Annotated in this window: 38 protein-coding genes and 1 pseudogene; 27 read left to right on the top strand and 12 right to left on the bottom strand. The window is 43.0% G+C overall.

What is annotated here, in order from left to right:
* Positions 1–592 precede the first annotated feature (592 nt).
* From RM368_RS27240 to RM368_RS27270, 7 genes and pseudogenes are all read left to right on the top strand, one after another.
* Positions 593–760: a CopG family transcriptional regulator gene (locus RM368_RS27240; protein WP_322662451.1), complete on the top strand. Its 168-nt coding sequence runs from the start codon at positions 593–595 to the stop codon at positions 758–760.
* 618 nt (positions 761–1,378) lie between these two features.
* Positions 1,379–3,868 (top strand): S-layer family protein, encoded by a 2,490-nt coding sequence (locus RM368_RS27245; RefSeq protein ID WP_322696945.1) that lies wholly within the window; start codon positions 1,379–1,381, stop codon positions 3,866–3,868.
* Between the two features lie 12 nt (positions 3,869–3,880).
* Positions 3,881–4,076, top strand: a pseudogene (locus RM368_RS27250) (IS1 family transposase); the annotation flags it as partial.
* A 279-nt stretch (positions 4,077–4,355) separates the two neighbouring features.
* A complete protein-coding gene (locus RM368_RS27255; protein ID WP_322696946.1) occupies positions 4,356–6,920 on the top strand; it encodes a CHAT domain-containing protein in 2,565 nt (854 codons plus the stop codon).
* 194 nt (positions 6,921–7,114) lie between these two features.
* Complete coding sequence (locus tag RM368_RS27260) at positions 7,115–8,035, top strand: DUF928 domain-containing protein (RefSeq protein WP_322696947.1); 921 nt, start codon at positions 7,115–7,117, stop codon at positions 8,033–8,035.
* Positions 8,036–8,221: 186 nt separating this feature from the next.
* On the top strand, positions 8,222–11,032 hold the full coding sequence (locus RM368_RS27265; protein WP_322696948.1) for a CHASE2 domain-containing protein: 2,811 nt from the start codon (positions 8,222–8,224) through the stop codon (positions 11,030–11,032).
* Positions 11,029–12,330 (top strand): response regulator, encoded by a 1,302-nt coding sequence (locus RM368_RS27270; protein WP_322696949.1) that lies wholly within the window; start codon positions 11,029–11,031, stop codon positions 12,328–12,330. Before RM368_RS27265 ends, RM368_RS27270 begins: the two co-directional genes overlap by 4 nt.
* On the opposite strand, the gene RM368_RS27275 is transcribed toward RM368_RS27270, so the two are convergent.
* From RM368_RS27275 to RM368_RS27290, 4 genes are all read right to left on the bottom strand, one after another.
* The gene (locus RM368_RS27275) at positions 12,314–13,318 is read right to left on the bottom strand and encodes an HNH endonuclease (protein WP_322696950.1); all 1,005 of its coding nucleotides are present in this window, start codon (positions 13,316–13,318) and stop codon (positions 12,314–12,316) included. The two genes, RM368_RS27270 and RM368_RS27275, sit on opposite strands and share 17 nt — an antisense overlap.
* 242 nt (positions 13,319–13,560) lie before the next feature.
* Positions 13,561–14,148, bottom strand: coding sequence for a hypothetical protein (locus tag RM368_RS27280; protein ID WP_322696951.1), 588 nt, complete (start codon positions 14,146–14,148; stop codon positions 13,561–13,563).
* A 47-nt stretch (positions 14,149–14,195) separates the two neighbouring features.
* A complete protein-coding gene (locus RM368_RS27285; protein ID WP_322696952.1) occupies positions 14,196–14,366 on the bottom strand; it encodes a hypothetical protein in 171 nt (56 codons plus the stop codon).
* Between the two features lie 366 nt (positions 14,367–14,732).
* Entirely contained in the window at positions 14,733–16,409 is a 1,677-nt protein-coding gene (locus RM368_RS27290; RefSeq protein ID WP_322696953.1) for a mechanosensitive ion channel, read from the bottom strand.
* Positions 16,410–16,690: 281 nt separating this feature from the next.
* Between RM368_RS27290 and RM368_RS27295 the strand changes: the two genes are divergently transcribed.
* Entirely contained in the window at positions 16,691–17,134 is a 444-nt protein-coding gene (locus tag RM368_RS27295; RefSeq protein ID WP_322696954.1) for an SRPBCC family protein, read from the top strand.
* 71 nt (positions 17,135–17,205) lie between these two features.
* On the opposite strand, the gene RM368_RS27300 is transcribed toward RM368_RS27295, so the two are convergent.
* Together RM368_RS27300 and RM368_RS27305 are read right to left on the bottom strand one after the other, a co-directional pair.
* A complete protein-coding gene (locus RM368_RS27300) occupies positions 17,206–18,030 on the bottom strand; it encodes a SirB1 family protein (protein ID WP_322696955.1) in 825 nt (274 codons plus the stop codon).
* A complete protein-coding gene (locus RM368_RS27305; protein ID WP_322696956.1) occupies positions 17,978–18,127 on the bottom strand; it encodes a hypothetical protein in 150 nt (49 codons plus the stop codon). The genes RM368_RS27300 and RM368_RS27305 overlap by 53 nt, the downstream gene beginning before the upstream one ends.
* Before the next feature lie 470 nt (positions 18,128–18,597).
* Here RM368_RS27305 and atpD point away from each other — a divergent pair, with 470 nt between their 5' ends.
* The 4 genes from atpD (at position 18,598) to RM368_RS27325 (ending at position 25,085) form a co-directional block, all read left to right on the top strand.
* A complete protein-coding gene (gene atpD / locus RM368_RS27310; RefSeq protein ID WP_322696957.1) occupies positions 18,598–20,046 on the top strand; it encodes a F0F1 ATP synthase subunit beta in 1,449 nt (482 codons plus the stop codon).
* A gap of 156 nt (positions 20,047–20,202) precedes the next feature.
* On the top strand, positions 20,203–20,616 hold the full coding sequence (gene atpC, locus RM368_RS27315; RefSeq protein ID WP_322696958.1) for an ATP synthase F1 subunit epsilon: 414 nt from the start codon (positions 20,203–20,205) through the stop codon (positions 20,614–20,616).
* 270 nt (positions 20,617–20,886) lie between these two features.
* On the top strand, positions 20,887–23,022 hold the full coding sequence (locus RM368_RS27320; RefSeq protein ID WP_322696959.1) for a flotillin family protein: 2,136 nt from the start codon (positions 20,887–20,889) through the stop codon (positions 23,020–23,022).
* 104 nt (positions 23,023–23,126) lie between these two features.
* Complete coding sequence (locus RM368_RS27325) at positions 23,127–25,085, top strand: serine/threonine-protein kinase (protein ID WP_322696960.1); 1,959 nt, start codon at positions 23,127–23,129, stop codon at positions 25,083–25,085.
* Positions 25,086–25,095: 10 nt separating this feature from the next.
* Here RM368_RS27325 and RM368_RS27330 read toward each other — a convergent pair whose 3' ends face one another.
* Positions 25,096–25,395 (bottom strand): 30S ribosomal protein PSRP-3, encoded by a 300-nt coding sequence (locus RM368_RS27330; protein WP_013190996.1) that lies wholly within the window; start codon positions 25,393–25,395, stop codon positions 25,096–25,098.
* Positions 25,396–25,526: 131 nt separating this feature from the next.
* Between RM368_RS27330 and RM368_RS27335 the strand changes: the two genes are divergently transcribed.
* The 4 genes from RM368_RS27335 to RM368_RS27350 all read left to right on the top strand — a co-directional run bounded on the left by RM368_RS27335 (position 25,527) and on the right by RM368_RS27350 (position 28,853).
* Entirely contained in the window at positions 25,527–25,997 is a 471-nt protein-coding gene (locus RM368_RS27335) for a DUF29 domain-containing protein (RefSeq protein ID WP_322696961.1), read from the top strand.
* A 62-nt stretch (positions 25,998–26,059) separates the two neighbouring features.
* Positions 26,060–26,527, top strand: a complete 468-nt coding sequence (locus RM368_RS27340; RefSeq protein WP_322696962.1) for a DUF29 domain-containing protein — start codon at positions 26,060–26,062, stop codon at positions 26,525–26,527.
* A 41-nt stretch (positions 26,528–26,568) separates the two neighbouring features.
* Positions 26,569–27,372, top strand: a complete 804-nt coding sequence (locus RM368_RS27345; RefSeq protein WP_322696963.1) for a TIGR01548 family HAD-type hydrolase — start codon at positions 26,569–26,571, stop codon at positions 27,370–27,372.
* 86 nt (positions 27,373–27,458) lie between these two features.
* Positions 27,459–28,853: a cytochrome P450 gene (locus tag RM368_RS27350; RefSeq protein ID WP_322696964.1), complete on the top strand. Its 1,395-nt coding sequence runs from the start codon at positions 27,459–27,461 to the stop codon at positions 28,851–28,853.
* A 21-nt stretch (positions 28,854–28,874) separates the two neighbouring features.
* On the opposite strand, the gene RM368_RS27355 is transcribed toward RM368_RS27350, so the two are convergent.
* From RM368_RS27355 to ruvB, 4 genes are all read right to left on the bottom strand, one after another.
* Positions 28,875–29,699 carry an FkbM family methyltransferase gene (locus RM368_RS27355; RefSeq protein WP_322696965.1) on the bottom strand — a complete coding sequence of 275 codons (825 nt, stop codon included), beginning with the start codon at positions 29,697–29,699 and terminating at the stop codon, positions 28,875–28,877.
* A gap of 155 nt (positions 29,700–29,854) precedes the next feature.
* Positions 29,855–31,129, bottom strand: coding sequence for a glycosyltransferase (locus tag RM368_RS27360; protein WP_322696966.1), 1,275 nt, complete (start codon positions 31,127–31,129; stop codon positions 29,855–29,857).
* 11 nt (positions 31,130–31,140) lie between these two features.
* Positions 31,141–31,944, bottom strand: coding sequence for a tetratricopeptide repeat protein (locus RM368_RS27365; protein WP_322696967.1), 804 nt, complete (start codon positions 31,942–31,944; stop codon positions 31,141–31,143).
* Between the two features lie 271 nt (positions 31,945–32,215).
* On the bottom strand, positions 32,216–33,316 hold the full coding sequence (gene ruvB, locus RM368_RS27370) for a Holliday junction branch migration DNA helicase RuvB (protein WP_322689523.1): 1,101 nt from the start codon (positions 33,314–33,316) through the stop codon (positions 32,216–32,218).
* A gap of 280 nt (positions 33,317–33,596) precedes the next feature.
* On the opposite strand from ruvB, the gene hisF reads away from it, so the two are divergent.
* Positions 33,597–34,370 carry an imidazole glycerol phosphate synthase subunit HisF gene (gene hisF / locus RM368_RS27375; protein WP_322675124.1) on the top strand — a complete coding sequence of 258 codons (774 nt, stop codon included), beginning with the start codon at positions 33,597–33,599 and terminating at the stop codon, positions 34,368–34,370.
* 99 nt (positions 34,371–34,469) lie between these two features.
* Positions 34,470–34,661: a hypothetical protein gene (locus RM368_RS27380; RefSeq protein WP_094348875.1), complete on the top strand. Its 192-nt coding sequence runs from the start codon at positions 34,470–34,472 to the stop codon at positions 34,659–34,661.
* Between the two features lie 427 nt (positions 34,662–35,088).
* Here RM368_RS27380 and RM368_RS27385 read toward each other — a convergent pair whose 3' ends face one another.
* Positions 35,089–36,570: a GTP-binding protein gene (locus RM368_RS27385; RefSeq protein WP_322696968.1), complete on the bottom strand. Its 1,482-nt coding sequence runs from the start codon at positions 36,568–36,570 to the stop codon at positions 35,089–35,091.
* 343 nt (positions 36,571–36,913) lie between these two features.
* On the opposite strand from RM368_RS27385, the gene tpiA reads away from it, so the two are divergent.
* The 9 genes from tpiA (at position 36,914) to RM368_RS27430 (ending at position 45,742) form a co-directional block, all read left to right on the top strand.
* Entirely contained in the window at positions 36,914–37,645 is a 732-nt protein-coding gene (tpiA, locus tag RM368_RS27390; protein ID WP_322696977.1) for a triose-phosphate isomerase, read from the top strand.
* A 260-nt stretch (positions 37,646–37,905) separates the two neighbouring features.
* Entirely contained in the window at positions 37,906–38,511 is a 606-nt protein-coding gene (locus RM368_RS27395; RefSeq protein ID WP_322696969.1) for a CDP-alcohol phosphatidyltransferase family protein, read from the top strand.
* A gap of 47 nt (positions 38,512–38,558) precedes the next feature.
* Positions 38,559–39,272 carry a 2OG-Fe(II) oxygenase gene (locus RM368_RS27400; protein ID WP_322696970.1) on the top strand — a complete coding sequence of 238 codons (714 nt, stop codon included), beginning with the start codon at positions 38,559–38,561 and terminating at the stop codon, positions 39,270–39,272.
* A 207-nt stretch (positions 39,273–39,479) separates the two neighbouring features.
* A complete protein-coding gene (locus RM368_RS27405; protein WP_322696971.1) occupies positions 39,480–40,235 on the top strand; it encodes a phosphocholine cytidylyltransferase family protein in 756 nt (251 codons plus the stop codon).
* 243 nt (positions 40,236–40,478) lie between these two features.
* Entirely contained in the window at positions 40,479–42,134 is a 1,656-nt protein-coding gene (gene aepX / locus RM368_RS27410; protein ID WP_322696972.1) for a phosphoenolpyruvate mutase, read from the top strand.
* A 216-nt stretch (positions 42,135–42,350) separates the two neighbouring features.
* Complete coding sequence (locus RM368_RS27415) at positions 42,351–43,025, top strand: FCD domain-containing protein (protein ID WP_322696973.1); 675 nt, start codon at positions 42,351–42,353, stop codon at positions 43,023–43,025.
* 93 nt (positions 43,026–43,118) lie between these two features.
* Positions 43,119–43,346 carry a hypothetical protein gene (locus RM368_RS27420; RefSeq protein ID WP_322696974.1) on the top strand — a complete coding sequence of 76 codons (228 nt, stop codon included), beginning with the start codon at positions 43,119–43,121 and terminating at the stop codon, positions 43,344–43,346.
* 27 nt (positions 43,347–43,373) lie between these two features.
* A complete protein-coding gene (gene aepY / locus RM368_RS27425) occupies positions 43,374–44,534 on the top strand; it encodes a phosphonopyruvate decarboxylase (RefSeq protein WP_322696975.1) in 1,161 nt (386 codons plus the stop codon).
* Positions 44,535–44,653: 119 nt separating this feature from the next.
* Entirely contained in the window at positions 44,654–45,742 is a 1,089-nt protein-coding gene (locus tag RM368_RS27430) for a 2-aminoethylphosphonate aminotransferase (RefSeq protein ID WP_322696976.1), read from the top strand.
* The last annotated feature ends 166 nt before the right edge of the window (positions 45,743–45,908 follow it).

The following is a 45,908-nucleotide window of genomic DNA, read 5'->3' on the forward strand; positions in this document are numbered from 1 at the left end:
ATCTTAATGGGTTGCTTGCAATTTGAGTCTTTCTGCCAAAAGTGGATGCTCCCGTCAGAATGGGCTAAATGCCCCGCTACCCTAACAGGAGTCATATCATGTCCGGTGAAAGACTTATCATTAAGAACGCAGGGGGCAGGGGGCAGGGAGCAGGGGGAAAGAGGGTTTTCTGGTTTCTGCATAGATTACAGAAATTATAACTAATTAACCGGACATGATATCAGAATCAATGTTAACAATTAAAACCAACTAAGCACAGCTAACCCTGAGTTCGTAGCGAATAGACTCAAAACTTACTTTGCGCTCCTTTGCGCTATACTCTGTGTCCCTCTGCGTTTAAACGTTCTGTGAGAATACTTATTTTGTATTCATATATTTAATATTATTTTTACATCCTATTTATAATTACTGCCTAGAAAGTAGCTTAACTTTATAATCTAGAATATACTTCATATTTTCGCAATTGCTGGGAAAAATATCCTATTTAACTTCATGATTACTTGAACTAAATGTCATTACTTATACCATTGTAAGAGCAGTTTAGATGATTGATATTAGAGAAGTAGTTTCAAAAACATACCTTATCTAGTACATGAATAAAAAATGGGCTGTTAAACGACTTACAATCAATCTCACATCAGGCGAGGCACAGAAGCTTGAACAATACTGTTCAACTACAGGCAGACCAGCAACTGATGTAATTCGGGAGTTAATTCGCTCTCTTTATCCTAAAGATGAAAAAGCCTCTGAAAGCTCATGAATCAAACTGCAAACAAGTGAAACAGGATAAGTACATTTTAATTTGTCAGTGAAATATGCTGCTTAACAGTTATCAGCTAACAGTGAATCCCTATAAGTAAAGTTAGGGAATTTAAATAAGAATACTCTCTTACAAAGTTCAGAGCCGAGGAAATCTTCGCTCTGACTTTTGCTTTGGATATCGTGCAATCATCTTGATACACTTGCATAATTAAAAATATCAAATTAATTGAATAAAAGGTAGAATTCAGCATCAAGATGTTCTTACTGGCTTGCTTACTTGTAGCAATACGTGAGTTCGACGGAACTAAAAAATGGCAGGAGGTAGCGCAGGCAAATCTTTTGGGTAAATATCAATTGAAGGTTTTTTAGGCAAATAGGTATAAGCTACTCAGCAAAGCAACCACTATGTATTTGCGGCGCGATCGCAATTGAGTTTTGGCAGATTGGGACATTCCCCTGATATCGGTAGACGGTGAAAAGCGATCGCTCCAGGAAAATGGACTGTATTTTTCAGTGAGTTATTCAGCGTTTTGAGGGAAGCGATCGCCTTGTTAAGGGTTCAAAATCATACCGTTTTGGGCAACCTAAAATACAAAGTACAAATAAAGGCTTGGCAATGACAACGACCTCCATTTGCTTGGGTCTATGCAGTAGAATAGTGCCGTTGATGGTAATGCCACTTTGGTGCAGCTTTGCCAACGCCCAGGTAACTCCTGATGGCAGCTTGAATACTACTATCTCCCAAAACGGTAATAACTTCACCATTACTAACGGTAGTGCCGCCAACAGTAACTTATTTCACAGTTTCCAGCAGTTTTCGGTTCCGACTGGCGGTTCGGCTACTTTTGATTTAACGAACACGCCCAACATTTCTACCATCTTCAGCCGTGTTACTGGCGGTAATATTTCTAGCATTGATGGCTTGATTCAGACGATTAACGGCAACAACCCTGTTAGTCTCTTCTTGATCAACCCTATTGGAATCATCTTTGGAGCCAATGCCCAACTAAACATTAGGGGTTCGTTTATTGGTACCACTGCCAGCAGTATTAAATTTGCCGATGGCACTGAGTTTAGCGCAATTAATTCCCAAGCTACCCCGTTGTTGACTATCAATGTTCCCATTGGGTTGCAACTGGGTAACAATCCCGCAGCCATCAATGTTCAAGGTACAGGACATACTTTGAGGAACGTCAGTGGACTGGCTCTGGTTCCCCCGATTCAGCTTCCCAGTGCTACAAAACTGCGGGTACAGCCGGGAAATACCCTAGCTTTAGTAGGTGGCGACATACATCTAAATGGGGCAAACTTAATCGCTGAAAGAGGACGAGTTGAATTGGGTAGTGTAAGCGGTACAGCATTGGTAAACCTGATACCAACTGCACAGGGCTATACATTGGGATATGGGGATGTACAAAGCTTTGGCGATATTCACCTGGCACAGCGATCGCTATTAGATATTAGCGGCGTGAATGCAGGTTCCGTCCAAATTCAGGGTAGGCAAATTCAATTCACCGATGGCTCTCTGGTACTGGCGCAAAATTTTGGCAATCTCCCCGGTGGTGACATTCGTCTTCAGGCTACAGAGTCCATCGATCTGATTGCCAAAACAGCTGATGGCACTCGGAGCGGAGTGCGTAGTGATGCTTTGGGTAGCGGAGCTAGTGGGAATATCAGCGTTATTACTCCCAACCTCACTATCAAGTCGGGAGCGGGGTTGAATAGCACAACTCTTGGAGCAGCTCCAAGTGGCAATATTTACATTGATGCAACTGCCATTGAACTGTCTGGCTTTTCACCCAATAATCCTGCTGACGTGACCACACTCAACACTACTACACTAAGCACTGGGAATGCTGGTGATGTTTTCGTCAATGGTAATAGTCTACTAGTATCAAGCGGTGCCTCACTGTCTTCGGCTACCTTTGGCAGTGGTTCTAGCGGTAAAGTGACGATTCGCAACAACAATACCACGGTGATGGGAGAAAGTCCCTCTGAATTTTACAGCAACATTAGCTCAACTACATTTGCAACTGGAAGTGCCAAAACCTTGACCCTGAATACTGCCAAATTGCAAATTTTAGATGGGGGAGCAGTTGCTACCACCTCATTTTTTGCAGGTAATGGGGGAGATTTGAGGATCGATGCTACTGAAGCGATCGTCATCAGTGGTCAAGGTCGGGCAACTAATAGTAGCATTAACGCTTCTACTATCCGACCCGATCCGTCAGTGCGGAAACGATTCGGTCTGCCAGATATATTAACAGCGAATGCCGGCACTTTGAGCATTACCACACCGAATTTAACGCTGACAAATGGCGGGACAGTCAGCGTCACCAGTCAAGGCAGTGGAAATAGTGGCAATATTAACATCAATGCAGCCAGCATCCAATTAAAGAATCAAGGGTTTATTCAAGCACAAACAGAATCCGGTAATGGTGGCAATATTAAATTATCCACCACAAACCTGTTACTTCTGCAAGACAATAGCCAGATAACCTCAACAGCTGGCGGATCGGGGAATGGAGGTAATATAAACATCAATGCACCCATCATCGTCGGCTTAAAAAACAGCGACATTATTGCTAATGCAGTGCAAGGCAGAGGTGGTAATATCCAAATCACTACTCAAGGCATTTTTGGGCTGAAGTTCCGCAACCAACTCACTCCTGATAGTGATATTACTGCTAGTTCCCAATTTGGGGTAAGTGGCACGGTTCAAGTTAATACTATCGGTATCGATCCAAATTCTGGTTTAGTCGAATTGCCTGCAAATGTCACCGATCCATCCCAGCAAATTGCTACAGGCTGCGCGGGCAGTGAAGGCAGCCGCTTTGTGGCAACGGGACGAGGTGGTGTGCCGCAAAATCCTAATCAGGTGACGAGTGATGTCTACGATGGGCCACGCCTACGAACCTGGGATGATATACGAGATTTATCTGCTTCCCGCAAAACGGGTGAGCGAAATGCCCAGATTCCAGCATCCTCAAAGGTTCTCGTTGAAGCTACAACTTGGCAGCGCAACGCTGACGGTAAAATTGAGTTAATTGCAGTTCAACCAGCGCATATACAACCATCTTTAACCTGTGCTGCAACGCCAAATTAATCAGTCCTGAGAGTTCACCATATAACCGTAATTTATTGGTTAAAACAAATAGGCTCTAAACTACCTGACGTACCGCCTAGTGACGACGTGCCAGAAGTTGGAGAATTAGATGAACTAGAAACATTCATCGGTTCAAAAAAACAAAGTTTGGTTGTGGACGGCGGTAAATCACTTTCATGAGGGTATCTTAGCTTGGGTCATCGGCGATGCCTTCTCTACGAAAGGCTTCTCTTTCAGAGACGCTAACGCGAACGCTAACGGCGGGCAAAGCCTACGCAGTTCAGAAACATTTAAATTCTTGTGGGACATTGTTTCCCATTTAGGGAATATTAAAATTGCCACCCAATCTACTGCAAATAAACAGCCGCAATTAACTTGTGCATCTGTTCCAAAAAGTTAAATTGCCCAGGAATTCTCTAAAGCAATCCGATCAAGATGAAAGTAACAGAATATGGAAACTCCTAAATATGTATACTGAGAACTACTGATGATTTTCCCAATTAAACAACGTCGTTGGCTATATATTAGTCTGAGTATTTTGAGCTTGTGTTTGGCAGTAACCATCACACCTGCTAGAGCATCTCTGCAAATACCAACAACTTCTACCCTGAATGTGTCAGTATCAACTTCCCAGCCTAGCAATTGGCTAGAACAGGGACGAAAACTTTACCATTCAGGACGCTTTGCTGAAGCAGTGACGATTTGGCAAACAGCAGCACAACAGTATCATACCCAAGGCGATCGCTTGAACGAAGCTCTAAGTTTAAGTTACCTCTCACTGGCACACCAAGAACTTAATCAATGGCAAGCAGCCCAACAGTCTATTGAGCAAAGTCTGAAACTGTTGCAAACCTCTATTCCTTCTGCGGATGCAATTCTTTGGGCACAAGTACTTAATACCAAAGCAAATTTGCAATTGCACGCTGGCAAAGCTGAAACCGCACTTGAAAGTTGGCAACAAGCTCAAAAATTTTATGAGCAAGCAGGTGACACAATGGGAAGTTTGGGTAGTCATATCAACCAGGCACAAGCTTTACAAAGTTTAGGGTTTTACCGCCGTTCTAAACAACAGTTAGAGGTGCTGACTCAAAAACTCCAAGGGATGCCGGATAATGAAATCAAAGTCAGTGGACTGCGATCGCTTGGTTTAGCTCTGCAAATAATTGGCGACTCTAGTAAAAGTCAACAGATTTTAGAACAAAGTTTAGCGATCGCTCGCCAAATTTCAGCCCAACCACAGTTAAGTTCTATTCTGATCGGCTTGGGCCAAACTGCCGTTGACTTGCAAGATCCGGAAGCCGCATTAGATTACTTTGAACAGGCTCAACTCTTAGCCACTAACCCAAGCGATCGATTGCAAGCGTGTTTAGCTCAGTTTAAACTTTTTCTCAATTACAATAAACTGGAGTTTGCTACGCCACTTGTACCTCAACTACTCCAACAATTCCGGGAACTACCTCCCAGCCACATCTCACTCTACGCAGCGACCAATTTTGTTGCCACTCTCAATCATCAGTCAAATTCTGAGCAAATTCTACCACTGAAAGATTTGGCGCAACTGATGGCAGTCACAGTCCAGTCTGCACAGCAAATCCAGGATACTCAAGCCGAAGCTCATGCACTAAATCAGTGGGGAAAACTCTATCAGCGTACACAGCAGTTATCCCAAGCACAGGAGTTAACTCAGAAATCCCTCAACATTGCCCGCCAACTCCAAGCTAACGATATCATTGCTCAATCTGCTTGGCAGGTGGGACAGTTGTATAAACAACAAGGCGATCGCTCAAAAGCGATTAGTGCCTATACAGAAGCAGTCAACGCTTTAAAGGCACTGCGGGGAGATTTGGTGGCTATCAACCCTGATGTCCAGTTCTCTTTTCGCACCAGTGTAGAGCCGGTCTACCGAGAACTGGTTGATTTACTTCTAGAGAATCAACCGAGTCAAGCAGAACTAATACAAGCTCGTAAATTGATTGAAGCACTCCAAATTGCCGAACTCGATAACTTTTTTCGGGAAGCTTGTTTAGATAGAACTCAACAGATCGATCGAGTCGATCCAACTGCAACGGTCATTTATCCGATTATCCTGCCAGATCGTTTAACAGTAATTCTCTCCAAAGCAGGGCAACCACTGCGTTCCTATGTCACTCACAAATCTCAAGCTGAAATTGAGCAGACTCTAGACAATTTTTTGGTTGCTCTTAACCCTGTCTCAGATTCTAAAGACCGAGATCGATTATCTCAACAAATTTATGGTTGGTTGATTCGTCCAGAGTTAGCAGAGCAAGCATTTATTGATACCAAGACATTGGTGTTTGTTTTGGATGGTCGATTGCGGAACATTCCCATAGCAGCTCTTTTTGACGGTAAGCAATATCTGATTGAGAAGTATGCTGTGGCACTCTCACCAGGATTGCAACTAATGGCGACGCGATCGCTTCATCAAAACCACATTAGGGCGATCGTCGGTGGTATTAGCCAATCTCGCACTGGCTTTAGTGCTTTGCCCGCCGTGGAATCAGAAGTGAAACAAATTTCCAAGGCAGTATCTTCTAGGGTGTTACTGAATCAGGAATTTACCAGTCAAGCCCTTGCTGAACGTGTGAAATCTAGTAGTGCAGGTATTGTCCACTTAGCAACCCACGGACAGTTTAGTTCCCGCCTCGAAGATACCTTCTTGCTTACTTGGGATGGACAAGTCAATGTTAAAGAATTATCTGAACTCCTGAAAAATCGCGGTAGCGATCCATCGAAAGCCATCGAGTTGCTGGTACTAAGTGCTTGCGATACTGCCGCAGGCGACGATCGCGCCGTCCTGGGACTGGCGGGCTTGGCTGTCAAATCCGGCGCTCGCTCAACGATCGCCACCCTATGGCCCGTCAAAGATCGGGCAGCCGCGATGCTCATGACTCGCTTCTATAACCAACTCCGACAACCCAAAATCACTAAAGCTGAAGCACTAAGACAAGCACAAATTAGCTTAATTCGCCAAACTGATTTCCACGAACCGTTCTTTTGGTCTGGCTTTGTTTTGATCGGCAACTGGATTTAGCTAAGTAATACGACGGAGTTTATTGTAAGTAGATTCAACTATTTTTTACAGTAATTATTATCAATATCGCCTATACTGTTAGTAGAAGTTCCTTGATTTTACTCTTAAATAGACTGATTATCTGAGCTTCTGAACATAGTCGAAAGAAACGTATTTTGTTTGTATCATATTTCAACGACATAGGTAAAAAGATCGTGAAACGTCGATATTTAGCTAGTACATTGAGCGTCATCGCTCTGATCGCTAGCAGTACATGGACTACTGCCCATGCTGTTACATTTACCCCACCCCCCAACAGTAGCTCTCCTAGACAATCAACTGGAGGAGCTTCTCGCGGTAGTATATTTACCCCTGCTGTCGGCAAAGGTGCGCCCAGACAAGCAACTGGAGGAGCTTCTCGCGGCAAGCTCTTTACACCTGCCCCTGGCAAAGGTACGCCCAGACAAGCAACTGGAGGAGCTTCTCGCGGCAAGCTCTTTACACCTGCCCCTGGCAAAGGTACGCCCAGACAAGCAACTGGAGGAGCTTCTCGCGTTGGTAGTTACTACTTGAATCCATCGACTACAAATACAACGCAACCAGCAGCGCTAATCGCCCTCTTGCCCCAAAATTTCTATGGCACAACAGTATCTGAACGTCCCACAATCTTGGTGTATCTTCCAGCTTCCAATGCCGAAGAAGCAGTGTTCAGCCTCAAAGATGAAGCTGGCAATATGCAACATCAGATGAACATTTCAGTTGCAGGAAAAACTGGGGTAATCGCGATCGAATTACCAGCTAATGCACCCGCTTTAGCCGTTGGTAAAAACTATCAATGGTTTCTAGCACTGAAAGTAGATGGTCAACTCAGTCCGAGTACGCCTTACGTCGATGGTTGGATTCAGCGTATCCAGCCCAGTGCAGAGTTGGCAACAGCAATCCAAGAGCAAGATGCTTTGAAGCGGGCTACTATTTTGGGTAAAAACGGTGTTTGGTATGACTGTGTAGCAACACTTGCATCGGTATACACCACTCAACCTAACAATGTAACTCTCCGCAAACAATGGGAAGAACTTCTATCTTCAGTGAATTTGAAGGAGATTGTAACAGCGAATTTATTCGCATCTACTAACTAATACCAGTTTGGGCATTAGGTATAGGAAGAGACAAGGTAGACAAGGGAGAGGGTAGAGACAAAGAAGAAACTTCACCGATAATTCCTCCTTGTCCCCTTTGTTTCCCTTTTCTTACTTCCACCCAGTCCTCATTACCTCTTATCCCCAAGTCCCCACCTTCCCCAATCCCCATTGCATGACACAAATATGTGGCGCAGATTCCAGGCTTTGATCCAACGTACTCGCAGCGTTTTGATTATTACTCCTAGCGTTGCCTTGACAGTTATAGTTGGGCAATCGTTGGGACTTTTCAATTTACCGGAATGGAAAATTCGCGACGAATGGGTTCGTCAGCGATCTTCACAGGCGATGCCTATGGCGGGCTACGCCTACGCAGATGAGATTGTGATTGTTACAATCGATGAGCGCGATATCCAATCGGTGCGTAAATGGCCAGTTCCAGACTGGGCGCTGGCACGATTACTAGAAAAAATTCGGGCGCAGCAGCCTAGAGCCATTGGCTTGGATCTTTATCGAGATTTACCAGAAGGAAGCGGACACGAGCAACTTGTTCGAGTCTTTCGCAACACTCCTAATTTGATCGGAGTTGAGAAAATTACTGGCGAACGCGTCAATCCCCCGCCGGAATTGAAAAAACACGATCGGGTAGGATTAGCAGATTTAGTCTTGGATGGCGATCGCTTTGTACGTCGCGCCCTGTTGACAGCTGAAGATGCCAAAGAGAAAAACACCATAAAAGCCGGACTAGCAACTCTTGTAGCCCTAAAGTACCTCGAAGCTGAAAAAATTAGCTTAGAAAGCATTGACCCCCAACAGCAAAAGTTTCAGTTGGGCAAAGAAATTTATTTACCACTGCAAAATCAAGAAGCAGGTTATACCGATGCCGATTTAGGAGGCTATCAAATTCTGCTGAATTGGCATGGAACAGAAGCCGCATTTCGGACAGTTGCGATGCGCGATGTGTTAGCAGGGAAAATTCCGCCAGATTTGATGCGCGATCGCATGGTATTTATTGGATCGATTGCCTCCAGTACCAATGATTTCTTCAGTACACCCTTCTCTTCTTGGGTATCTGCTCAAAAACCGACTCCAGGTGTGGTTGTTCATGCCAATATTGCTCATCAACTAGTACGAGGAGCAAAAACAGGAAATGCCAGTCTGCACGGTGTTTCTGGCATTTCTTTATCACTCTGGATTGTTTTGTCGTCTGTCATTGGTTCTACAGGCAGTTGGTTGTTATCCAGTAGCAAACTGCGGATTCCCGGCGGCAAAATCCTTTGGGCAACTGTAGGCATCAGTGGAGCCTGTATATGGGGGGGCTATGGGATGTTTTTGTATGGTGTTTTAATTCCGGTAACACCCACTTTAGCCGCGTTTATCAGTAGTGTGATTGCAACAACTAATGCCTATAAACAGCGGAAGTTAGAAGAAACAAATCGCCAACTAGAAATTGCCAACAGTCAACTATTGGATTATTCCAAAACCCTAGAGACAAAAGTCGAAGAACGCACTCATGAATTAGTGGAGGCAAAGCAAGCTGCCGATGCTGCCAATCAGGCCAAGAGTGAGTTTCTCGCCAACATGAGCCACGAACTACGTACACCTCTCAATGGCATCCTTGGTTTTGCCCAGGTACTAGAAGGATCGCCAAATATGACAGCTAAAAACCTAGAAGGAGTCAGCATTATCTACCAATGCGGTTCGCATCTTTTGATGCTGATCAATGACATTCTCGATCTCTCGAAGATAGAAGCAAGGAAATTGGATTTGGTTGTCACTAGCGTGCATTTGCCCAGTTTCTTACATGGTGTGACTGAGATTTGTGGTATCCGGGCTGAACAGAAAGGAATTGGATTTAATATCTTAATAAGCGATCGCCTACCACTTGCCATTGAAGTTGATGAAAAACGGCTGCGGCAAGTGTTAATTAACTTACTGGGCAACGCGATCAAATTTACAGATAGCGGTAGCGTAACCTTCACAGTGGAAGTCATTGGTCACGAGTCTAAACAAATGACAAATGACAATGGACAAATGACACATCAGAATATTCGTTTTCAAATTGAAGATACGGGTATTGGAATGTCACCAGACCAACTAGAGAAAATCTTTTTAGCCTTTGAGCAAGTGGGTGAAGCAGGACAGCGATCTGAAGGTACTGGCTTGGGATTGGCGATTAGCCAAAGAATTGCGGCATTGATGGGGAGCCAAATTCAGGTGCAGAGTCACCTGGGTGAAGGAAGTCTATTTTGGCTGGATTTAACAGTATCAGTACCACTCGCTCATGACTGGCTTGGAGGAGCGATGTCTACAACGGATTACACGCCAACTCCCCAGAAAATTACCGGGATTCAGGGTAGTGCGCCTCAAATTCTGATTGTCGATGACGATCGCAACCACTGTTCTATGTTGACCAATCTGCTGCAAGAAATTGGCTGTCGAACCTTAGAAGCGACCGATGGCAAACATGGGCTACAAGTAGCAATTGAACACAATCCTGATGTGATTCTACTCGATTTAGCCATGCCCAATATGGATGGTTTTGAACTCATGGTTCACCTGCAAGCGAATCCCAAAACCTGTTCTATTCCGATTATCGTCTCTAGTGCTAGCGTTTTTGAGTCAAATCGGCAGCGGAGTTTAGAGGCAGGGGCAACAGCATTTCTACCTAAACCTCTCCAGATTGACGAACTACTCAATAGATTGCGATCGCTCTTGGGAGTGGAATGGATATATGCCGAATCTTCGCCTCCCAAAGGTGAGCAGATTACTGATAGTGAATGGGTTCTACCATCCCAAGATGTTTTGCAACAACTCTATCATTTGGCAATGATGGGAGATATCTCGGCGATTGAGGGAATGTTAAGAGAACTAATTGAAGAAAACAGTCAACTAGCTCCCTTCGCAGCAGAGTTAAGCAAACTCACTGCCAATTTCCAAACCGGAAAAATCCGTAAGTTACTCAAATCATTTGTCACAACGGAGTTACATCCATGATCGCTGTTCCGATCTCGAAACCCATACATATTCTATTAGTGGATGACAATCCAAACAATCTCAAAGTGCTATCGGAAGCGATTCAGAGGTGTGGCTGGAAAGCCCTGATGGCAACAGATGGAGAGTCAGCGATCGAACAAACAGAATATGCTCATCCCGATCTGATTCTTTTGGATGTGATGATGGCAGGTATTGATGGATTTGAAACTTGTCGCAGACTGAAAACCAATCCGATCACCCAGAATATTCCAGTAATTTTCATGACTGCCCGATCCGATTCTACAGACAAGGTGGCAGGACTGGAAATCGGTGCAGTTGACTACATTACCAAACCCTTCCAACACGAAGAAGTCATTGCCCGTTTAAAGTTACACCTCAAAATTTCCCATCTAACTCGCACATTAGAAGAACGCGTGCAAGAACGCACCAGAGAATTAACTCAATCTCTACAGCAGTTACAGCAAACCCAACTACAAATGATCCAGAGTGAGAAAATGTCCACTTTGGGGCAGTTGGTTGCAGGTATTGGTCATGAGATTAATAATCCGGTTGGTTTTGTTGGCGGAAATTTATCTTATATTGAGGAATATGTAAATAATCTACTTCGCTTGGTGAGTCTGCAACAGCAGAAGCTAACGCAGCCAGATTCGGAAATTCAAGAGCTTCTTGCAGAAATTGACTTGGAGTATCTGACAGAGGATCTGCCAAAACTACTGGCATCAATGCACCAAGGAATTACCCGTCTTAAAGATATCAGTCTCTCTTTAAGAACTTTTACTCGCGCAGATATTTCATCTCAGGTGGAGTTTCAGATTCACGAAGGAATTGATAGCACCTTAATGCTGTTGAAACATCGACTCAAAGGCAATGGCGATCGCGCTAAAATCCAGGTTGTCACACAATACGGTGAGTTACCTCCAATCAGTTGCTATCCCGGACAACTGAATCAGGTGTTCATGAATATCATTGCCAATGCCATTGATGCATTTGATGAACTCCATCAAAACAATTGCGATCGAGATATTGCTGCTTTCCCGAACATCATCACCATTACCACATCGGTCGATCCCCAACAAAAAACTGTTACAATTTGCATCCAAGATAACGGCCCCGGTATGCTTACTGAGGTGCAATCTCGAATTTTTGAGCAATCTTTCACAACCAAGGCTGTGGGTAAAGGAACCGGGCTGGGATTAGCGATCAGCTACCAAATTATTGTTGACAAACACAACGGACAACTCAACTGCTTGTCAATACCTGGTGAGGGAACAAAATTTATTATTACTCTACCGATGTAGTTTCTACGCCAAAACCTCCAGCTTCAAGATGACGAACTAGCGATTGAATAATGGGTGTAGCAATACTAATACCAAATAAAGCATTGAAGCCTGCAACAACAACTGGTGCTGACAAAATAACTGTAAATTCTGGAAATAAAGCTAACACAGCCACCAAGACCAAAAAAACAATTGGTGTCGCAATACCTGCTGCCTTTGCTGCTTCAAAAATTAGATTTTTATACTCTTCAACAGTGATGTCACCTCGATAAAGATCCAAAGAGTAGGAAATCGCCGTGACTACAACCTGAGTGAGAATAGCTGTTCCCGTTGCAGTAATCCCAAGTTTCGCGATCGTCCCAGAATTGCTGACAATAGAATCTACTGCATTATAAACTCGAATATAAAACTGTTCGCCAACGGTCATTACTTTGGCACCTCGGCGAAGATTATCAACACCTACTTCCCAAAGGATATTATCGGCAGCATTCGATCCACCTTGGGAACGTGGATTGATATGGCTACCATGCTTATCTCTAAGAAATTGACGAATTGTATATTCTTTACCTTCAAGCTTTGATGTGCCAGGAATTTTCTCAAAAAGCTTCATGACATCTGCATCAGAGCGAGGTAAGTCTCCTACCCGAACACCAGCACGATATCTCAGCCTGTTTGCAATCTTGGGCATCTCTTGGGCTAATTCGGCAGCTGTCTTTGGTAAATTTTGCAAAGCATCAGCCATAACCATGCTAGATGCAGCAACTCCAACAGCAGTTTGTTGAAATGTTTTATTAACATTTTGAACAGTTTGAAAACCTGATTGTGTTGCGATGGTTGACAAACTTTGTAAATCATTGACAGCATGGACACTTGAAGTAGTCATCTCGCTAGTAGCGTTTTTGATTCCATCAACTACCTCATTCATCCCGTTTACTACATTGTTGGCTGCTTCTTGAGCTTTATCTCTAACTGTATCTGCCAACTTTTGTGCTTCGTTAATAAAATCCATGTTTTATACCGTGGAGTGTTTGCTCCAGTTTCTCTTTCTCAAACTAAGAAGCACCTCAGCATTAATGACGAATTTACTTACAAAAATTTTAAAGATATAGCAATCATTTTATATTGTTTGTGTATGTTATTTCCAAAAACTTCACTGTCCGATTATCTACAGCAGATGACGCTATGCAGTCTCAGCCAGAAAGTTACAAGTATACTAACAGTAATGGTCATACCAATTACTAAAAAATAGCCTTATGGTTTGAGGTTTAGCGATTTAATAAAAGATGCACCATTTGTTTTTAGTTCTTCAGATGATGGGGTTATTATTATAGCTTCAACAGCATAATTTTTCTTGATACAAAGCAGGCTTCTCTGATATAATAATTTATTATTTATATTCAATCCTTTTTTCTTAATTTCTTCTTGCAAGGAAGTACTGGGTTTACCCATTAAAGTAAAATCTTGACAGTTATATGCACTTTGATTAATGGAAGACTGAGATATTTGTTTACCCTGAATAAAATTTGTTTGATTAGCAGCTTTAATTAGAAGCTGTAAAACTTTTGGAATTCTCTGCGGGGGTATTTCTTTGGGAAGAGTTGAATGGGTCACTGAATATATAGATTCACTCTTAATAGTTGCCCAATTCCGGTTATTAATTCCTTTTCCTGGAGAACTAACTTCTTCTACAATAGTCCCTGGCATTAAGATACTAAAATTTCCTTCTTTGGATGTTAAAAGTTTTTCTTGGGATGATGCAGGTGTGCAAGCCGATAAAACAAATATTCCGAAACAATTAATTATCCAAAAACGTTTAAGAATGTTGATAAGTAAATCCATAAGTGTTACTGGTTAAGAACTTTTATTTAGAATGTCAAGTTATTCTCTCAACTCATGAACACACTGTTGTAATTTTTAGCGTTTGGCTGACGAATTACAGCTAATATCTTCAACAGAGAGTCTTGTTTTAAGTTTTCCCATAATCGTGGTTTTTCTAACACAAAAGCTGCTAAATCAAATCTTGACTCAATATTTTCCAATAACAGGGCACTCATCATTTCAATAACCCACATTAACAAGGCTTTCGGTAATTTTGAGAAAATTGATTGTTACTACGCCCTGCCTTATTGCGATGTCTACAACAGGCTGCGCCTACGCGTCCTTTTTTTATTCCCAGCTTTCCTTAATACTAAGGATGTCACTTACACCACTAAAAAAGTGACTCGGAAAATACGATTAAATTGAGCTTCAGAACTCGAAACTTGAGTTTGAGAACTTGAGATTACCAGTTCTCTACTCAAACTCCGAGTTTCTGAGCTTCTAACTTTCAACCTCTTAAGCAAAATTGCCGATAGATTTTTTGCACTATTGATGCTTACGGCTGCACTCCAGATTTACAGATAAAATTGCGCCTTCATCAATTTTTAGTTTCTACCTTTGAAAGAGTTTAACCATTCTTGAACTTGCTCTCTTGCAATATCGCGCCCTCCAAGACCAAAGGCTAGGGCAATAGCAACTGCGATCGCACCTAGTAAAAGTCCAAAGGCTAAATTCACAATATCACTGGCAACTCCAATCTGTTGCAGTGCCATTGCCGAGACTAAGGCAATAATGGCAATCCGTGCCACTTGTCCCAAAATCTGGGCTTGGCGATCGCCGGAACTGGTAATGATGTTAAAAGCCAAATTTGCCAGGAATAAGCCAATGGCAAAGATCACCAATCCGGCCAAAATCCGCCCGAATATAATCACAATCCCAGACACTAATGCTGTCAGGGCTGGAATATTCAAGATATTCACCGCCGCCACTGTCGCAAACAGCATGATCCCCACTAAAGCAACAATACCTACAACTTCCGATGGAGTGCGGGTTGGAATCGGTGGGGTTGCTGATTCTGTGGAAATGACGATTCGTCGGCCGGGTGTAGTCAGACCCAAAATAGTGAAAATGTTATTAAACCCTAAATTGGTGAGGATACTTGTAACCAAGTCCGCGATAAACCGCCCAATAAAATAGGCAACAATCAAAATTGCTGCGGCTGTAAAGATGGCAGGCAAGGCGTTGAGAACCTGTTGCAGCATAGCGATCGCCGGTACAGATATCGCATCAATTCGCAAGGCATTCAGCGCTGCGATCGCTACAGGAATCAGAATCAAAACATAGACAATTGTGCCGATAATACTCGATAGAGGTTGTACCCCTGCACTTGTAGATAATCCTAACCGACTACCTAAATGGTCAAGACCAGTTGTCGCCAGCAAGTTTGTCACAATCCGCCGTACTATATTAGCGATGAACCAGCCAACTACAGCAATCAAGATCGCCGCTAAAATGTTCGGCAGAATTAGCAGAACTTCTGTAATTAGAGCTTGTACTGGTTGTAGAGCTTGCCTGAGTCCGAGAGTATCTAAAACTGGGGCAAGAAACAGTAAAAATATAAACCAATACAGAGCATTACCGATCGTATCGCTAAGAGACAGCTGATTCAGGCTGGGTGCGCTGTCTTCTGGTTCTGGATTCAAACGCTCATCCAGGTTAAATGCCTGTAATGAGCGGACAGTGATAATCTTCACAATCGTCGCCAAAAACCAGGCTGCTGCCAAAAGGATTCCTGCACCAACCAACTTTGGCAAAAAACCAATAAGTTGATTGAGGAAATTATTCAGGGGTTGAGAGGCTACTTCCAGATCCAACGTCTGTAAAACAGCTACCGCAGTTAACAGGATAATGCTCCAAAAGACTAAGCTAGAGAGTAATTTCTCCACTTGGGGAACATCTTGACGACCCGTTATCCCAGCGGCAATGCGGTTATCTATGTTTGTGCGCTTGAGGATTCCTTGCGTCAGTGCCGCTGCGATCGCTGCAATCAGCCAACCTACTAATAAAATTGCTACTGCCCCTAAAAGACGAGGCGTAAACAGAATCAACTGTTGAACAATACCTTGCACATCAGCGATTCCTTGATTTACTGCTGGTTGTATTGGTTGCAGGCTGGGCGATGATTGTGCCAAAAATTGCTGCACCCTTGTGGATAAACCAACTCCATAGGCGTAGCCCGTCGTAGACATCACCTGGGTTATTTCTTGCCAAGTTGTGTTCATGGTTTTCGGGAATTATGCTTAAGTATTCGCCGCAAACACTGAGTCAGTGTTTTGCCTATCAATTTACCAGTAAAAACATACATATTTACTCATATTTGATTTAATATACGGGCATTAGGCATTGGCAGAGGGGCAGAGGGGCTGAAGAGGCAGGAGCCAGAAGTTCTAAAATGTTTGAATTTTGAATTTTGAATTTTGAATTTTGAATTGATTTCTCCCCTGCTCCCACTTTGCTGAATTTTGCGTTACTCTAATTGCAGCAACAGCACCAAAGATGTGGAATGTCCCAAGTTTTGGAACAATCGATTCAAATTAATGCTACAGCTACAGTGGTGGAGCGCTGTATTAGCGATTTAGCTCTTATGCACCGTTGGCTCAACCCCGTTCTTCGTTGCGAACCTGTGGGCGAAGCTTGGAGTACCGATGTCGGTAGTAAAAGTCGTTTTATTATTCAAATTCCTCTACTGAAACCCACCCTGAATAGCGTAGTTGTAGAACGACAACCGGGTTTGGTAGTCTGGGAATTTCAGGGGTTTTTTCAAGGGCGCGATCGCTGGGAATGTCAGCCAACACAAAAGGGAACACTCCTACTCAACCGCTTTGAGTACGATATCCCTAACCCCTTAGTCAGTTGGGGCTTCAACACTTTTGCTGCGTCTTGGACGAAAGAAGATATGCAAGCCCAGCTACGTCGCCTCAAACGAGTTGCAGAAGAACAAAATTAGTCATTAGTCATTGGTCATTGGTCATTGGTCATTGGCTTACTAAAATTTTCCCAGTTCCTAATCCTTATTTCCTACTTGTCTTTACCCAATTCGGTAAGTAGCCGCCGAATCACAGATGCATCCTCGGCATCGGGAACTTTTGCTAAATAATTTTGTAAGTCATCTATGGCTTGGGGGTAGTAACCGAGTTGGTAGTAAATCAAACCGCGATCGCGCAATTCTAAATTTAAACCAGGAAACAGCAACAAAATTCGTTCAACTGCTGCCAGCGTTTTTTCTAACTCTTGCTGTTTGAGGTAAATAAATTTTAAATTTGTCAACATCCGGGCCAAAAATTGCCGATTACTAACTACAGCCAAAAATTCTGGTTGTAGCGTCACAGGTTGCTGATAAAGTTGAGATAGGCGTTCTTCGCAATCTTGGGCAAATATTATTTCACCGCCATTGAAAGCATCTACAAAAATCTCTATATCAGGAATATCTGGGCGGATCAAGAAATGTCCTGGCATACCTATACCCACCATCGGAAAATCAATCCGTCGAGCAACTTCCAGGTAAACCAGCGCTAAGGTAATGGGAATCCCCAATCGGCGCTCGATTACATCATTGAAAAAGCTGTTGCGCGGGTCGTAATAGTCAATTTTATTACCAGAAAATTTTAAATCGTCGTAGAGATACTGATTAATACTTTGAACTATCCGCAAAGGATATCGTGAATCAGGCAGACGTTCTTGTAGCTCCCACGCCATTGTATCAAGGGCATTGAGGTATTCTTCTGCATCTAGCTTGGGATATTCTTCTTGTGCAATGTACAAAGCTGCCTTTGCTAGATCAATTTGCTCGTCAGACTGCTGAATCTCCTGGTAAAAATATTGTCGTGCTGACGATAAATTCATAAGCTGTTGCTCGGTGGAAGTGTGAGGATGAAGCCGCAGCTATGCCCAACTCAGGCATCGCGGCTTGGCTAAAAACTGTTTTTGTATCTATCTTCATCTTATGGATATTCAGAAGTTTTGGAAATGAAGTTTATAGATAGCTTTATATATCTATTGCTAACTAACTTTTAGTAAATGCTGCGTTGGCGATCTCTTTGATAAACTGTAACCATGCAAAGAACATGATGTAATACAAATATGATTTATTTCAAGGCAAAAGCTAGGTATCAAATATCTAGCTTTTGCCTGCAAGTGTAAATATTTAGGCAACTTAGAATACTAGTATATTTTGGTACATCGAGTTAAAGCCAGAGCGATCGCATCTGAAAAATGAAATTAGGGATAAACTAGAGCCTATCCCGTCAATCTGGTCAGGATGAGGACTACAACCCCAACCGCCAAACTCCTTTTTAAGGAATTACTAAGAGAGTTATGTCCCCGTCCGATGCTAGAGTGAAAGGTGACATTGCTTATTCTTATGTCTTCTCCGACCTTATCTGAAATCTAGCTTCACTCATTAGGCGCAGCATGGTCACAACCGCAGAAAAAACAAACATTGGCTACATTACCCAAATCATTGGCCCAGTTGTAGACGTTAAATTTCCCGGCGGGAAATTGCCACAAATCTACAACGCTTTGAAAATCGTTGGCACCAACGAAGGTGGACAAGAAATCAACATCACCGTTGAAGTACAGCAACTGCTGGGCGACAACCAAGTGCGGACTGTTGCGATGAGTTCCACCGAAGGCTTAGTGCGTGGTTTTGAAGTCACCGATACAGGCGCTCCCATTAACGTGCCAGTTGGTAAAGCCACTTTGGGTCGAATTTTCAACGTCCTTGGCGAACCCGTAGACAACAGAGGCCCTGTAAATGCTGAGGCAAGTTTACCCATCCACCGCTCTGCTCCCAAATTCACCGACCTGGAAACTAAACCTTCCGTGTTCGAGACTGGGATTAAAGTTGTTGACCTTCTGACTCCCTATCGACGCGGCGGTAAGATTGGTCTATTCGGCGGTGCTGGTGTTGGTAAAACCGTGATCATGATGGAGTTGATCAACAACATCGCTACTCAGCATGGTGGAGTATCCGTTTTTGCTGGCGTGGGCGAACGCACCCGTGAAGGCAATGACCTCTACAATGAAATGATTGAATCTGGGGTTATCAACAAAGACAACCTCAACGAATCAAAAATTGCTCTAGTTTACGGTCAAATGAACGAACCACCCGGAGCTAGAATGCGGGTTGGTCTTTCAGGATTGACAGTAGCAGAATACTTCCGCGATGTGAACAAGCAGGATGTGCTGTTGTTTATTGACAACATTTTCCGGTTTGTACAAGCAGGTTCGGAAGTGTCGGCGTTACTCGGTCGGATGCCTTCAGCGGTGGGATATCAGCCCACATTGGGAACCGACGTAGGTGAACTGCAAGAGCGGATTACCTCGACTACAGAAGGTTCGATCACCTCCATTCAAGCAGTGTACGTCCCTGCGGATGACCTCACCGACCCCGCACCTGCTACCACCTTCGCCCACTTGGACGGAACTACAGTACTGTCTCGCGGTTTGGCAGCTAAGGGAATTTATCCCGCAGTTGACCCTCTTGGTTCAACTTCCACCATGCTTCAGCCCAACATTGTCGGTGACGAACACTACAGTACAGCCCGGGCGGTGCAATCAACTCTGCAACGTTATAAAGAACTCCAAGACATTATCGCCATTCTCGGTCTAGATGAATTGTCTGAAGAAGACCGTCTGATCGTAGCGCGGGCGCGGAAGGTTGAGCGCTTCTTGTCCCAGCCGTTCTTTGTCGCAGAAGTATTCACCGGTTCTCCTGGTAAGTACGTGAAATTGGAAGACACCATCAAAGGGTTCCAAAAAATTCTGTCTGGTGAATTAGACGATCTGCCAGAACAGGCTTTCTACTTAGTTGGCGATATTAACGAAGCGATCGCCAAAGCTGCAAAAATCAAAGGTTAGTCATTAGTCATTGGTCATTGGTCATTGGTCACTGGTCATTAATCATTAGTCATTAGTCATTAGTTCAAGGCTAATGACTAATGGCAATTACAAATGACAAAGGACAAAGGACAAAGGACAAAGGACAAAAGACAAAAGACAAAGGACAAAGGACAAATGACATTAACCGTTCGTGTAATTTCCCCAGATAAAACAGTCTGGGATGCCCCAGCTGAAGAAGTCGTTTTGCCTAGCACTACTGGTCAATTAGGTATCCTCACTGGACACGCACCCCTTTTAACCGCTCTGGATACTGGTGTAATGCGAGTTCGCGGCGCGAAAAATCAGAATTGGGAAGCGATCGCCCTTTTGGGTGGCTTTGCCGAAGTCGAAGAAAATGAAGTGACAATTCTGGTTAACGGCGCTGAACGTGGCGACAAAATTAACCTTGATGAAGCTCGTACTGCTTACAACCAAGCAGAAACACGTCTAAGTCAAGTTTCCGCAGACGATCGCCAAGCCCAAATTCAGGCAACTCAAGCCTTCAAACGCGCCCGCGCTCGGTTTCAAGCTGCTGGCGGTTCAATCTAATTTTACTTTCTATTTCAAGTTTGTAGGTTGGGTAATGTCCAGCCTACAAATTATTTATGAAGAAGAACTCAAGAGTCAAGAGTCAGAATTTAACGTGAATTCTGTACGGATACTAAAACTCCATCCCTTTACAGATAGAGCATTCTGAATTCTGAATTCTGACTTCTTAATTTATTAAATTTTAAAAAAATTACGTCAAGTTTAAGAAATCGAGCCAAGCCTTGGTGAAGTGTTAACTTAGCTAATTAGTTGCCCAAATGGGCACAGATTATGAAAAGCCTTTCATCTTTACTTGGTACTCGTAAACAAAATAAGGTAGCTCGTTTTGCAGCATCGATCGTAGCAACCTTAGCGATGGCTTCGCCAACGTCTTTGACGAACGCTGCGCCAGTTTCTTTGACGAACGCTGGAAGTATTCACCCTGCCAATGCCACGCCAGTAAAAACAACTACTGCATCAGTCCAGCTAAATCAGACCAAACCAAATATTGCTCAGTTACAAATTAGCAGGACTCAATATCAAGCTGCTGGAATTAATCCTGTTGTAGTGGTTCCAATTTTACTTGTTGGCGGTTTAGTTATATTTGTACCCTTATTCTTTGGCGGACTTGTAGTAATTGGTGAACGTGAAGTAGGTATTGTAGTTAGAAAATTTACCCTTTCCGGGCGCGGACTCCCTGCCGGCAGTTTGATTGCCCTCAACGGCGAAGCTGGCTTGCAGGCAGATACTTTAGCTCCTGGTTGGCATTGGGGCTATTGGCCTTGGCAGTATTCTGTAAAAAAAGAGCCGGTAGTTGTCGTTCCCCAAGGGGAAATCGCTTTGATTGTGGCAGCAGATGGTCAACCCAACCCACCAGAGCGGATTTTGGGGAAAATTGTCAGTTGCGACAACTTCCAAGATGCTCGAAAATTCCTCAGCGAAGGCGGTGAAAAAGGGCGGCAGATGGGTTTTCTCACCGCAGGTACGTACCGGATCAATACCGCCCTGTTTAAAGTGATCGTGGCAGCAAATGCCAGCGCTCATGGCATGACTCCAGAACAGTTGCGGGTGTACAATCTGGCATCGGACAAAGTTGGCATCGTTACTACCTTAGATGGTCTACCAATCTCTGCCGGTGAACTCGCAGGCTCCATAATTGAGGGACACGACAACTTCCAAAATGGTCAGAAATTTATTAATGGCGGTGGACGGCGAGGTTTACAAGAACAGATATTGCTTTCTGGTTCTTGGAACTTGAACCCTTGGTTTGTCCAAGTTGAGCAAGTGCCGATGACAGAAATTCCCATTGGGTATGTAGGTGTGGTAATTTCTTTCGTAGGTAAAGCACATCAAGATGTTAGTGGTGCAGCTTTCACCCACGGTAACTTGGTGAATCAGGGACATAAGGGTGTGTGGGTCGAACCGCTATATCCTGGTAAGCACCCGATTAATTCCCGGATTATGAAGATTGAACTCGTGCCAACGACTAACATTGTTTTAAACTGGTCAGGTCGGACTGAACGCCACAGTTATGATGCTAAACTGGCTTCTTTAACAGTGCGATCGCGTGATGGGTTTGCCTTTGATTTGGAAGTAGCACAAATTATCCATGTGGGTGCCTTAGATGCTCCGAAGGTAATTTCTCGCGTTGGTGCAATGCAAAATCTGGTAGACCATGTATTAGAACCAACTATCGGTAATTATTTCCGTAACTCAGCCCAAGACTATACTGTACTAGACTTTCTTACCGCTCGGAGTGAACGGCAAGCTGAGGCTGCTGAGTATATTAAAACAGCATTGCGGGCTTATGACGTGCAAGCGATCGACACCCTGATTGGTGATATTCAGCCACCAGCATCACTAATGCAGACACAGACAGACCGGAAAATTGCCGAAGAAGAACGCAAGACTTATGAAGTCCAGCAGATGGCGCAAACCCAACGGCAGCAGCTTGTCCGGGAAACGGCACTTGCTGATATCCAGCAAGAAATGGTGAAATCTGAGCAGAGCGTACATATTGCTGACCTTAAAGCCCAAGCTCAAATTAAGCAAGCGACCGGTGAAGCCGAGGGGACAAAACTCCGATCAATTGCTGAGGCTGAAGGTATTCGGGCCACAGGTAACGCCAAAGCTGAAACCTACCGTGCTGGTGTGGAAGCCTTGGGTTCACAAGGTTATACAGCAATGCAACTAATGCAGATTATCGGCGATCGCAATGTCCGCTTGATACCAGATGTCTTAGTCGGCAGTAACGGCAGCAATAACGGCTTAGTGGATGGGCTACTATCCTTGATTTTATGGAATCAAACTGGTAAGGGTGAATTGACACCAACACCTTTGCATCCACAACCAGTAGTTAGTAATGGACAATCGACCACAGACAATGGTCTTCCACCGATAGTTGTGAATTTTCCTGTAGATAAGTAACATCAGGAATATGAGGTAGGGGCATTACATTGTTCTGCCCTTACAAAAAACAATGATAGTATCTTAATTGTGGGGATTTTGCCCACCTTGTAGGTAGATAAATTTTGCTTTTACAAGAACGTTATCGTTTAATCAAGCAGATTGGTAAAGGAGGATTCTCTAAAACCTTCCTCGCTGTAGATGAGGGTGAGTTTCCTCCAATTCCTTGCGTCATTCAAGAATTATCGCAAGAATACGAGACTTCTATTACTTTTGAGCAAAAGGCGCAAAAGCTAGAAGAATTAGGAAAGCATCGGCAAATTCCTGCATTATTAACTTATTTTCAGCAAGATGGACATTTTTATTTAGTGCAGGAGTTTATTGCAGGCATTAATTTAGCTCAGGTGGTTGAAGAAGAAGGCGCTTTTAATGAAACTCAGGTTTGGCAACTTTTAGAAGATGTGTTGCCAGTTTTGCAGTTTATTAGCGATCGCCACATCATCCACCGCGATATTAAACCCCAAAATATCATCCGTAGATGCCCAATTACCAACAAGGCAGATTTCGTCATAGTCGATTTTTCCACTGCGAAAATCGTTACAGAAATAGATCGTTTAACATCTGAAACCAGTATCGGTAGTCCAGAATACGCTGCACCAGAGCAAACAAAGGGAAAAGCCGTTTTTGCTAGTGATTTATATAGCTTGGGTGTAACTTGTATTTACTTACTTACCCAGATTTCTCCCTTTGATTTATTTGATATTGCAAACGATTGCTGGGTTTGGCAACAATATCTTACTACTAAGGTAGGCGATGTCTGGCGACAAGACTCAAAAAGTCTACGCTTGGCGCAAATTCTCGACAAACTATTGCAAAATGCGGTGAACCACCGCTTTCAATCAGCTGATGCAGTTATGCAAGCAATGGGTATCCAATCCAAAATCCCAGTTGCGCCGTCAGTGCAGCAAAGGTGCGATCCTCTTTGGCGATCCTTGCATACCCTAACTGAGCATTCTGGGACATTAAGTAGTGTGAATGCCCTTGCCATTAGTCCTGACGGTCACACTTTAGCCAGTGCTAGTGATGACAAAAATATCAAATTGTGGGATTTAAATACTAAAAAAGTCCTAGCTAGCTTATCAGGACACACACACGCTGTAAAATCAGTTACCTTCAGTCCGGATGGTCAAATTCTGGCAACTGCTAGCGATGATAAAACTATCAAATTGTGGCAGTTTGATACATTAAAAGAAATTTGCACCCTCTGGGGACACGCACACGCTGTAAAATCAGTTGCTTTCAGTCCAGATGGGCAGATTCTCGCTAGTGGTAGCTGGGATAAGACAATCAAACTCTGGGATGTCAATACTGGCAGAGAAATTTGCACCATAGCTGGACACCAATTAAAAGTAAATTCAGTGGCATTTAGTCCCCAAGGACAGCTTTTAGCCAGTACTAGTTATGACAGAACAATTCGCCTGTGGCAGATAACAAGAGGCGGGGGAGCAGGGGGCAGGCTTGCCGCGAGCGTAGCCGAACGGGAGCAGGGAGATATGGATAGTGCTGAGTTAAAAGACCGTCCACAAGGAACAAAGGAAATTTCCCCTTTCCCCCTGCCCCCTGCCCCCTTGCCTCATTTCCCCCTGCCCCCTGCCCCCTGCCCCTTTCCCTCTGCCCCCTTGCCTCATTTCCCTCGCTTGTTAGGCACCCTTTCGGGTCATGCATGGGCGGTTTTGACAGTCGCTTTTAGTCCTGATGGTCAAATTTTGGCGACGGGTAGTGATGATAACACTATTAAATTATGGGACGTAAACACTGGTCAGCTAATTTGCACGCTTGTAGGCCATTCTTGGTCTGTGGTGGCTGTGGCTTTTACTGCTGATGGCGAAACACTTCTAAGTGCAAGTTGCGACAAAACAGTTAAACTTTGGAGGGTAAGCACAGCAGAAGAGATTGTTACTCTCTCTGGTCATGTAGACTCAGTATCTGCTGTTGCTGTGAGCAAAGTTACACAATTAATTGCAAGCGGCAGCCGGGACAAGACTATCAAACTGTGGCAGCTTGTAGAACAGGACAATAGCTAATTTTGTAATATCAAGCGCTACCTGTAAAGGCAACTTCTGGAAATTTCAATTGAGCTTCTGCCATTGGACGGTTTCTGCCTTCCTCTTGCCAGTAGTTAATCACTTCTGTTGCTTTATTAAGCAACTCAACACGATCCACATCAGTAATCCAATGTTTGGACTCTAATTCCTTTTTTAACTCTTCCCAAGCGTCATTTCTGGGCCAAAAAAAGTACTTAGTCAAGGGACTGGTGCCTTTGCCTACAACTTGGTCGACTGCGAGAGCAACGTTCTCGTCTAACCACAAAATTTTCAAAATAAACTTGGTCAATCACACCTCCGGGAATTTCCGGGCATTTAGGATAGCGATCGCTTATTTTAACGCAATACCCTATCAAATGACCAAACAGTGATTGAGAATGGTCTACCATAAGGTTTAGTCGGCGCTAACAAAAGATGCTTATGACTGCTCAACTGCCCGAATCTCAAACAACATCTGGTTCAGATTTGTACGAGCAAGACTTTTACCTGTGGATTCAAACCACGGCAGAACTGCTCAAGCAAGGTCGGCTCACAGAACTAGATTTAGAGAATTTGATTGATGAAATTGAAACAATGGGCAGGAGTGAAAAGAAAGCACTAAGAAGCAACTTGGAAGTGGTACTAATGCATCTATTGAAGTATAAATATCAAGCCGAGAAGCGCTCTGGTAGTTGGCGAGCAACAATTCGGGAGCATCGCAAACGCCTCAGACAAGCTCTAGAAGAAAGTCCTAGCCTCAAACCCTATTTTTATGAGGTTTTTGGGCTGTGTTATGACGATGCTAGACTCTTGGCTGCTGATGAAACTGAATTGCATTTGGCTATCTTCCCCGAAGAATCTCCCTTTACACCAGAGCAAGCCCTCAATCCCGATTTTTTACCTGAGTCATAATTTCAACCCGATCTAAAATATTTTACTGTTAATTTTGACTTTTGAATTCGGAGCGAAGCGACGTGACTGCTCAACTGCCCCAATCTCAAACATCTGGTTCTTCTTTGTACGAGCAAGACTTTTACTTATGGATTCAAACCACGGCAGAACTGCTCAAACAAGGTCGGCTCACAGAACTAGATTTAGAGAATTTAATTGAAGAAATTGAAACGATGGGCAGAAGTGAAAAGCGGGCATTGGAGAGCAATCTGGAAGTGTTGCTGATGCATCTGCTGAAATACCAGCTTCAAACTGAAAGGCGCTCAAAAAGTTGGCAGTACACAATTTTAGAACACCGCAGGCGAGTCCAAAAGGCACTCAAGGAAAGTCCGAGTTTGAAGCCTTACTTCGAGCAAGTTTTTGATGAAAGCTATCAAACTGCTAGACGACTAGCTGTCATTGAAACTGGATTAGACATTGCTATCTTTCCAGAAAAATCTCCCTTTACGCCAGAGCAAGCCCTTGACCTCGATTTTTTACCTGAGTCATGAGCAAATTATGATGATGTAAAACTCTTTTGCTTCCTTACCCCATGACTCAACCAACTTCTGCAAAAGCGATCGCTATTTTCGATATTGATGGCGTTGTACGCGATGTTAGCGGTTCCTATCGCCGGGCGATCGCAGATACCGTAGAATATTTTACTACCCAAGCATATCGTCCAACCCCACTAGATATTGACCAACTCAAGTCTGAAGGCGTGTGGAATAACGATTGGGAAGCATCGCAGGAATTAATTTACCGTTATTTTGAAACCCAAGGACAAACGCGCGAACAACTGCAACTAGATTACAGTGCGATCGTTGCTTTTTTTCAATCGCGTTACCGAGGCTCAGATCCAAATAATTTTACTGGGTATATCTGTAATGAACCTTTATTATTACAACCCAGCTATTTAGAACAACTTACCCAAGCCGGGATTGCCTGGGGATTTTTTAGCGGTGCAACTCGTGCTTCCGCCAACTATGTCTTAGAAAAACGCCTGGGTTTGCAATCTCCGGTGTTGATTGCGATGGAAGATGCACCAGGTAAACCAGATCCTACTGGACTTTTCGCTACAGTTCGTGAGTTAGAAAATGGAATTGAGCAAAAATTAGCTGTAGTCTATGTGGGAGATACGGTAGCAGATATGTATACCGTCGAGAAAGCGCGAAATCTAGATTCTGCTCGCACTTGGCTTGGTGTAGGGGTTTTACCGCCCCACGTCCAGGAAACAACAGCGCGTAGTGATGCTTATAGTGAGACACTAATAGTAGCAGGAGCAGCAGTAGTTTTGCGTAATGTGCAAGAATTGACTCCAAGGCAGATTCAAGAATTGGTGACTTCATCTGCTTAATCTCTGTTCTAAGATTAATCAAGCTAGAGGTGCATGAATAACTAGCTAATAACAATCTTGCTTTAATCATTGGGAGATTAATAAAAATGTCTGCACTTAAATTGCCTAACGGCCCTCAAACTCACCCTTGGGTACAAACGTATCAGTGGCTGACTAATCCCTTAGAATACCTAGAAGACTGTGCTAAACGTTATGGTGATATCTTCACCCTTCAGCTTGGACAAAATTCTCCTGCTCAAGTTTTCGTTAGCAATCCCCAAGCGATTCAGCAGATTTTTACTACAGATCCAAAACACTTGGACTCCGGTGAGCCAGCAGGGATTAGATCGCCTTTATTAGGACGCCAATCACTACTGGCGCTGGAGGGAAAGCCTCATCAGCGACAACGAAAGCTATTGACACCACCTTTACATGGGGAACGAATGCTAGCTTATGGTGAATTAATCCGCGACATCACTGAGCAAGTGATTAATCAGTGGCAGGTTGGAGAAACTTTTGCAGTTCTGGCGTCTATGCAAGAAATCTCTTTCCAAGTGATTTTGAAGGCTGTATTTGGTCTAAAAGATGGGCCGCGTTACAAGAAACTCAGCAAACTCCTAATTGAAATCCTAAATCCCAAAATCCCGCTCTTAAGAACAGTTCTGCTTCTTTTCCCATCATTACGACAGGATTTAGGAGCATGGAGTCCCTGGGGGAAATACTTGCGTTTACGGCAGCAAATTGATGAACTCATCTACGCCCAGATTCGAGAACGCAAAGCACAACCCGATTCATCTCGGACTGATATTCTATCTTTAATGATGGCTGCTCGTGATGAAGCGGGAGAGCCGATGACAGACCTGGAATTACGCGATGAGTTGATGACTCTATTAGTGGCAGGTCATGAAACTACAGCAACTTCCTTATCATGGGCACTGTACTGGATTCATCATCAGCCGCAGGTGCGGGAAAAACTGCTGCAAGAGTTAGATAAGTTGGGTGAACAACCAGATCCAAATGCTATTTTCCGAATGCCTTATTTAAATGCTGTCTGTTCTGAAACCCTACGTCTTTACCCAGTAGCGGTATCGGCACTAAATCGAGTGGTCAAATCACCGCTACAAATTGGAGAATACAACTTTGAGCCTGGTACTTTGCTCAATCCCTCTATTTATTTGACCCATCATCGAGAAGATTTATATCCACAGTCGAAGCAATTTAAGCCAGAGCGTTTTTTAGAACGGCAATTTTCTCCTTATGAGTATTTACCCTTTGGTGGCGGCAACCGTCGCTGTATTGGAATGGCATTTGCCTTGTTTGAAATGAAACTGGTGTTGGCAACTGTGCTATCTCACTGGGAGATGGAACTGGCTGATAGCAAACCAATGCAGCCAGTACGTAAAGGTTTGCTATTTAGTCCAGCAGGTGGTGTGAAGATGGTGGTGAAGGGGAAGCGTTCTCAAAATCACCCCATCCTTCAGACTAGTTCTAGTTCAGCGTGAAGAGTTTTAGAATACCTTCTATCACTTCCGTAAGGCATATAAATTGAAAGTGTCTGAACCCTCTTTAAAGGGTTCTTGCTTCACTGTAACCTTGCTCAAACCGTATTTTTGAAATAAATCTGTAATTCTTTGAACTCGATTATCCAAATCGTGTACTTCTACAACGACTTGCTTAATCTTTGGCCAATCTTGCTCTTCAATTCCTAAAAGCACATCTAACTCACTTCGCTCCACATCTACTTTCAGCAAGTCAATTTGCTGAACATTATACTCGCTGATAATCTCTGATATAGTTCTCAATTGGCAAGTGACTTGTTTAACTTGAAAAGCTTTCTCCAATTTTTTATCGAGAATAAGCGATCGCAAAAATGACGGCAACCAACGAAGCCAACGGACTTGACTTGGTGCATCTTTGAGATTGCGTAGAATAGCATTCTTAAACTTATTTTTTTGCTGCTTTGAACCATCGGGATAAGCACTAGATAATGCTGTAGCGTTAGGATAGTAAGCAAAATTCATTGTTTTAGATTCCTGTGAAAGTCCACAGGGAAATACTTTAATTTTTTCTGCTTCAAAGCGTTGAGCATTAGCTTGTAGAACATCAAAAATATCAGGAATTGGCTCGAATGCATAAACATTCACATTTGTTTTACACAGATGAAATACCCATAATGTGAATAAACCAATATTCGCACCTACATCAAATACGGTGTCATCTTCGTGTAACTCAATTCCGAATTGAAAATACTCCTGAATTTGCCCATAAATAATTGGTACTTCCTCTTTGCGGATGCAAAATATTTTCATGCCATTAGGAAGCGTATTCTCTGGAATTAAAGTTGGCATAAATAAAATAAAGAACTCCTATTTGATTTAAAAAAAAGCTTAGTACACCTTTATTTCTTCCCTGTTCGCTGTTAAGAGTTACCTGCCTCTACTAGTGATTCAGGAATCAAATCAGATTGCTATATATGCACAATATTTCATTCTCATTATTATGTTTAAGCCAAGACAGGTTTGCCAGTAGATACCGCCTGCTCAATAATCTCAGCCGCTCGACTTACCCCCCCAGCTGCAAGAGTAGCTGCTTGTAATCTGAGGGCATTCTGTTTATAAGATTCTTCTGTCAACACCCGCCCGATCGCATTTTTCAATCTGGGAACATTCAGTTTTTTGAGGGTGACAAGCTCACCTGCCCCTGTCCAAGCGATACGTGCTGCTACTCCTGGCTGGTCATTAGCAACTGGAATCGCCACCATTGGCACTCCTTTTTTGAGACATTCCATTGTTGTATTCATTCCCGCATGAGTAATCATGAGGGTAGCTCTTTCCAGCACTTCTAATTGAGGTGCATACTCAACTACTAAAGGATTTCCTGCCAAGTTTGGTAATGATTCTGGTTTAGCAGAACCTCCCAGAGAAATCACTAACTGAGCATCCAAATCTTCACAAGCTGAAGCAATAGTCTGAAAAACCCAAATCAGACGATTTTGCAATGTTCCCATTGAAGCGTAAATTAACGGTTTCCCCGTCAATTTTTCGTAGGGGAAAGAAACAGGTACTCGACTGGCTGAAGTATGATAGCTTCCCGTGAAATGGAACCAAGGAGCTAATTCTTCTCTGGGAAATTCAAACTCAGCAGGTGCATTACTTATTTGAGCTAGTGGAGAGTAACCATCTTTAAGACTAGAGTACAAGGGTAATTTCCACTCTCGACGATATTCATTAATCAAATCTTCAAGTGGTTTGACGACGCTATTAAGTAAGGTGTAACCCATTTGGTTGCGTAAACGTGCCCACCCAGATGGGCTATACTTCCAAGTTGTGAAAAAAGGAGGAACGCTAGGTTCTCGATTTAGCACCACAGCACTGCACACAGTGATGAAAGGAATTTTGAGAAACTCGGCAATTGTCCCTCCCTCTATTGAACTTTGGTTTACTAGCAAAGCTTCTACGCCTGCTGCTTTAATTGCTGCTGGAGCCTCTTGGAGTGTCACAGATGAAACCCGCTTCAGCAGATCGATAGTGTATCGAAATGCAGCCAATCCACGCAGTTGCCCTAATTTGGCAAAGGTTTCTGCTGTTGAGCCAGGAACAAAATCTTTTTCACCAATTGCTTGGAATTCTATTCCTGCTGCCAGTACCTTAGATTGAGTATCGAGTGAGCCAAAGAAGGTGACGCGATGCCCACGCCGTTGAAGTTCCTGCCCCAAGGGAAGCATTGTATTGAGGGGGCCAGTTGCTGCACCAGGACAGATGATACCAAAATGAGTCACGATTAATGCCTCTACTTGATTTTCAAGAATTTATCCAAGGCTGTAACTAGGCTAGGGGGCCAACGGCGGATATTTTTTACCCAGTCAATATCTTTATAGCGGCTATCAAGTCCATAAGCTGCTACCCAGTTGCTTTCGGCTTCACCTTGTTCTCCATTTACCCAATATGCAGCTGTGAGAGCGGCACGCACATCAGCAAATTTGGAGTATTTACGGGTGATATTTCGCATTTCACGGATTGCTTGCTCTTTTTGACCGATTTCATACAAAGCCAGGGCGTAGTTAGCACGGGCGAAGGCAAAATTTGGGGCTATCTCATTAGATTTTTTGTAATCTGCGATCGCATCTGACCATTTTCCTAAACCTGTTTTGGCATTGCCACGATTGTTATACGCCATTGCATCGTTAGGATCGAGTTCTAAGACATGATTATAATCTGCGATCGCATCTTTCCATTTTCCCATCCCTTCCAACGCCGCGCCCCGATTCAAATATGGATCGGTAACATTTGGTGCTAATTCTATCGCTTTGTTGTAATCTGCCAGCGCCTCTTGTAACTTATTCTGACTCACCCGCGAATTTCCCCGATTACTCCACGCCCCGGCATTAGTGGGAAATTGCTCAATAATCTTTGTCCAGTAAGTTTCAGCCGTCGCAAAATCACCTTGATTCGTCGCTAGAAACGCTTGATTTGCCCACTCATCACCTTGTTTTAACTGTTCTTGAGTAATGGGCGGTTGAGATTGTGCCATAACTGGAGTAGCCCAGCCAAACACAAGTAACAGACTGAGAAAAATACTAATCAACTTAATCATTTAGGTTTACCTAATTTGTCATTTGTCATTTGTCATTTGTCATTTGTCATTGAGTATGGGGCAGAGGAATGGAGTTCAAAGGCTCATTAATGGAGTTCAAAGACTCTTTAAAGAAGTTCAAAGGCTCATTAATGAAGTTCAAAGGCTCATTAATGGAGTTCAAAGGCTCATTAATGAAGTTCAAAGACTCTTTAAAGGAGTTCAAAGGCTCATTAATGGAGTTCAAAGGCTCATTTACAAATATCAATGCCCCATGCCCAATTTCCCATAATTACAATAATGACAACTGTTCATTAGGCGGCGTAAATCCCAAATGCTTATATGCTGCCTTTGTCGCCATTCTGCCGCGATGAGTTCTAGTTAAATACCCAATTTGCATCAGGTAAGGTTCGTACACCTCTTCAATTGTTTGGGTATCTTCACCTGTGGCTGCTGCCATTGTTTCTAACCCCACTGGGCCGCCATTAAATTGTTCAATTATCACACTCAGCATTTGGCGGTCTGTCCAATCTAAACCGCAAGGATCTACTTGGAATAGTTGCAATGCTTCAGATGCAATGCTTTCATCAATATCCCCAGATTCTTTTACTTCAGCATAATCACGGACTCGTTTAAGTAATCTATTAGCAATACGTGGTGTTCCGCGCGAACGACGGGCAATTTCTGTGGCTCCATCTTCTGTAATAGGGGTTTTGAGTAATTGAGCGGTTCGCAGTACAATTTGAGTCAGTTCGTCAACTTCATAAAATCGCAGTTTTTGAATTAAACCAAAGCGATCGCGCAGTGGTGAAGTTAAAGCACCCACACGGGTTGTAGCCCCTACTAAGGTAAATTTTGACAGCGGCAAGCTTCTGATCCGAGCGCTGGAACCCTTACCAATGGTAATATCTAAGCGATAATCTTCCATTGCTGGATAGAGAATTTCCTCCGTCATCCGCGAGAGGCGATGAATTTCATCTACAAATAAGATATCCCCTGGCTTGAGGTTCACTAGTAGCCCAACAATATCTCGTGGACGTTCTAAGGCTGGCGCACTGGTAATTTTGTAATTTACCCCCATTTCCGATGCTAAAATCATTGCCATTGTGGTTTTGCCCAATCCCGGCGGCCCATACAGCAGCAAGTGATCCAGTACCTCACCACGAGATTTAGCTGCTTTAATGGCAATATCTAGCACATCCTTTAAGTCTTTTTGCCCAATGTAATCAGCAAAGCGGTGTGGTCGAATACCTTCTTCTTGCTGTTCTTGCTCATCAATAGCAGCTTCAGGCTGCAAAATATTTTCTGTGGATGGTGCTTTCGCCGACTCTCGACGCTGCTTTGGTTCGCCGTTGGGTTCTGGAGGCTGTTTTTTCGATGAGATTATCGCCATAATTCAGCTATCTACTTTTAAGGGACTAGGGAGTGGGGAGCAGGGGAGCAGGGGAGGCAGGGGGAGCAGAGGAGGCAGGGGAGGCAGGGGGAGCAGGCAACAAGGGGACAAGGAGGACAAGGGGAAATTATTGAACAAATCTCTCCCAAGTCTTCCCCCTCTTCCTTGTCTACCTTGTCTCTTTTCCATGCCCCATGCCCGTGAAAATTTTCGTTTGAGAATACCCGCGCCAATTTAAAATTTAAATTCCGGCTAATTACCCAGAAGTACAAAAGTTATTATGTTATCTAAAAGAATCTTACCGTGCTTAGATGTGAAGGCGGGACGGGTTGTAAAAGGAGTTAACTTTGTTAATCTCCAAGATGCAGGCGATCCGGTAGAGCTGGCCAAGGTTTACAACGAAGCCGGTGCTGATGAGTTAGTATTTCTGGATATTACAGCTACTCATGAAGACCGAGCTACAATTTTAGATGTGGTCTACCGCACTGCTGAACAGGTCTTTATTCCATTGACTGTAGGTGGTGGCATTCAATCCTTAGAAAATGTTAAAGCTTTGTTACGGGCGGGCGCAGATAAGGTTAGTATTAATTCTGCGGCAGTGCGGGAACCAGACTTGATTAATCGGGCAAGCGATCGCTTTGGTAATCAGTGCATAGTTGTTGCTATTGATGCCAGACGCAGAAATAACCCGGAGAATCCAGGTTGGGATGTGTATGTGCGGGGTGGCAGAGAAAATACAGGCTTAGATGCCCTATTGTGGGCACAGGAAGTTGAAAAACGGGGGGCCGGAGAACTGCTAGTCACAAGTATGGATGCTGATGGAACCCAAGCTGGGTATGACATTGAGATTACACGGGCGATTGCTAATGCTGTAGAAATTCCAGTTATTGCTTCTGGTGGTGCAGGTAACTGTGAACATATCTACACTGCCCTTACTGAAGGCAAGGCTGAAGCCGCATTACTCGCGTCACTGTTACATTACGGACAATTAAGCGTAGCAGAAATTAAAAGTTACTTGCGCGATCGCAATGTGCCAGTCAGAACATTCTGTTGATCCACCATTTCTCATTTAATGACATCTATCTAAGGTTAGACACACTTCCTGAAAAGGGTGTTAATATTATTTTACAAGTATTAACAAATATTAAGAAATATGTTGCTTCCTATTTTACTTTTTGATGTTGCCCTGGTAGCGTGGTCGCTGCACTTAATGGAAAAAGCCTACGAGAGTAAAGAATTTTCTCTGATGTTAGCTGGTACCTTGGTTGCTCTTGCTGCTGCTGCCATGTTAGTAGTTTACTTTTTGATGGGTCATTGTATGACCTATTTGTTGCAAGTATCCTAGAGAGTGCTGAATGCGAAAGGGGATATTTAAAATTTAGTTTCTAGAAAGCTTGACAAAGTAATAATAATTAAGCGATTATATAAGATTTATTTTAAGGGTTTATAGTGCAGTTGGTAGCGCACCTGTACATTTACCAATTAGATTTCGCAATCGATTTCGGCGTTTGACTACTTTTCAAACATCCTCTAAGCTCGACTTTATCCAAAATTAAGAACTCGCTTTCTTTATGCGGCAAAAACTTTAGCTTTTTGGCAAATACTTTTTCCACGTCACAGATTATCAATGAAGTGAAAAAAGTAAAACTACTGTCCTAAAAAGGTTTCAGCTTAAGCGTTCGTGCAACGACTCCGCAGGAGTATCGCGTTGTGAAAAAAATGGATAAAGTCAAGCTAAGGATAAATATGGTTGACCAAACCTAATTTATACATCACTTTTTGAGTTTTACTTTCTGGAGTAATTCATCTTTAATCCGGTTAAGAATTGAAGTCTCATCCAAATTTGTCAAAATCCGATTAATCACTGCTTTCGGCCCATCAGGCCCCCAAGTTGCGCCATTGGCTAAATAAACTTTGGTAACTTGTCCAATACCGTAAGAAGAAACACCAGCGACTCCTCCTTGGGTAATCGCCACCGATATATAAGGACCTAGCGCAATACCACCCGTAGCGGTTGCCGAAATTCCAAGTAAAGTTTTTAATCCGCTTAAGCCTAAATTTGCTAACAACTCACTAGCACCGATACCGCCCATACTCAGGGCGATTTTTTGTAGCAATTGTACAGCGCCAGCTTCGGTCATAGAGAAGCCGTAGAGTTTAGATAAACCCAAAATTAGAGCAATATCAATTACCACACTACTGAGAATATCTACCACAGTTACAGGATTGAGTGCGATCGCTAATGCTTTAGTCATCACAGCTTTCCAAATCAACTGATTGGCATTCTGTTCCCGAATCATCAGTTTTCGCTCAACCAATTGCTCATTTACAATGTCGGCATAAAGCATGGTATTAAGGGCAACCAAGGCTTTACCTTCACGATGCAGAATTTCCAATATTTTCAGCTTCAGTTCCTCGACTTGGGCATTCCCTGTACGCAACTGTATGCCCCTTGTACCATCAGGGCGACGAATCGCCGTCTTCACCAATGGCGATGCCGCAGCCATAACAATTTCCAAAGGTGTGAGTAATTCCCGCACCCTTTCATCCCGGATTTTGTGATAAATTGCCATCCGGTCTGCTTCTGGATACTGGTCTACTTTGTTAAACACCAAAACGATTGGTTTACCTGCTTCCCGCAACTGAGAAAGGGCTATGTATTCCAGTTTTGTCATATCGCCAGAGATCACAAACAGAATCAAATCTGCAAGTTTTGCAATTTGTTCAGCTAAGGCGGCGCGGGTTGCACCATCTACTTCATCTAACCCAGGAGTATCAATTAATTCCACCTGGGATTGACCTATACCAGGAAGAGTCACACGCAAAGCACGTTCAGTTTCCCCAATCATCTCCTCGCTAATACTCCAATTAACTGTTTGTGCAGTACGGGTGACACCGTGCAGCGGCCCAGTTTCAAATACCGTTTGCCCAACCAAAGCATTTAGTAGCGAAGACTTACCACGTCCCACCATGCCAAAAGTCGCAATCTGCACCACCATGCGGTCTAACTTCCCTAGCATGGTTTCCAAATCAGCAATTTCTGCCTCCAATCCGGTTTTTTCCTGGGGAGTAAGATCGAGATTGGCTACCAAGTTTCGCAACGCTGTTTGTGCTTGTTTATAGTTCAGTTCCGTCTGAATGTCTTCAAAACTGAAAATAGCACTATCCAATTCTTCCTCCCAGCTGAGAGAATTTGCGTCAGTATTAGCGGAATCGTTTTGATGAGGTTCAGGCACGGGCAATCTCGAAGTCATATTAATTTTAGATTTTAGATTTTAGATTTTAGATTTTAAATTTTAGATTTTAGATACAGTTCATTTACTATCCTAGTTATTTTTAGGAGGGGTTTGGCTAGATAAGACAAAGGGAGCAGAGGAGGCAGGGGGAGCAGGGGAAAAGGTTAAAGGTTAAAGGGAAAAGGAATAAATTTAATCTTTCCTCTTTTCCCCTTACCCTTTTCCCCTTTCCCTTTCCCCATTCTCAATGCCCCATGCCCAATGCCCAATTCCCAATTCCTAGTGAATAATGACTAACAAAACGTCATAAACTGAAAAATGCATCTAAATATAACGCGTTAGGATCTTGACTAAATTACCTGTGCGGAAAATCGTTATTGCCGGCAACTGGAAAATGTTCAAAACCCAGGCAGAAACCCAAGAGTTTTTACAAGGATTTCTGCCCCACTTAGAGGAAACCCCCCAAGGGCGAGAAGTGATATTGTGTCCTCCTTTCACTGATTTAAACGTTTTGTCCAAGACCTTGCACGGCAGCCTTATCCAACTGGGGGCACAAAATATCCATTGGGAAGAATATGGAGCCTATACGGGTGAGATTTCTGGCCCAATGCTGGCAGAAAGTGGTGTGCGCTTTGTGATTGTCGGTCATAGCGAACGACGGCAATATTTTGGAGAAACGGACGCCACCGTTAATCTGCGCCTCCGAACTGCTCAAAGGTTTGGTTTGACTCCAATTCTCTGTGTTGGCGAAAGTAAACAACAACGAGATGCGGGAGAAACTGAATCACTGATTACTCTCCAACTCGACAAAGCCTTGGTAGATATCAATCAAGATAATTTGGTGATTGCTTACGAACCGATTTGGGCGATTGGCACTGGCGACACTTGTGAAGTAGAGGAAGCTAATCGAATAATTGGCTTAATTCGTAGTCAGTTGACTAATCCGAATGTACCAATTCAATATGGCGGCTCAGTCAAGCCGAATAATATTGATGAGATTATGGCTCAACCAGAAATTGATGGTGTCCTCGTGGGAGGAGCAAGTCTAGAACCTGAGAGTTTCGCTCGGATTGTGAATTTTAAATCAGTGTGATGTGCTTTTTTCTCGTTCCCATGCTCTGCATGGGAATGCCTAATAAGAAGAATTCAGAACTTAGAAGTCAGAATTCAGAATTGAATTTTGTACGACTGGGTAATGAATATTGCTTGAAAACATTGCTGCTTGTGGGCAAAATAAAATTAAAATAAAATATTTTTCAAGAGTTGATACTCCATCCCTTCACGGGTGGAGTATTCTGAATTCTGACTCCTGAATTCTGACTCCTGTTTTAACTTTCTTTTTTAAGTTCATCTATGATCGCAAAGCCTTGGGATGCTCAACTTGCTTACTGGCTAATTAAACCTCTAAAAGACAGTTGGGTAAATCCCAATCATCTTACAACAGTGCGACTTTTGACAGGGTTGGCGGCGGCTGTCGCCCTCGCAGTTGGCGATACCATTTGGGTTAATATTGGGGCATGGCTATTTGCTTTATCTAATTTTCTCGATCATACAGATGGTGAATTAGCTCGTTTGAGTGGGAAAAGTAGCAAATGGGGACATCAATATGACCTTGCTAGTGACGCTATCATCCATATTCTATTGTTTGTGTGTATGGGATATGGTCTGAGGGAGGGAACATTTGGTTGGTGGGCGTTGGTGATGGGGATAGTATCTGGCGTGTCTGTTGCTTGCATCTTTCATTTGCGAAACCAAATGGAACAACGTTTAGGTAAAGACGCCAGCCGTCAACCAAATTTCGCCGGCTTTGACATTGAAGACGTGCTATATTTGTTTCCCATAGTTCCCTTACTGAATGGACTAGAGCCGTTATTAATGGCAGCGACAATTGGAGCGCCAACCTTTGCTATATGGGTAATTTGGCAATTTTGGACACTCCCGCAGCCGGAATCAAACTAGATAAGGAAGCAGTGAGAGAATAAATAAATAATTATCAATGGACATCAATGGAGCTTCAAACTGAAATTGATAAAGCTATAGCAGCCGTTGATTACCAGAAACTTCAAGCTGAGTTTCAAGCTCAAAATGAATTTTTGGTAGTGGAGAACTTTGTCCCTAACTCCATTATTGAGCAGTTTTTGGCGCTGTTGCCGTCTTTGCAACCTGCTATCAACCGCAACTATATTCCCAATCATAAAAAGGGCGGTAGTATCAGCCGCTATAGCTTGGATAGCTTTGCTCCGATTTTCGGAGAGTTTTATCAACTCAGTGCCTTTTTCGAGTTTCTGAACAAAATTACGGCAGAAAAACTCTTTCCCTGTCCTGATTCCGATCCCCATACTTACGCGCTGTACTATTATACTGAGCCTGGAGATCATATCCAGTATCATTACGATACTTCTTACTATCACGGGAAACGCTATACAGTGTTGCTTGGTTTAGTTGATAATTCATCCAGTAAGCTGGAATATAAACTCTACAAAGATATTCCAGAACGGGAGACACAAACGCGATCGCTCTCCATAACCCCTGGTACTCTAGTCTTATTCAATGGTGACAAACTTTACCACAGAGTTACTCCTTTGGGTGACAACGAACAGCGCATTGTCTTAACTTTGGAGTACGTCACCGACACCCGTATGGGTATGCTAAAACGTTTTGTCTCGAATATGAAAGATGCGATCGCCTATTTTGGTTTTCGCCAGGTGTTTCGCACTTAGCACTACCATTTTCCCTTCTGCCTCACTTCGACTCCCTTCGGCTCCGCTCAGGGCAGGACGCTCAGTGACTACCTGCCTCCTACCTCCTGCCTCCTCTATGTTAAGAATTAATTAACAAATATTGTCTTGAGCAAAAAACAGTCATTATAAAATACTGGGAAAATTTCCAGATTTACTGGTGTCTAAGCTACTGTTGGTGATTTGACGATGAAGGCAATTATCTTAGCTGCTGGCGTTGGACGACGCTTAGGTAAAGATGGGCAAATCCAACCCAAATGCTTACTGAATTTTAACGGCAAATCTCTACTAGAGCGCCATTTTAACTATCTTCGTCATTACCAAATTGATGAAGTAGTGATTGCTGTAGGTTATCAAGCAGAAAGAATTCAGGATGAAATCAAAGCATTAGGAGCCGAGAATTGGGTCAGTACAATTTATAATCCTGACTACACCAAAGGCAGTGTAATCAGCCTTTGGACTGTACGTCAGCATTTAGTTGCTGGCGATGACATATTATTAATGGATGCAGATGTATTGTGCGATCGCCGCATCATCGAACGATTGGTAAAGACAAATCTCCCCAACAGCTTTTTATTAGATCGAGATTTTGAACCGGGAGATGAACCCGTGAAGCTTTGCGTCAGAGATAATTATCTAGTGGAGTTTCGTAAACAAGTAACTCCTGGTTTAGCTTACGATTTTGCAGGTGAGTCGGTGGGATTCTTTCGTTTTGAAAGTGCTGTTGCTCGCCGTCTTGCGATTCGCACAGAACAATATGTTGCAGACGGACGGGATAATGAACCTTATGAAGAAGTAATTCGGGATCTGCTCTTAGAAACTCCAGAAACATTTGGCTACGAAGACATCACTGGATTACCTTGGCTCGAAATCGATTTTCCCCAGGATATTCAACGCGCCCAAAACGAGATTTTACCTCAGATAGAAGTCGCAGAACATGTCTGAAAATATCTTTGAAAGAATTCAGAAGTCAGGAGTCAGAATTCAGAAGTCAGTATGAATTATTTGCTAGTAGCAGGTAAATCAAGGGGTTGAAAATACCCATTAAATATCCGATTTAGTCGTCAAAAACATAGTGGCGGTTTTGAATCTCCCACTAATTGATTCAGAATTCTGAATTCTGAATTCTGAATTCTGAATTCTGAATTCTTCTTTAATTATTACTATAGGTTGAAAAAAGCAGAATAAATGCATCAAATATTTGCACCCAATGATACCTCTGCAAAATTAAATAAGTGTGCCCAATTACGGTTATTACTAGAATCGCCTCAACTCGACTTCATTATGGAAGCTCACAATGGGATTAGCGCCCGGATTGTGGAAGAGGCTGGATTTAAAGGAATTTGGGCGAGTGGATTAGCCCTTTCGGCTCAGTATGGCGTTCGAGATAATAATGAAGCCAGTTGGACTCAAGTTGTAGAAATGCTAGAGTTCATGTCTGATGTCACCAGCATCCCGATTTTATTAGACGGCGATACAGGTTATGGCAACTTTAATAATATGCGTCGCCTAGTTAAAAAGTTAGAACAGCGAGGAATCGCTGGAGTCTGTATTGAAGATAAGCTTTTTCCCAAAACCAATAGCTTTATCAACGGTAGTCGCCAACCTTTGGCTGAAATTGATGAATTCTGCGGCAAAATTAAGGCGGGTAAAGATAGTCAAACAGATGCAGATTTTTGCATTGTCGCCCGACTCGAAGCTTTGATCGCCGGCTGGGATCTTTCGGAGGCGCTGCGCCGAGCTGAAGCTTACCACGCCGCCGGAGCAAACGCGATTTTAATTCACAGTAAGTCATCGCGCCCCGATCAAGTGCTAGCCTTTGCTAAAGAATGGGCGGGTCGTTCCCCATTGGTTTTTATACCGACCAAATATTACAGCACTCCTACTGATGTTTTTCGGAAAGCGGAAGTTAATTTGGTCATCTGGGCAAACCATCTGATTCGATCTGCTGTTGCTAGTATGCAAGCGATCGCCCGCGAAGTGAAAGCCAGCGAAACTTTAATCAACATTGAAGATGATATTGCTCCCGTCAAAGAAATCTTCCGGCTACAGGGGGCGGATGAACTCCAAGAAGCTGAAAAACGCTACTTTAACAACGGACGACAACATACCCAAGCGATCGTTCTGGCTGCTAGCAGAGGCCAAGAATTAGCCGGATTGACGCAAGATAAACCAAAAGTAATGTTACCTCTTGGAGGTAAACCTCTACTCAGGTTGTTGGTAGACAAATTCAAGAAACTTGCTATCAATGATATTACTGTTGTCGCCGGTTACAAAGCAGAAACCATCAATGTTCCGGGGACTAAAGTCATCCGCAACCCAGATTATGAAACAACGGGAGAATTAGCATCCTTAGCCGTAGCTCAAGCTAGTTTTGGCGAAGAAATGCTGGTGCTTTACGGCGATTTACTATTTAGAAGCTACATCCTGCGAGATTTATTAGAATGTCCGGGAGAAATTGTGGCTGTAGTTGATTCTGTAGCCAACAACAAGTCTGTTAGCGGTTCACCTGACTACGCTTATTGCTCAATTCCAGACGATCTTTCTCTGTTTGGACAGGATGTCAACCTGTTGAACGTTTCTAAAACAACACAAACGCAATTAGGAAAGTCTAGCGGTCGCTGGATTGGGATGTTGCGCTTGCGGAGTCAAGGTAGACAATGGGTTAGTGAAGCACTTAATGAGTTGCAAAAACGACCGGAATTCAATAGTCTGGGTTTGCCAGAATTATGCAATTATTTAATCGAGCAAGGCAAACCGATCAAGGTGCTTTATATTCGCGGTAACTGGTTAGATGTTAATTCTTTGGACGATCTTGACCTTGCTTTTCAATTAAAACAATAAAAGTGGGGCATTGGGCATTGGGCATGGGGAATTGTCAGATTGAAATTCCGAGTTCTGAAGCTGAAGTTTTGAGTTTTAAAGCTCAAATAATAATCTTTCTTCTCTAATACCATACCCAATGTTCGTCTATCAATGAGCAGAAAACATGCGCTAAATTTACTATTTTATTTTGATAGACTGAAAAATAATTAAGCTTTTAAACGAACTAGGATAATTATGGATGGTTTAATACAAGATAAGCTAACAAAGCTAGCCTATGGGCGCATATTGAAAAACTCACGAAATAATATAATTTGGTCACAAGATAGGTTAGCTGAAAAGTGTCATACCTGTCGAAGAACTATAGTAGCAATTGAAACGGGAGAAACTTCTCCTAATCAAAATTTTCGAGAAGCATTTGCCAAAACTTTATCTAATCCTTTGCTTGAATACTTTCCACAGTATTCTATTGGACAATTTGAGCAGCGATTAAAAGTAAGATTTAAGTATGAAAAAGAAGCTACAAAATACTTTTTAAAAGTATTACAAGAAAAAGATTTAATTAGTTTTAAAGAGGTTTTTTATTTATATAAAAAAGCATATCAGGAAAAAGATAATTCATTAATGATTGTTTTGGACGAGTATCTTCACACGTGTATTATGAATGCTCATCCTAATGAATATGCAAGAAGGTTAGTAGAACGATATAGACAAGATTATATGGATTTTTTCAAAATTTGGATTCCTCAACTAAAATTTAATATAACAATTGGACAAAATGTAATTCATTTGGAAATTTTTCAAGCCATACTTGATCTAAACCAAGAAAGATTAAGTAACGCTATTGATTTACACTTAAGTAATTCTCTTAATGATATTGAGGAAATTACAAAGTTACTTGAAAAAAAGTAATCTCTTATTTTTGAGCAAAGTTGATTCTCATTTAAACCTTTTTAAACTAAAGTCGTTTATTATCGTAGAAAGGTGAATTCCCTCGGAGTTATTATGAATAATCAAACTCAAAAGCCAAATAATAAAGTTCAAAATTGTTTAATATTTCTACAAATCATTTTTTATCTAAGTGCAACAGGGAATTACTTATTGCAGATGCAAATTAATGTTAATCAGAATTCTAATGAAAATAGTCCCAAAAGTAGCGAGCCTGTCACCAGCGGTCATGCAAGGTTTGAGACTTTGGTAAGAAAGGGTTACAAAAATAAAATTGATCTTTGACCTGAAAATTGCTGTAAATTTTTAATTATGATCCAAGCAGAAGAATTTGTAGAAGCTGCGCGTAATCTTGGCTTTGGGTGGTACACTGGCGTACCCTGTTCTTTTCTCACGCCTTTTATTAACTACGTCATAAATGACGTTCAACTTAAATATATCTCCGCAGCCAATGAGGGAGATGCTGTAGCGATCGCAGCTGGAGCCGCAATTGCTGGTAAACCAGCTGTAGTGATGATGCAAAACTCTGGTTTGGGGAATGCAGTTAACCCGCTAACCTCCCTCACTTATATCTTTCGGATTCCACTGCTGCTGATTTGTACTTTAAGAGGCGATCGCTTGTTGCAAGATGAACCACAACATCAATTAATGGGGCAAATCACAGAGAAATTGCTGCAAACAATGACTATACCTTGGGAATATTTTCCCACAGATGCAGCACAAATAGAACCCGTTCTGCAAAGAGCCACAGCCTATATGCAACAAGAACGCTGTCCTTATGCTTTAATTATGCGTAAAGGAGCGATCGCCCCCCACGCACTCACCCGTTCTTCTATCCCCGAACGAGAAAATAATCATAGCGCTCATCTTCAGCAAAGCTTTTTTCGGGACAACAAAGAACAACGCATTTCTCGCAACGAAGCATTAGCTCGGATTGTGGAACTTACCGATCCAGAAAATACTGTAATAATTGCCACCACCGGATACACGGGACGGGAACTCTTTGCTAGTAAAGACAGCGCCAATCATCTTTATATGGTCGGCTCGATGGGCTGCGCTTCCTCAATGGCATTGGGATTATCCTTAGCGCGGAAAGACCTCAAGGTAGTAGTAATTGATGGCGATGGGGCAGCATTAATGCGGATGGGTAATTTTGCGACCATCGGCACTTATGGCGGTGCGAACTTGACCCATATTCTGTTAGATAATGAAGTCCACGATTCCACAGGCGCACAAGCCACTGTTTCGGCGGGTATTTCCTTTGCCAAAATTGCGGAAGCGTGCGGTTACGGCGTGACATTAGCCGGAGATGACCCCGCCCTTTTAGATACCTTATTTACCGCAGATGCTAACACCAGACCTAAATTCGCTCATTTAAAAATCCGTCCCGGAACTTTAGAAAAACTACCCAGACCCAACCTCACCCCGGAAGCAGTTTTACAACGCTTTATGAAACACATTGGTAATTCGTAATTCGTAATTCGTAATTCGTAATTAATAAATTTAAAATACAAACTTTTAATTTATTAATGACCAATGACCAATGACAAATTACCAATGACAAATTACCAATGACAAATGACAAATGACAAATGACAAATGACAAAATGATTTTACTAAATCCCGGCCCCGTTAATTTGAGCGATCGCGTCCGAAACGCCTTATTAAGTCCCGATTTATGCCACCGTGAAGTAGAATTTTCGCAACTTCAAAGCAGAATCCGCGAACAATTACTTCAAGTTTATGGGCTTGGGAGCGATCGCTGGGCAGCAGTTCTCCTGACGGGTTCTGGTACCGCAGCGATGGAAGCGATGATTAGCAGTTTAGTACCCACAAACGGGAAATTACTAGTAATTGAAAACGGTGTATATGGCGAACGACTATCCAAAATCGCCAAAATTCACGGCATTGATTACATCACACTTTCCCATCCTTGGGATGCCGAAATCGATATCAAAGCTTTAGTCAAACTCCTAGATGAAAACGCCGATATCACCCACCTTGCTGTCGTCCATCACGAAACTACTACCGGTCGGCTCAATAATTTAGCGGAACTTGCGCCAATTTGCCAAGAACGCGGTATCAAATTATTAGTAGATGCAGTCAGCAGCTTTGGTGCTGAGGAAATAAATTTTGCAGATTGGGGAATCACTGCTTGCGCTGCGACAGCGAATAAATGTCTGCATGGTGTGCCTGGAACGTCTTTTGTCATCCTGCAACGGGATGCACTGCCATCAGTAGACACCATCCCCCGCACTTTATATTTAGATTTAGCAACCTATTACCAGCAGCAAGAACGAGGCGGCACACCTTTTACGCAATCAGTACAGACATTTTATGCTTTAACAGAAGCTTTGCAAGAAATGGCAGAAGCAGGAGGTTGGCGTGCTAGACACAAATATTACAACCAACTTGCCAGTTTAGTTAGAGACGGGTTAGCCTCAATCGGAATTAAACCCCTACTTCCTCTTGGCAGTTCATCCGTTGTCTTGAATGCCTACTACTTGCCAGACGGTTTCAGCTATGAAGAATTTCACGACCAACTGAAAGCACGAGATTATATCATTTATTCTGGACAGGGAAATTTAGCTCAATCTATCTTCCGAGTCTCGACAATGGGAGCTATTACCCAAGCCGACATGGAACGCTTTGTTGGCGTTGTTAAAGAAATTATTCGGTAAACTGACTTGAAGCGTAAGTTTTACCCCTCCCTAACCCTCCCCCCTTCGACAAGCTCAGGGCATCGCTTGCAAAGGGGAGGGAACCGGATTTTTCTTGTTTCCCCCCTTTACAAGGCTTGTCATTACCAACATCTTTTAAAGTGAGGTAGGGATGTAATAGAGTCAG

The organism is Nostoc sp. DedSLP03, from assembly GCF_034530815.1.
Taxonomy (GTDB): domain Bacteria; phylum Cyanobacteriota; class Cyanobacteriia; order Cyanobacteriales; family Nostocaceae; genus Nostoc.

Excerpts from the sequence above, each read along its gene's own strand:
- RM368_RS27240 (WP_322662451.1), top strand. The coding sequence starts at position 593 with ATGAATAAAAAATGGGCTGTTAAACGACTTACAATCAATCTCACATCA.
- RM368_RS27245 (WP_322696945.1), top strand. The coding sequence starts at position 1,379 with ATGACAACGACCTCCATTTGCTTGGGTCTATGCAGTAGAATAGTGCCG.
- RM368_RS27255 (WP_322696946.1), top strand. The coding sequence starts at position 4,356 with ATGATTTTCCCAATTAAACAACGTCGTTGGCTATATATTAGTCTGAGT.
- RM368_RS27265 (WP_322696948.1), top strand. The coding sequence starts at position 8,222 with ATGTGGCGCAGATTCCAGGCTTTGATCCAACGTACTCGCAGCGTTTTG.
- RM368_RS27270 (WP_322696949.1), top strand. The coding sequence starts at position 11,029 with ATGATCGCTGTTCCGATCTCGAAACCCATACATATTCTATTAGTGGAT.
- RM368_RS27275 (WP_322696950.1), bottom strand. The coding sequence starts at position 13,318 with ATGGATTTTATTAACGAAGCACAAAAGTTGGCAGATACAGTTAGAGAT.
- RM368_RS27280 (WP_322696951.1), bottom strand. The coding sequence starts at position 14,148 with ATGGATTTACTTATCAACATTCTTAAACGTTTTTGGATAATTAATTGT.
- RM368_RS27285 (WP_322696952.1), bottom strand. The coding sequence starts at position 14,366 with ATGATGAGTGCCCTGTTATTGGAAAATATTGAGTCAAGATTTGATTTA.
- RM368_RS27290 (WP_322696953.1), bottom strand. The coding sequence starts at position 16,409 with ATGAACACAACTTGGCAAGAAATAACCCAGGTGATGTCTACGACGGGC.
- RM368_RS27295 (WP_322696954.1), top strand. The coding sequence starts at position 16,691 with ATGTCCCAAGTTTTGGAACAATCGATTCAAATTAATGCTACAGCTACA.
- RM368_RS27300 (WP_322696955.1), bottom strand. The coding sequence starts at position 18,030 with ATGAATTTATCGTCAGCACGACAATATTTTTACCAGGAGATTCAGCAG.
- RM368_RS27305 (WP_322696956.1), bottom strand. The coding sequence starts at position 18,127 with ATGAAGATAGATACAAAAACAGTTTTTAGCCAAGCCGCGATGCCTGAG.
- atpD (WP_322696957.1), top strand. The coding sequence starts at position 18,598 with ATGGTCACAACCGCAGAAAAAACAAACATTGGCTACATTACCCAAATC.
- atpC (WP_322696958.1), top strand. The coding sequence starts at position 20,203 with ATGACATTAACCGTTCGTGTAATTTCCCCAGATAAAACAGTCTGGGAT.
- RM368_RS27320 (WP_322696959.1), top strand. The coding sequence starts at position 20,887 with ATGAAAAGCCTTTCATCTTTACTTGGTACTCGTAAACAAAATAAGGTA.
- RM368_RS27335 (WP_322696961.1), top strand. The coding sequence starts at position 25,527 with ATGACTGCTCAACTGCCCGAATCTCAAACAACATCTGGTTCAGATTTG.
- RM368_RS27345 (WP_322696963.1), top strand. The coding sequence starts at position 26,569 with ATGACTCAACCAACTTCTGCAAAAGCGATCGCTATTTTCGATATTGAT.
- RM368_RS27350 (WP_322696964.1), top strand. The coding sequence starts at position 27,459 with ATGTCTGCACTTAAATTGCCTAACGGCCCTCAAACTCACCCTTGGGTA.
- RM368_RS27355 (WP_322696965.1), bottom strand. The coding sequence starts at position 29,699 with ATGCCAACTTTAATTCCAGAGAATACGCTTCCTAATGGCATGAAAATA.
- RM368_RS27365 (WP_322696967.1), bottom strand. The coding sequence starts at position 31,944 with ATGATTAAGTTGATTAGTATTTTTCTCAGTCTGTTACTTGTGTTTGGC.
- ruvB (WP_322689523.1), bottom strand. The coding sequence starts at position 33,316 with ATGGCGATAATCTCATCGAAAAAACAGCCTCCAGAACCCAACGGCGAA.
- hisF (WP_322675124.1), top strand. The coding sequence starts at position 33,597 with ATGTTATCTAAAAGAATCTTACCGTGCTTAGATGTGAAGGCGGGACGG.
- RM368_RS27380 (WP_094348875.1), top strand. The coding sequence starts at position 34,470 with ATGTTGCTTCCTATTTTACTTTTTGATGTTGCCCTGGTAGCGTGGTCG.
- RM368_RS27385 (WP_322696968.1), bottom strand. The coding sequence starts at position 36,570 with ATGACTTCGAGATTGCCCGTGCCTGAACCTCATCAAAACGATTCCGCT.
- RM368_RS27395 (WP_322696969.1), top strand. The coding sequence starts at position 37,906 with ATGATCGCAAAGCCTTGGGATGCTCAACTTGCTTACTGGCTAATTAAA.
- RM368_RS27400 (WP_322696970.1), top strand. The coding sequence starts at position 38,559 with ATGGAGCTTCAAACTGAAATTGATAAAGCTATAGCAGCCGTTGATTAC.
- RM368_RS27405 (WP_322696971.1), top strand. The coding sequence starts at position 39,480 with ATGAAGGCAATTATCTTAGCTGCTGGCGTTGGACGACGCTTAGGTAAA.
- aepX (WP_322696972.1), top strand. The coding sequence starts at position 40,479 with ATGCATCAAATATTTGCACCCAATGATACCTCTGCAAAATTAAATAAG.
- RM368_RS27415 (WP_322696973.1), top strand. The coding sequence starts at position 42,351 with ATGGATGGTTTAATACAAGATAAGCTAACAAAGCTAGCCTATGGGCGC.
- RM368_RS27420 (WP_322696974.1), top strand. The coding sequence starts at position 43,119 with ATGAATAATCAAACTCAAAAGCCAAATAATAAAGTTCAAAATTGTTTA.
- aepY (WP_322696975.1), top strand. The coding sequence starts at position 43,374 with ATGATCCAAGCAGAAGAATTTGTAGAAGCTGCGCGTAATCTTGGCTTT.
- RM368_RS27430 (WP_322696976.1), top strand. The coding sequence starts at position 44,654 with ATGACAAATGACAAAATGATTTTACTAAATCCCGGCCCCGTTAATTTG.